The following is a 57,671-nucleotide window of genomic DNA, read 5'->3' on the forward strand; positions in this document are numbered from 1 at the left end:
TGCGGCTGCCTGGGTTGATGGTGAGGGTGGTAGGTTTGGCTAGGACGTGTTTGGGCTCGATAGCGGTATCATCGGAAACCAGTTGTAAGGTGAAGTTAAAAGGCTGGGATAGGGTTTCTGTGCCGGAAAAACTTAAGGGTATTAGTTGGTCTTCTGGTAGTAAATCCGATTGTAGGAAACGTTGGGTTTGGGTTAGCCAGGACATGGTAAACTTCCCTTTGAGATTTAAATTCTGGAGTGATGAATGATAATGGCATAACAATGTTGAACATGATTTAAAATTACATATTTTATTATTAACAATGCGAATATTAAATAATAAAAACATTAGAGCATAGAATTTAATTTGTCGCAATACAGGTTTTGAAATATTTATTCTGGCGGTGATTAAGGTGGCGACGTATCATCCAAATTGATGGCAAAGTCCTAGTTAAATAAAAAATATGACTATTTTTGTTCTGTGGTTATTTTTATTTAAACAATGAAAGAGGGGGTTACAGTGCTTAGGTCAGGGGCTATGTCATGCTATGCTAGTGCCCACCTAAGGAGATCATTCGCTACGCTCAGGATGACAGAGTATAAAGATGGCGGAGTCAGATGACAGAGCCTGGTGGTTCAAACTTCAAATCAAAAGCGTGATAAAAAAAATAACTAAGGAAAACCCCTATGAGCAGCTCACAATTTCCCCTACTTAAAACCCGGCGGTTTTTGCCGCTGTTCCTTACCCAGTTCTGGGGAGCCTTCAACGATAATGCGTTTAAATCGACGATGGCGGTACTAATTACCTACGAATTAATCACTAATATCAGTCATGCACAGTTATTGGTTAATTTAGGCGGAGGTGTGTTCATTCTGCCATTTTTTTTACTATCGACTCTGGCAGGTGAACTGTCAGATAAATACGATCGGGCATTGTTGGTGCGTATTTTGAAGTTGCTGGAAATTCTATTTATGGCTTTGGGTTTGCTGGGTTTTTATCTTGGTAATGTAGCAATATTAATGGTGACTTTATTTTTAATGGGTGTGCATTCCACTTTTTTTGGTCCAATTAAATATTCCGCATTGCCGGATTTATTACAGCCGCATGAATTGCTGGCAGGTAATGGTTTGGTAGAGGGTAGTACCTTTATTGCCATTCTAATTGGTACGATTTTAGGAACGCAGTTGGGAGTAACCAGGACAGGGGCATTATTGGCATCTAGCATTTGCATTGGTGTAGCGGTGTTGGGTTGGATCAGTAGCTTATTTGTACCGCGTGTGCCTTTGGGAGATCCTGGATTAAAAATCCACGCAAATATTTTTAAGGCCATATGGCGCTTGGTGCGTTTTACAGCCGAGAATCGTCCTGTTTATCTTTCTATTTTAGCTATGTCGTGGTTTTGGTTTATGGGGTTTATATTTATCACGCAATTTCCAGTTTATTCTAGGGCGATTATTGGCGGTGATGAGCATGTGGTGACTTTATTTCTGGTGATGTTCTCAGTAGGTATCGCGGTAGGTTCTTTATTGTGCAACCAATTTTTACGTGGGACGGTACATGCAAGATATGTCCCAATTTGCATGTTGTTGATGACGGTATTTACTTTAGATTTGTGTTGGGCAAGTCACGGGCAGGTGCCGCTTTTACCACATGGTGGCGGTGTAATGGCTTTTTTATCAGGATTGACCGGCTGGCGCATTGCCCTAGATTTATTTTTACTTTCAGTGGCCGGTGGTTTTTATATCGTACCGCTTTATGCTTTGATGCAAGTGAAAAGTTCAGCGGCACACCGATCGCGGATTGTGTCATGCAATAATATTATTGGTGCCTTATTTATGTTTGCGGCAGCATTGATGGCTATGGGATTGACGGAAATTGGTTTTTCTAGTGTACAACTATTTTTAGTGATTGGCATAGCTAATGCGTTGGTTGCATTTTATGCTTGGAAAAAATTGCTGCAAATAGTTTAAGGGCACCTCTAGAAATTCAGATTTTTGTTCAAGTCAAGGCGGATTTGATTTTAAAACCGGAGTTTACATGCGAGTAAATGAGGATTTTAAAATCAAATCCAACGCGGAATTGAACAAAAAGATAATTTCTAGAGGTGCCCTTAAGATTAATTTCGGGTATTTTTCTAATGTATTATGTAGGACGATACCATTTATCTTTAAAGCTAAAATTTTTCTTGATTTTTAATATTCTCTTAAAATTAACTTGTTACTTTTCTGTTGATAGAAGTTGATAAAACAGAAATAACATTAATAAATACTTAACAGTTTTATAAGTTAATTAAGAGAAAATTATGCGAGAAATAGACGAAATCCCAACTAAATCTAGTAACATACTTAAAGAGTTAAGTGTTATAAAATTAAAATTATATCCTCCTAAAAAGAAAGATCATCATTTTGGAACTAGATATACACTTAATGAACTGCCTAAATTATTAGAAAAATTAAATCTAAGTGCAATTGAAGATGAATTCGCATCTCTAAATCGTGCTCGGTTTGTTTTAACAAAAAACTTTGAGATATTTTTTTCACCAGAGGGTGAGCCAGATACCAATATTTCTTCGCATGCTGGTTTGTCTCGCAATGATTCTGTTTTATCAGCAGGAACAGTATATTTTCAAAAAAACCAAGAAGGTGTTGTCAAGATTTACCAAATTGATAATAAGAGTGGTCACTTTTATCCTGATTTTAGATCGCTAAACCTGGTTCTTCCTATTTTGATAGAAAATAATCTTCTGGATGAGAATATCGCGCTTGAAGAATATTCAGATAAAAAATATATCGCAAGTCAATCTGTTCCTCTGAAAGATTTAACAAAACTATTAAGTCATGCTAAATTATCTGAAAAATTATTAAAAAGTATTTCCATTCAAACTCAATCTTCAAATGGAGCTACCAGCAGAAAGGAAAGTGTACAAGATATATGGACATTAACTGCATTAAAGCCAGAGTTATTGGTAAAAGAAAGCAAGCAAACCAGCCCAACATTAAAGTATGATACATATTCTCCACCTTTGCATGTTCAAGATACGTGGTTTAGTGATTCTCCCAAAAGGAATTTAGTTAGCCCACAAAAATCCCCACCTCCAGCAACCAAAATGGGTGCGGCGCTAAAATTAGCATCTGCTTTGGTAAAAAAGCGAAAGGCAAAAGAGTTGCAACTACCTTCTCCTTCTCCAACTGATAAGACTCCTCGAAAAATTTTAACGCCTAAAAAGAGCATCAGCAAAATTAAAGTCTCTGATCCTGCTCTAGAAAACTTTGATCCGAATAAGAGAAGAACCAAACAAAATTCCGAAGAAGTAATCACTGTGCCATCATCGAGGCTAAGAGCCCGGTCTTTAATAAAAGCGATGAATACTTTTGATCCATTAAAACTTACCTCAATACCGTCAGCACCTAAGAAAAGTCCAGCTAAGGAAAGTACGCCGCTTGGATTATTAGATGAAGAGGAGAAAAGAAAGCCATATAGGAGATTGGATTTTTCTAGAAATTATGCACAATACAAAGCAGAGGCATGTACTTCCACTTTTTTTAATCATTCTAATTCCCCAGAAATTCCAGTTCCTTTGAAACAAGAAGAGATTGGAAAGATAAATAAGCAAAAGGACATAACTGCTAAGATTACAAGCTTAGCATTCTGATGAATACTTGAAGTGGAATAATACCTAGAACGTAACTTTCACAAGTGGAGAGGGTCACCGTAGTTAACCGGACCACTAGTGAGTTTTTTGCTGTCATGACAGAATATTTTATCCGTTCGATTCTACTGATATTGATTGAGAAGGGGGGCGCGGTATAAAACGGATATCCTCATCGCTGCTGGTGGATAGACTACTGCCTAAGAAGCTGTGGCTGTCTCGACGTTTGAACTCCCTCTTTGCTTTTTTCTCAGGAGAAAATGAAAAATGCTTGAAATCTAAATTTTCAGTCATGGGGCCAGAATTAGAACGTTTTGCCGAGCTTAAGGGTGATGGAGCTTGGCGCGCAAATAAATAATAATTCTCTAATTCAGTTTGAGAAGCTTTGGCTAGAGAGGGTTTGGTCTGTTGCTCTTGGTTATCTAAATGTTGTAATAATCGCATGGTGGCAGATTCGCTATCATCTTTTCCGGGAGATAAATTATCCTTGGAGGTAATTGCCGCGACACTACTAGTGAAATATTTTATTGCCAATCCTGCACCCACCGTGGTGTCAATTTTATCACCTACGTTTTCATAGGTTCCGAGTTTAGTCGTAATGGTCTCATCAAGTTTATGTTTAAATTTTTCAGCTTTATCTGCTAATGAGCCGAAAAAGTCTTTAACTTTTGTAAACACACCTGTAGTGGGTTTGGTTTTCTTATCCTGTAATGCGGCTAATTTTGCTGTTGTGACTTTTAGGGCTTGCGTCTGAGCTGAAAGCTCCTCTTCTGCTTGCGTGGCACGTTTTTTTGCCTGGTCAGCAACTTCTTTAAGCTTAGTGAGCTCAGGGCTTTTACTAATTAAATCACTTATAAATACTTCTTTGTCAGGGCTTCTTGATGAAATATATCTTTTATAAGCGCGTGATTTCTGAACTTTAGACGAAAGAGCGCTTTGTTCTTTCTTGGCTTTTTTGGCTAATTTGCTATTAGCAGTGGTTTTTTCCTGCAGTGTTTTGGTTTGTCGTTTAACCAATGCTTGTAAGCGCGGTTCTTCTGCGGCAGTCTGGGCATCATTCACCATGGCGAGAATTTCTTCACGTTTAGCAAGTGTCAGCAGTATGGCGAACTTTTCCAGCCAGGCCTGGTTTTTAATATGTTTAGACCAATTTAGCATTTTTCCAAATTTTTCTTCCTTGAGTACATCGCAGACATATTCTTTGATGCTATCTATAAAAGAACAGGCTGAAGTGATTCCTGGAATAAAATCCAGTTGCCCCACAGCTGCGATCACATAATCTGCATAAGTTTCTTCATCACTGGGTGTTGTCGCCAACAATTTTGATTTTGCGCCTTCTGCGCCGGTAATTAGGCAACTAAAGGAGCTGATGATTTCTTCATAAAAAGCTTCCAGTGCAGGATTTAGCCTTATTAGGTTGAGCGCTTCAGCGTGACGCACATTCTTTGCATCTTTTGCACCTTGCTTGAGTTTAACCTTCGGCAAAATATCGCGATAATCGGCAGTGAGTTTGCCAACTTCACCGGCAATGGCTGAGTAAGCAGGATTGCTGGGTAAAGTTTGCAATATCGCTAAAGTAGTTTGATAGGTATCGTCAATTTCATTAATCAAATTATCTTCTGCATCTGGGTCATCTGAAATTTCATGGGAGCATTTGTATTCAGGGATGTCAGTTATGCCCAGGGCATTGAACATAGAACGCAATTGATTTTGCAAATCACGGAATTCTTGGCTGCGTTGTGCTAAATATTGCTTAGGATCATTGTGGGCTGATAATTCCGGCAGCTGCGTATTATCATATGGTTTTGTGTCATCTGCTTCACCAGTAAGTACTTTGCCTTTTTTTAATGCGTTGCTTTTAAGCTCGGCTAATTTTAGGGCGACGCTATCTAGTGCTTTTTGTGGCTTGCGTAATTGCTCTTCTAAAGCAGGTTGATGTTGTTTGAAAATTAATTTAGTGCGTAATTGGCTATAATTCGCTTGGAGTATACGGAGTTGTTCTGTGAGTTTAACTGCTTTGCTATTGCTTTCAATCATCTTCAGCATTTCATTGTGCACTTTTTCCATAAAATTCAGCTGATGAGTTAGGCTATCTTCGCCTTGGCTGGCGCAGGTTACGTATTTTTCAGTTATTTCTTTCAAGAATTCAAGATTTCTACATTGGGATAAAAATGCATTAAAATTGGCGTTAACTCTGGATAAATCAGTTAAATTCTGGGATTTTAAAGCAGTTTCTACCTCTGAGCCGAGTAACGTTAATTTTGCAGAAACATAATCCCAGGCATCCATGTCTGAATTAGAAACTTTGACCTCTTTTGGTTCAAGCGAGAATTTTCGACTGATAGGGGGCGGTGTAAAGTGTTGTGCTGGTGGTTCTTGTGCTTGCTTGCCGCGTACGACGCAAAAATAGTAAATACCAAAAGAAGCTATGCTTTTAGCCCAGTCCCAACCAGTCATTTTATAGGCGCTAGGTTTCACTTGAGGGTTTTTGCTTGTAGGAGCAGTATCATTGGATTTTTTGCGGAAGAAGGTAAATGCCATAACGCCTCACTATCACCTGATTTTATCTATGGGATTCTAGTTTTTTATAAGATATAGTATAAATCTTAGACATTAAGGGACTATTAAGGATTTTATAAAACATGGGTAATTCGCGGCATTTAGATAGAAATGAGGTAGATTTCCACCTTTCGCAGAGATCAAGAGTAAGGAATGGTTTAATACTGCTGATGCTGCTGCTATCTGGTTGCAGGGATCAAGTATGGAATAATCCTCACCCCCTTAAGGAATATGGCGAAAATGTGCGTTTTGGTTCTTTTGACGCGCCTCCAAAAACCTTAGATCCCGCACAATCCTACTCTGTAGATGAACAGATGTTTATTGCTCAGGTTTATGAGCCACCGCTGCAATACCATTATTTGAAGCGTCCCTACACTTTGATTCCACTTACGGCACGCAGCATGCCGGTAGTGCGTTATTGGGACACCAATCATCAGCCTTTGCCGTCAAATGCGTTGCCTCAGCAGGTTGCTTTTACTACTTACGATATCACAATCCAGCCAGGGGTGTTTTATCAGCCGCATCCGGCTTTTGCCAAGGATGCTCAGGGCAACTATCGTTACCACCATCTGAGTGAGCATCAATTACGTGGCATCTCGCAACTCGGCGATTTTCCTTATAGCGGAACCCGCGAATTAACAGCGGATGACTATGTTTACGAAATAAAGCGCCTAGCATTGCCGGATGTAAATTCGCCAATTTTGGGATTGATGTCCGGGCATATTCTGGGTCTTACTGATTATGCTGCTACATTGCGTGCCGCCTATGATAAACAGCGAGCAGAAAAAGTGATGGCACCTTGGCTGGATTTAAGAAACTATCCGTTGGCTGGGGCGCAAGTACTGGATAAATATACTTACCGTATCACGCTCATAGGCCAGTACCGGCAGTTTATCTATTGGTTAGCTTTGTCCTTTTTTGCACCTGTGCCATGGGAAGCGGATTATTTTTATTCTCAACCGGGGATGGCGAGAAGGAATATTAATTTTAGTTGGTACCCCATTGGTACCGGCGCTTATATGTTGACCGAAAATAACCCGAATAAACAGATGGTGCTGGAACGCAACCCCAATTTTCATGCGGAATACTATCCAACCGAAGGGGAACCTGGCGATAAGGCAGCTGGATATTTAACCGATGCAGGGAAGCGGTTGCCCTTTGTGGATAAATATGTTTTTAGTTTGGAGAAAGAACCGACACCGCGTTGGAATAAATTTTTGCAGGGCTATTACGATCAGTCGGCTATCGGTTCTGATAATTTCGGCGAAGCTATCGCGATGGATGCATATGACAAGCCGCGGCTTACTTCTCAATTGTTAAATAAAGGTATTCAGCTACGCACCAGTGTGGAGCCTAGTAGTTTTTATTATGCTTTTAATATGCTAGATGATACGGTGGGTGGCTATAGTAAGCGGGCGAAAAAATTACGTCTGGCTATTTCTATTGCCTTAAATGAAGAAGAGTTAATTAGTATTTTTCTAAATGGCCGGGGAATTGCTGCCCAGGGTCCTATTCCTCCGGGTATTTTTGGTTACATCAGTGGTGCCGCTGGGATTAATCCTTATGTCTATGATGAGGTCAATGGCGAGCCGGTGCGTAAGTCTCTTGAAACTGCGAAAAAATTATTGGCAGAAGCCGGATATCCCAATGGTCGAGATGCACAAACCGGAAAGCCGCTGATTTTGCGTTATGACACAACCTCAACTTCGCCGGTCGATAAAGATCAGTTTGACTGGATGCGCAAGCAATTCGCGCGTTTAGGCTTAGAATTGAATATTGAAGCAATAGATTATAACCGCTTTCAGGATAAAGTGCGGGGCGGTGATGTGCAGTTCTTTCCTTTTGGCTGGATAGCCGATTACCCTGACCCGGAAAATTTCTTATTTTTGCTGTATGGTCCAAACAGCATAGTCAAGAATAATGGCGTCAATAATGCGAATTATGCCAATCCGCAGTTTGATGCGTTATTTAACCAAATGAAAGGCCTGGAAAATACGCCTCAGCGTTTAGAGATTATTCAAAATATGGTGGGCATAGCGCAGGCAGATAGTCCCTGGGTGTGGGGAGTTTTTCCTAAGACTTATATTTTATCACAGGCTTGGATAGCACCGATTAAACCTAATCCGGTGGCGAATAATATTTTAAAATATCAGCGTGTGGATCCGGCATTGCGAGTTAAATTGATTGTCAGTTGGAATAGGCCTGTTGTTTGGCCGTTTCTGTTGTTGGTGTTGGTAGTTTTGGCATTAGTGTTGCCGGTAGGTATTGGCTATTGGCGTAAGATACACAGGCCGGTTAAGTTGTTACCCTAATTACTTAATTAAAGGACGCCTATCATGTTTGCCTACATAATACGTCGCATTTTATATGCCATCCCGATCTTAATCGGTGTGAATTTAATTACCTTTATACTATTTTTTATGGTCAATAGCCCGGATGATATGGCTCGCTTTCAGTTGGGACAAAAATATGTCACACCGGCCGCCATTGCACAATGGAAGCATGCCAATGGCTATGACCAACCTTTGTTTTTTAATGCACAAGCGGCTGGTGTTGGCCACTTGACCCAGACTTTGTTTTTTAAAAAATCATTGGGACTGTTTGCCTTTAATTTTGGTGTATCACAACGTGGTCGTGATATTGGTCAGGATATTCGCCAGCGCATGTGGCCAAGTCTGGCTTTAGCCATTCCCAGTCTATTCATTGGATTGATAGTTAATATCACTCTGGCGTTGTTCATCACATTTTTTCGCGGTAGTTACTTGGATATCTGGGGAGTCGGCGCTTGTGTACTGTTAATGTCTATATCTGGGCTATTTTATATTATTGGCGGGCAGTATCTATTTGCTAAAGTACTAAAAATAACCCCAATTTCTGGCTACTTGGGAGGGCTTTCAGCGATTAAATTTTTGCTACTTCCGGTGGCGGTCAGTGTCATAGCGGGTATAGGCGCAGGTGTACGCTGGTATCGCACGATTTTTTTAGAAGAAATTGGCAAAGATTATGTGCGGACGGCACGTGCTAAAGGCTTGGGAGAAAATGTTGTGTTATTTCGACATGTGCTGAAAAATGGCATGATCCCCATATTAACTGGCGTAGTCGTGATTATTCCAACATTGTTTATGGGTAGTTTAATCATGGAGTCTTTTTTTGGTATTCCAGGGTTAGGGAGTTATACCATTGACGCCATTTCCCAACAGGATTTTGAGATTGTGCGGGTGATGGTATTTTTAGGAACTTTGTTTTATGTGGTGGGATTAATATTGACGGATATTTCTTATACTTTGGTAGACCCGCGGGTGAAGTTTTAAGGATTAATACATGCATTTCCAACTTGCACTTTTATGGACTGACATACTTATTTATATCCTGGCGTTAGCTTGCATGTTGTTTGGTATTTTCGCTTGGCGAAATCCTTTGCTGCGTGAATCCTGGCGGATTGTATTGCAGAGGCCTTTGGCCATGGTGGCGCTGGTGGTTTTAATCGCCTATAGCCTAATTGGGTTATTGGATTCTGTGCACTTTCATCCAGCATTGCCGGTGGTATCTCTTGGTCAGGTCTTTTATTCCAGTCGTGTAGAAAGTCTATTCGACGTGTTAATCAGTCCGTTGGGTCAGCGAGAGGAGCAAACTTATACTGCGCCATTTGCCATTGCTGCGGTGCATCCGTCTGGGTATTTGATTAAGGCATTGTTTGCAGCTGTTTTAAAGGCACTGGTCATTTGGGTGTTGTTGGCGCAATTTTTCGTACTGTGCTCAGCAGTAGGTGCAAAGCAAAAAGTCAGCAAACAATTCGTTTTGATGTTACGTGGTAAGACAGTTATCGCCTGGCGGAGTATTTTTATCACAATGGCACTGGTGCTGTTGGTGGTATTTATTAGTTTAGCATTATCTACGATCTATCATGTCATGGGTACAGACAAAGTAGGGCAGGATGTTTTTTATCAAACACTGAAAAGTATTCGTACGGGTTTATTGATAGGGACATTGACAACATTATTTATGCTGCCGTTTTCTATTTTTTTTGGCACGATAGCGGGCTATTTCGGCGGTTGGATTGATGATGCGGTGCAGTATATTTATATTACGTTAAGTTCCATTCCCGGAGTGTTGTTGATTACTGCGGCGATACTATCATTGCAGATTTTTATTAAAGATCATCCGAGCTTATTTCCTAATTTGGCGGTGCGTGCGGATGCACGCTTGCTGATTTTGTGCGCTATTTTGGGTGTTACCAGCTGGACAGATCTCTGTCGGTTGTTACGTGGTGAAACCTTAAAATTGCGGCAAATAGATTTTTCGCAAGCGGCGGTGGTGATGGGAGTGTCGCATTATAAAATTATTCTCAAACATATTCTGCCGAACGTGATGCATATCATTTTAATTACCGTGGTTTTGAATTTTAGTGCATTGGTGCTGGCTGAGGCGGTTTTATCTTATGTTGGCGTGGGTGTAGATCCATCGACGATCAGTTGGGGTAATATGATTAATAGTGCGCGTTTGGAGTTGGCGCGCGAGCCGGTGGTGTGGTGGCCGTTGTGTGCAGCGTTTATTTTTATGTTTATGCTGGTGTTTTGTGCGAATATTTTTGCAGATGCGGTGCGGGATGCGTTTGATCCGAGATTGCGTGGTGTTTTAAAAAGAAGTATCAGCTTGAGGATTTAAAGTGGATTTTCAAAAAACCCACGAATTAAAAACAGAAAATTTACTGACCGTAAAAAACTTAACGATTCGTTTTTCTACGACATCAGAAGAATTTGTTGCGGTAGATAATGCCAGTTTTTCTTTGAGGCGTGGTGAAACCTTGGCATTAGTTGGCGAATCTGGCAGTGGTAAATCGTTAACAGCGCTAGCTATTTTGCAACTGCTGCCGGGTAACGCACGAATGACGATGCATAGTCAAATTTTTTTAGCGGGGCAAAAAACATTAAACGCACCAATCCAAGATTTGCTCTCGTTACCGGAAGTGGCATTGCGTAAAATTCGTGGTCGGCGTGTAGGAATTATTTTTCAAGAAGCCAGCACTGCGTTAAATCCAGTACTGACCATTGGTGAGCAGATCAATGAAGTATTGCGTCGTCATTTTAAATTACCGCGTGGTGTACGCCGTCAGCGTATGCTCACCTTGCTGGCGAAAGTAGGTATTACTGATCCTGTGCGTTGTTCTGCATCCTACAGTTATGAACTGTCTGGTGGACAGCGGCAACGTGCCATGATTGCCATGGCATTGGCTGGCGAGCCGGATTTATTAATTGCCGATGAGCCGACCACGGCATTAGATGTGACCTTGCAAGCGCAGGTGCTGCAATTGTTGCGAGAAATACAGCGCAATACGGGTATGGGATTGTTATTTATTACGCATGATCTGGGGATTGTTTACCAGATTGCCGATCAGGTTGCAGTGATTCATGCCGGCAAAATTGTCGAGCAGGCGAGCGTGGCGACTTTTTTTAAAGCACCCCAGCATCCTTATAGTCGACGGTTATTTGCAGCCTTGCCGAGTTGGGAAAATCGTGTAGATAAAAACGTATTTTTGACTGCTGAGAAAGCGAACCCCTTATTATCTATTCATAGTTTAAAAGTTTATTTCCCGATTAAAAAAGGGATTTTTCAGCGAACGGTGGATTATGTGAAGGCAGTGCAGGACGTTAGTTTTAATGTGCGAGGCGCAGAGACTTTTGCTTTAGTGGGAGAATCGGGTTGCGGTAAGACCACGATTGCTAAAGCCGTGTCACGTTTGGTGCAGCCTATGGCGGGGCAAGTGATGTTTCTTAATCAAGATTTAGTGCATTTGCAGCACGCCTCTTTGAATCAATTGCGCGGTGATTTGCAGATGATTTTTCAGGATCCTTATGCTTCGATGGATCCGCGTATGCATATTGGCGGAATCATTGCAGAAGGTATGTTGGCGAGAAAAATGGCTAGCAGTTTGGCTGAATGTTATCCTGTTATTAGAGAATTGTTACAGCGTGTCGGTTTGGCACCTGATTGTATTGAACGTTTTCCACATGAATTTTCCGGTGGGCAGCGCCAGCGAATTTGTATTGCGCGTGCCTTGGCAATGCGTCCTAAGCTGATTATTTGTGATGAACCGACGAGTGCCTTGGATGTGGTGGTGCAGATGGATATTTTAAAATTATTGCAAAGCCTGCAGCAGGAGTTAGGATTATCATATTTGTTGATTACGCATAATTTTGCGGTGGTGGCTTATCTGGCACATCATGTGGCGGTGATGCATCAAGGTAGGATTATTGAACAAGGGGGAGTGGAGCAGGTGTTGTTTCAGCCTAAAGAAGATTATACGCGGCAGTTATTGGCTGCTGTTCCTCGGGTGGGTAGTGTGATTTAAGGTTTTGTTCTTAGACAAGCTCTAAGTATCCTGTCATTACGGTATTGTTGTTTTGTAAATTATAATTTAGTTTGTAGATCATCGAGATAACAAACTTTTATTTATGACTACAATAATGCCGTAAAACAAATTGAGGAGGAAGATAAGATGAAAATTAATTATGTGACCACCGCTGAGCAGATTGGCAGACGAGAAGGTTACCAGGAAGGGTTGGCAACAGGGTTTGCAAGAGGGTTTGCAGGAGGGATTGCAGGAAGGATTACAAACAGGATTCTTACAAGGAGAGGTTGCTTTATTAATCCGTATACTAGAACATCGTTTTCACATTATCCCTCCAGAATATTTAATCCGTATTAATCAAGCTCATGCAAATACGCTACTGCTTTGGGCTGAACGTGTACTTGATGTTGCTACTTTAACTGAAGTGTTTGCCTAGGGTCTGTTGTCAATTAGGCGCAAAACGACGTAACAGGGCTAATTGACAAAACATTTAGCACTATAAAATTTTATCTAATTCTTTTTTTCAAAAATCTAGGAATTTACAAATTAGGCTTATTTCTTCAAGGGCTAAACCCATCATGGAACCAGAAATTTTATTCACCGAACTTGCTGGCCGGCATGGCCATATGGGTGAAATTATTCTTAACCGTCCCAAAATGTTAAATGCATTGACTGAGAGCATGTGCATTGCTATGCATGCGAAGTTGCACGAGTGGGAGCAGGCTAGTCATATTAAAGCCATTGTGATTCGTGGCGCGGGAGAGCGAGCATTTTGTGCCGGTGGTGATATTCGTGCTGTCTACGCGTTGCGGGAGCAACCGGAATTGGCACAGCAATTTTTCTGGCATGAATACCGATTGAATCATTGCATTTATCATTTGCAAAAACCGTATATCGCTTTGCTCGATGGTCTGACGATGGGCGGTGGTGCTGGTTTGTCTATCAATGGCCGCTTTCGTATTGCTACTGAAAAATTAACATTCGCTATGCCGGAAACGGGCATAGGATTTTTTCCTGATGTCGGCGGCAGTTATTTTTTACCACGTTGCCGTGATTACATCGGTTGGTATTTGGCGTTGACTGGAACTGTGATTACTGCTGTGGATGCACTTTTTGCTGGCATAGTTGATATTAGAATTGAAAGCAAGCATCTGTCTGAATTATTGCAAGAGTTGCTTGCTGTGCCATGGGATGACGCTGATCTGAATGCAACTGTACAGCAGGTGATTAAGCTTTTTGCTTTACCATTTAGTCCATCTGAATTATCAGAATATGCCCCGATTATTAAGCAATGTTTCTCGCAATCTTCAATTGAAGCGATACTCGTCGCTCTGAAGCAATATCACGAACCTTGGGCGCATGAAACGATGCAAATTTTGGCTACACGTTCGCCATTGAGTTTAAAAGTCGTGATGGAGCAATTACGTCGTGGTGCGCAATTGGATTTTGATGAGTGTATGCGTATGGAATACCGCATAACTCAACATTTTTTGCAAACAGCGGATTTTTTTGAAGGCGTGCGGGCAGCGGTGATTGATAAAGATCGCAAGCCGCATTGGCAGCCAGGTGATTTGGCTGCGGTGACGGCAGAGCAGGTGGCAGGATTTTTTACAACATTAAAGAAAGAATTGAATTTTAAGTAAATTGATGAAAATCTTCTTCTGTTGTTGTAGATATTGCCTCTTTAGGTTTTTCTAATGCATCATCATCATCGTCCAAAACTAGAACAGATTTACCAAAAAAATCAGATAAGCTGGCAGGACTGCGTGGGAAATTTTTGCGAGATAATGTTGTATAATCGCGAGTAAGCATAGTTTCAAGTTCTGTGATCCTACTCTGTTCTAAAGCAAGATTTTTTAAAACATCGTTACTTTGTCTAACGATTTCTTTAGCTATTTTTCCTAATTCTCGATTTTTAATAGATAAATCACTAATGCTTTTTCTTAGAGCATAAATTTGCTTTACTAAATAATTTTGCAAGGATCTTAAATTTTTAATTTTATTTAAACTGTTATCCATGTCATTGAGATTTTTACTCGTGTCTTCGTTTTGAGTAGTAACTCTTTGAGTAACAAATTTTTTGTAATCAGATGTTAATAATTCTTGAAGTTTCTTGATTCTAGTTAGCATAAATTCCAGAAATTGGAAATAAAATAATACCCCATCTTCGTAACTGAGTTCAGTTGATTCAGTATTTGTGGTATCGGGTTTGATATCATGATTATTTTTTGATGAATTTGATTTATTTTGTAATCCTTCTAGAATAGAGCCAATATGCGCTATTTGTAGTTCTTTTATATATTGAGAGCTCTCTGCTTGTTTTTTTTCTTCGCCAGCCATGTTACATACTCCAGAAATTTTATGTTTATAATTATTTTTTATTAATGAATGTAGCTGCTTTGTCAAGTCGTTCCAAAACTTTGGTTTTTCCAAGTAATTCTAATGTGGTATCAATCGGTGGTGAGACTGTGTCGCCGGTTACTGCCACGCGTAATGGTTGTGCGACTTTACCCAACGCTGATCCGGTTAAGTTATCAGCGACTTTTTGCACGGCAACGTGTAGAGAAATTTTATCCCAAGTAGTGAGGTTTTTAAATTGTTCTGACAATGCTGCCAGAATTGGTGCAGTTTCAGAAGTGAGATTTTTTGCTGCTGCCTGAGGTGCGTAATTTTCAAAATTTTGATAAAAAAATCGGCTCTTAGCAGCTATTTCTGCCAGGGTTTTGCAACGCTCGCTCTGTGATGTGACTAAGACACTTAATGCGGGTCCTTGCGACACATCAATTCCGAGTTTTTCCATATGCCAGGCTAAATGTTCTGCTACGTATTCTGGATTCAACGTTTTTATATAATATTGATTTAACCATAATAGTTTTTCTGGATTGAAAGCGCCGGGGGCGCGATTGATATCATGCAGATCAAATAATTCGACCATTTCTGGGCGTGAAAAAATTTCCTGGTCACCGTGTGACCAACCCAGGCGTACTAAGTAATTGAGCAGTGCTTCTGGCAGATAGCCTTCATCGCGGTACTGCATCACGCTGACAGCGCCATGCCGTTTAGATAGTCTTTTACCGTCAGCGCCCAAAATCATAGGCACATGCGCATATAATGGCACAGTGGCGCCTAGTGCTTTGAGAATGTTAATTTGTCGGGGCGTATTATTGATATGATCGTCACCGCGGATCACATGAGTAATGGCCATATCCCAGTCATCGACCACTACTGTGAAATTGTAAGTTGGGGTACCGTCAGTTCGAGAAATGATTAGGTCATCGAGTTCACGATTGTTAAAACTGAGCAAGCCGCGTACCTGATCGTCAAAAGTGACAGTGCCATCATCAGGATTGCGAAAACGCACGACAAAAGGCTGATTGCTTGACGCGGACGTCAATTCACGGCAATGGCCATCGTAGCGAGGTTTTTCTTTATTGGCGAGCTGGGTTTCGCGCAGTGTTTCCAGGCGTTCTTTAGTGCAATAGCAACGGTAAGCCTTGCCTTCAGCTAAGAGTTGTTGTATCACAGCGTGATAGCGATCAAAACGTTGGGTTTGATAGAATGGACCTTCTTGGTAGTCGAGATTTAGCCAGGACATGGCGTCGAGGATGGCCGTAACGGATTCTGGGGTAGAGCGTTCTAGGTCGGTGTCTTCTATGCGTAAAATGAAAGTACCTTGATGTTTATGAGCATATAGCCAGCAATATAGGGCGGTGCGTGCCCCGCCAATATGGAGATAACCGGTAGGGCTGGGGGCGAATCGGGTGCGGACAGTCATAGTTTTTTCTCTTTAATTGAAGAATGTATATAATAACATAATCAAATAATGGATGATTAAGACCATGCTATTTAGATTTATTGTTAAGGATATTAAACGCACGTGGCTGGCCGTTCAGTACTCATTTGCTGGGTTCCGGTCAGTTTGGCAAGCGCAGTGGGCATTTCGCTGGGAATTGTTGTTATGCGTTATTGGTATGCCAATGGCATTCTGTTTTGGTAAAACAGCAATAAATAAGGCGGTATTAATCGCGGTATTGATTCTGTTATTGATTGTAGAAATTCTGAATTCAGCGCTGGAAACGGTGGTAGATCGGATTGGCTTTGAGCATCACACATTATCAGGACGTGCTAAGGATTTGGGATCGGCAGCAGTATTTTTAGCGGCGGTGAATGTTGTAGTCGTCTGGTTGATTGTTCTAATATAATCGTAAATTTTAGTCCTGATTTGTTTGTAGTGCTGTTTTGTGCTTTTAAACCATGGTAGGGGAGTTGGAAAGTGGATCTGAGTTTGCTATATGAGAAATAATCTCATATTGATTCTGTTCAATATTGGAATTTATAGCTACCGGTTTTTCATCCGTTGGCGGTACAAAAAACGAAATAGAATTCTGTCTACTTCGGGCTTTAGTTTCTTTTAAATCTTGTAGGTCTACTAGTATGCAATCTTCATCTGGATGTTCTATAGCTGTTTCATTGGTTCCTATGGAAAAATCTTCTTTTGCATCCAAAGGAATATTCTCAATCCCGTTATCCGAGGGGGTAGCTACAGAAGTTGGAGGATCAATCACTAAATGCTGAATACCGGCAGGACGAGTAGCTCTAATTATTTTAATGCCACAAAATGCCAAGCATAACATAACACCTCCTGCTGCAATTTCAAGGCCTGCGCTCAGTTTGTTGGTTTCGCCTAGCTGAGGATGATTCCGCATTGCCATCGAGCCGGTTATGACAAGGATGGCTCCCAGTGGAAATGTTAATGCCACGCCTAACTTTATTTTCTCTCGAACTCTTTGCATTTTGCGCTACCTTTATGGGTGTATGAATTTTACGTTTCATATATTTCCAATAGAGTAGCTGGGCAAAATTAACCGAATATTAACATGTCTATAAAAATTTTTTAATTCTAGTAGTGCGAGGAATTTTTTCAGAATTACTTCTTCATGATGTGTTTCATGTGTAAGGTTCACGAAGTCATTTTTTCGAGGTATCAGTCAGATGAAATGGATAAGGTAAAAATTCACGTAACGGGGCAGACAGTTGAATGCCCTGAGTTGTTGCCAGATGAATCATAGTATGCTCTGTTGCAAATTCATAAATCAGTTGTCTGCAAGCACCGCAGGGAGTGCAAAGATTGTCTGTTGGACTTAAAATCAGGATTTCCTGAATGTGACGTTCACCGCCAGCAACCATAGTGCCAATGGCATTGGCTTCAGCGCATTGAGTAAGTCCATAAGCTGCGTTTTCCACATTGCATCCGCTAAAGTACTGCTCTGTATCCGTTCTGATAACAGCTGCGACTTGGAAATGACTATAAGGGGCATAAGCGTTTTGAATCACCGCTTTGGCATGATTGAGCAGGATTTGGGTGGTGTCAGACATACGGTGTTTCCGAGTAGAGTGTTAAAGTATTTAGTTTATCAGAAAATATGCGAGGTGGCATTGACCTGTTTAGATTAAAATTTTAACATACTCACCCATCTTTAAATGGGCGATTAGCTCAGCGGGAGAGCACTGCCTTCACACGGCAGGGGTCAGTGGTTCGATCCCACTATCGCCCACCAATAAAATCAATGACTTATGTCTAAAAAGCCTTGGCGCATTCTAGCTCCAAATGCGACAATCATTTTTATATTGCTGTATAAACATCTCATATGGCGTTTTATAGCCAATACATTTTCTAGGGCAATGGTTCATTTTACTGGCTAATTGATCTAGCTCCTCCTGGGTAGTATTGGCAATATCTGTTGACCTAGGTAAATACCATCTCAAACGACCATTCATATTTTCATTGCTTCCTTTTTGCCAAGGAGAATGAGCTTCACAGTAATACACTTTGCATTTAATTTCTCGTTCAAGATGCCGGTAATCCGCAAATTCACTACCTTGATCAAACGTAATCGTTTTACACATCTTTTTGGGCAGTATCTCAAATTTTCCTTTTATCTTATCCATAACGCCACGAGAATATTTGCGATCATTCTTTATCAGATAGACCAGTCTGGATTTGCGTTCTACTAGCGTAGTGACTGCTCTTTCTCTTGTGCCGCTAAATGCAATCGTATCCCCTTCCCAATGACCAAAGCGTTTTCTTGTTATTATATCCTCTGGCCTTTGCGTAATTAATCTAATCTTTCCATAGCGGCAAGGCTGCTTTTTCCTACCATAACGCTTCCGTCTCTTCGGTTTTTTATAGGCTAAATAATGATATAGCTCTTTTTCTTTGGAAGCATAAATAAATTGATAAATCGTTTCATGGCATACATTGAAACTTAGCTGTTGATGCTTCATTCGTCCTGCAATTTGTTCTGGGCTCCAGCCTTTCTTCAAACCCTTAATGACATAATCTCGTAAAATCCCATTCCTTTGTAATTTCTTTAGATAACTTCGCTTTCGCCTTTCTTGTCTTTTTTCCTCAGCCAATACTGGAAAATAGCCTTCTGGCTCTCGGTTGCGATTTAGTTCTCGGTAAACAGTTGACCTATGTTTTCCTACTTTTTGACAGATTTCTGATACAGGCATACCCATTTCTAGATATACGTATATACGACGTCGATCTGTAACTGATAATTGAGTATACTTCCCCATGCGGCAGTCTCCTTGCTATTTTTATTCATGTTTTCGTAGAACATTGAATATACAGCAGTTTTGACTGTCGCACTTCTAATTAGAATTCGGCCTTCGGTTTCCAAAATGACAGATTCAGTGAAGTGCAAATGAAGTGTAAATGAAATGAGTCCTTTCCAATGCTCTGCATAATGCATGGCGAAGCCGTACCCAACTAATCGCACTTTATTAGTTTGATTCATATAGATTTTGATATCAGTTTGTTACTTTTCGAACATTTTTAAATCTTTCGTTATGAAAAAATTTTTTGGATATCTCAATTTTTTGAGGAATTTTATAGGGCGCCAATTTATTTTTACAAAATTCTTTTATTTCTCGATGAAAATACTTAATATTGTTTATTGAATCGTCTAATACAATGCGTGCTTTTACAATTTGTCCTAGTATTTGGTTGGGCTCTGATACAACAACAACATCTAAAACACCGTTCATCATTCGAATAACATTTTCAATTTCAGAAGGATAAACTTTTTTACCTCCTACATTAATGATTTCAGATACTCGTCCCAAAATACGTAAGTAATCACCCTCAACTGTTACTTTATCTTCTGTTTTAAACCAGCCATCTTCAGTAAATGGACTTTCTGCATTAAGATATCCTAGCATTGCAGATTCTGCTTTTATTTCAAGCATTCCATTGATTATTCGAGTTTGGTAGTTTTCTCCTTCTATTTTCATATAAAGAGAATTAGAAGATTTGGATTTGGTATTTAAGATACCAACTTCGGAAAGACCATAGTTTTGTGATAGTCGTATTTGAGGAAAAAGTTGATTAAATCGTGTTAATACACTTTCCGACATAGGTTCAGCGCTGTAAGTTACTATTTCAAGGCTACTTAAATCATATTGGGTATGTGCAGCACTTAGTAAAAATAAATTAATAAAGGTGGGTGTTGTCGGTAAAGCTTGAGCTTTATATTGCTCGATACAATAACAAATATGCTGTGGGGTGCGATTTTTTACAGTAATCACACAGCCGCCATTTGATAGGGTTTGCAAAAGTGTATTCAGTCCTCCGATGTGATCAAATAATAAAAAGCAGATAGTTTTTTTGGCAATACGAGGTTTTTTAAACTTTTCTAATAGTTTTGCAAAATTGTGAACCACTCCTTTTGGATTGCCGGTTGAACCTGAAGAAAAGAGGATTAGACCAGGTACTTGTAATTCGCGAAGCTGGGTAATTAATGGATGTTTTGTTTTTGTTACTTTGTCAATTAGAAAAAAATTATCATGTTCATCCAGCTGGATACAAAACTCAACTTCGGTTAGTTGCAAAGGGTGTTTCTGTTCTTCTTTTGAAGATGAAGTTGTAAGGATAAGGATACATTGATGCTGTATTAAAGCTAGTAATAAAGCAATCGTAGCGGGTGAAAAATCTGAACATAACTCTACTACACTGCCTTTTTTTATCGGACTATTTTTTAACCAGGTTAAATAAGTTAAAGTTGTTTTATGTAGGTGTGCATAATTATAGGATTCTCCATTCCATATCATGGCTTCTTGATTACTATTATTTTCAAATTGCTCTAAAAGAAAAGTTATGCTCATGATATACCACCCAAATAAATTATTTGTCCAGTAATGAAAGAGCTTGATTCAAGTAAAAAAAAATCAACTACATTTGTAATATCTTCAAATTCAGCAAAACGTTTGATGGCTTGCCGCTGTAGTACAGCATCCAGCTTTTCTTTGGGTACATTACGAATCATGTCTGTATAAATAGGATTTGCACCAACAGCGTTAATGGTAATGCCAATATCAGCTAATTCATAAGCCAATATTTGTGTCAGTGAATTAACGGAGGCTTTAGATGCAGCATATATTGCTTCACCACTAATCTTCAACGGAGTTGCAATGGATGTAAAATTAACAATTCGGCCAAATTTATTTCTTGCCATAAGCCTTGTTGCTTCGCAACAAAGTAAAAATGTACCTAGTATATTCGTATTTAAAATATTACGAACAGAACTCATAGGAGTTAATAAACTATGATTCATAGCGGCAATACCAGCATTGTTAAGTAGGTAATCCAAACGACCATATTCTTTCTTAACGACCTGGAACATCTTTTGTATGTCTATTTCGTTACTGACATCTGCAAGAAAATGTTGGTAGTTGTTCAGTTCCCATTCGGGTTGCTTTTTACTGCAACCAATGACTTGATGGCCTTTTTGAACATAATAGTGTGCTAGAAATTTTCCTATCCCTTTACGTGTGCCGGTAATTAGTGTCACAGGTTTACTCATGGAGTAACTCCATTTCACTCATGACATAATCTGCTAAAGTTCCGACAGTTGAAAAAGGGCTGTGTTTAGCGGAAAAAGCTTTTTCACTTGCAAGAGTTAAATTTCGATTAAACTCTTCCTCGATACCTCGTTCAACATGCATTATTAGATTTACTAATGATATCGAGTCTAATAAACTTTCTTGGGCATACAAAATAATGCTTTCGCCTTCGGATAAATCAATTTTGTTAACTAATGAAACATTAGCTTCTATTATAGCGTCATGAATTATACTAATAACTTTATCTCTAGACATGCTTTCTCCTAAAAGATTAATATCATGATGCCCAATATGGTGGGGATAAACTGCCTGTAATTACCATGTCACGCTGATTTAAAACGAAATTAGGAACTGTTTTTGTAACGATGGGTGAAAGAAAGGATTCTTGTTGAAAACCACTTTCTAAAAAATAAGTTGTTAAATTTTTAAGATACATATTGTCTGAATTAAAACAAAACAACTTGATTTTTTTCGCCTCCATTTTTTTAACAAAGGAGATTAAAGTAGGTAATATTATGTTCATGTCGGTTGGGTCAGATAACATTATGTCATCTATGTTAATATCGCCAAGTTTATTTTTTCTTATAATGGCATATCCAACGAAGATATCAGCCTTATAAAAGCTTATAAATTTTCTAAAAATAAATGGATTGTCATCAGCAATCCAGTTGGCTATTTCTTGGTTATAGAAAATAAAATAATCGGTGGGGTTTTCTTGAGAAATTTTGCAGATTAGTTTTTGTATATTATCTGAATAACCGAATTCAATATTAATTTCTCCGGAAGGCTTGAAAATAAATTTGTCTATGTCATCCAGAACAAGGGTAGATAAGGCATCATATCGTTCATATCCAATGATTGTAAAAGGGTTGGTTTTTGGGGTTAGTCCACAGATAAATTTAACTTCATTGTTAACGGTCATTTTTTCAAAAACTAAGGATTCTAAAGTAGGAAATATTTCTTTTCCCCAAAATCGAAAGTTAACTAGTAATCGTTCTAGTAATGCAGCTTTAATAATAACGTTATTCTTTATGAAAAAAAATCCTATGGTACCTAATGCACCAATAATTTCATTATTAGATGAAGCAGTAAATATTCCGCCAATATTGGTTGGATTCTTTGCGTATTCATAATATAGTACCTTACCAGTTAAAAGAGGATTTCCCCCCGTGACTGAATAAAAATTAGCCAGATTTTTAAATTTATCTTCAGGGTCATTATTTGAAAACTGGTAATCAATATTGCTTTGCATGGGAAATTGTTCCTCGATGTTCCTACATTTTGCCGCCAAAGTCAGCATAGCAGCATGCGGCACAAACACATGCTCTGGTTGCTCTAGCTTAACCACAAAATACGAATGTACTGATGATAACATAACAACTAGCATTATTGGCATAATTTCCCAGCCGCTTCGCTAATGTTAACTCTATTTCTAAAAGCTTGAAAATAGTTTTTTGCTAATGTATCCTTGCTCTATAATACTAACATACTAACCTCTTCGCAAAGACTTTAAAATGGATTCACTGGCTTTAGCATCATTAGCGTTATCACGAGTTAGTTTAAATGCTACTAACTCGCTGCGTTCATAATATCAAGTTGAAGTTTAAAGCCAAAAAACTAGCAAGTTGAGATTCATCCATCATCCATGCTTAGCAATAGCCTCGAAAATTTGGTGCCTTGTAAATTGTTTTATATGGCAGTGTGTAGCAGCTGGATTTGTGCAGATAAAATGGTTTTTTTTAAATTCTAATCAAAAATAAAAGAGTGTTCCAGGTATGAACATAGAATTGGCATTGACGATAGATGATATTCCAAGAAATGGCCACACTATAATCCCAAATAGTAATTTGAATGTTGTTCAAGGCTTAACGAATATTTTTAAACTATACAAACTACCTCCAGTTTATGGCTTTGCGAATTGTAGTTTAGCTGAGAGTAGTTCAGGCTATGAATTATTACAGCATTGGTTAGAAACAGGTAATAAGCTAGGTAATCATACCTATAGTCATCTTGATTTAAGAAATGTGAGCTTAGAAGAGTATTTAAATGATATTGAAAAAAATGATATTTTTCTGTCTAAGATTTCAGGTAATAAAGATTATAACTACTGTAAATATTTCCGTTACCCCTATCTACTCGAAGGTGAAACTAAAGAAAAGTATCGCGGGATAAAAAAGTATTTAAATGATAATAATTATAAAATCACCCAGGTTACGATTGATTTTCTTGACTTTGCATGGGAGCAACCACTATTAAACTGTCTTAGAGCAAATAATGCCGAACTGCTTGATGAGTTAAAAAAACTCTATGTTGATACAGCAATTAGTAAACTTCTAACAGCACACAAAGCCGCGAATGAAATATTTCAAAGAAATATTAAACATGTTTTAGTGGTTCATTCCTGCTTAGCAACAGCCATGTTTTTAGAAAAAGTTATTCAGGAATATAAAGAGAATGGCGTTAAATTTATATCATTATCTGAAGCGATAATGGATCCTGTGTATGAAACAGAGATAAATGTTATTAGCGATATTGGGCCAAATTTTTTAAGAAAAATTGTGATAGAAAGAAAGCTTGACCTGCTCAATAAGCCAACAGTGCCCACAAAACGACTAAAAGAGATAGAACAATACTCTTCTGTTTAGGAGGTTGAAAGATAATGCTGTCATCAAGCACTAAATGAAATTGAAGCATAAAGTTTATGGAAGAACAAAAATTTTGGAGGCTGTCATGGTAAAATCAGTTGAGCTTGATGTGTTTGGACGTCGGATGGTGGTGAAATTTGTAGATTCACACTGGGAGCTTTATACCTCTTCAGTAGAAGGTAGACAGCGTAGAATTGATGATGTTATTATTCCTGACTTTATTGAGATTGATGAACTCCCAACTTATTTGGGGGATATTTTTCATGAAGCGGCAACTCACTTACACCCCGACGTTAAAATCATAAAAACAAACTAATAATTTTTTAGATTATCTTTGCTTTTCCAGCTAAATTACTACCTTCAACCAATTATTTGGGAGGGGCTTTTCTCAGTGAATCGTGCAATAGTAATTACTATTGATCATTTTCCGCAGCCTAATTAATTGATAGCATTTCTTTAGAATTTGTTTTTGCTAGTTACTCAGCTTCCAAAAATTTTCATTTTCTGGCATATACGGATTTATAAAATTGCAATATATTGAAGATATTACCTGTTAAACATGTAGAAGAAATTTGTTTAATTGCAAAAGCAAGCCGAGGATTCAAAATGTTTGAACAAAATCTCATTAAACGGCAAAACCCTTTAAAACTTTTACCAGGCATCAAAATTTTAGATAATACTTTAAGAGACGGCGAGCAAACTCCCGGTATTAGCTTTTCATATCAGGATAAATTAGATATTCTAAAAGCTTTATGTGAGTGTGGTGTTAAGGAGGTTGAAGTTGGGTTTCCCGCTAGTGCTGAATCGGAAAGGACAGCCATAAAAAATCTAGTTTCCCATGATTTACCCGCCAATCTACATGGCTTATGCAGATTATCGAAAGAAGATATTGATTACGCCAGCCAATGTGGATTGAAAAATATTACTCTTTTTCTTCCAGGTTCAAAAAGATACATAGAACAAAACCTTAAGTTAAATCTCAACCAACTGACTGAAACTATTAAATCAATGGTTTCCTACGCAACTGAGAAAAATATTTCTGTTAAGTTTAGTTGTGAAAATGCTTCTCGTATGGATTTAGAAACTTTAATTAATTATTACCAAGCTGCCATCAGTGCAGGGGCTTCAACTATTTCATTTCCTGACACATCAGGTGTAATGACTCCATTTGATACTTATCGATGTGTAAAAATCTTGAAACAAGAATTACAGGCCAATATTTCTATACATTGTCACAATGATTTAGGCTTAGCAACAGCAAATACCCTTGCAGCAGCTGAAGCAGGAGCTATTGAACTTCAAGTGTGTGTTAATGGTCTTGGTGAAAGAGCTGGTAATGCTGCTCTTGAGGAAGTTGTTTTAGCTCTTGTCAGCCAATATAACTACAATCTCGGTATAGATCTTACAAAATTACACCTACTGTCTGAATTGGTTTATGAAAGATCTGGTCTTTGTGCGTCTTTTAATAAGCCAATTTTTGGCCAAAATGTTTTCAGACATGAATCTGCCATACATGCTACCAGTATCTTAAGAGGAGAAAATCTCTATGAACCTTTTTCTCCATCATTGGTAGGCAGATCTCATGAAATTATACTTGGAAAACACTGCGGATTGCCAAGTTTGGAGTATTATTTAACCCAGGTAATGAACATAAAGCTGTCATATGATGATACCAAAAAATTATTGTCTTATATTAAAGAGCATAGTGAACAAAAAGAATTGATAGATTTAAATAAATTTATAAAAAAACTAGGCTTATCTGTTCTCAATGCAGAAGCGGTATGTTAAACAGACCCTAGTGAACAACCTCTTTTTTGTATAGTATAAAGGAAAAGGAAAGAGTACCTCATTTAATTTTATTAAAAGGAGAAGGCGCATGAATAAAGTAAATATTTCTAGATTATTTTTTAATAATCGGCATGCTGCTTTATTTGAGATTGAGCAGCAGAAGCCAGTTTTATTCGATGTTGTAACCTCATCCACTTATGAACTAACTCTAGATGAAGCAGAAAAAATCAAGCAAATGAATAATCTTGAGGAAACTCTGAAACAATCTTTTGTGGAAAAACACTTATCTCGCTTAAATGGTTTTATTTCACAAGGGTTGCTTTTTGGGCCAGATTATCGCAGGCAAAGACCCAAATATGAAAAACGATTAATGTTGCAGGATGTTGTTGTGCAAATAGCATACACTTGTAATTTTGCTTGTACATACTGTTATGCTGATGAAGGTGAATATGGAGGCGGGAAAGCCTATACCATGACAGAACAGGTTGCTCGAGATCTGGTGGATTTTTCGTTTAAAAATAGAGCTACCAATTCGCTGGGTTTTTGCTTACTAGGTGGTGAACCTTTATTAAATATGAAGGCAGTTAAAGCCTTGGTTTCCTATGCTCGCGAAAAAGGGCAACAAGAAGGAGTTATTGTTGAATTTCTTTTAACTACAAATGGCACTCCTGTATCCCCCAATACTATGCAGTATTTTAAAGATAATGATGTTGCAATTAGATTAAGTGTTGATGGAACAAGAGAAATTCATGATCATTATAGACCTACCAAAAAAGGAAAACCCACATTTGACATGGTTAATAATACCTTTGGTAAGAGTATGAAAGATAGTGGTGTTGATTACTCGGTACGTGCGACTCTTTTTGGTCCATATGGCGAGTCCATTCAAGAACAAGTAAGAACATTATTTGAAGATTATAACTATGAAAATGTAAAGGTTGACTTTATTTGGGGAGTTGAGGGTACCCCTGGATTAATTACAGAGCAGAATATTGATTCAGTGTATAAAGGTATTGATACCCTTGGGAGTTGGTTTAAAGATAAGGTGATGAATAAGGAATTAAATTGGTATGATTTAGAACCTTTTTCAAAGTATATTGGTCGCATCAGAAAAGTACCTAAAGTATCTCCTCTATTTAACACTGATGACATTAAAAGCAACTATGTGGGTGGCTCAATACTAGAAAATAATGGAGTTGAATGTGGTGCAGGTATTAATGTTATCTCCATCTCGGCAAATGGCGATATTTATTCCTGCCATCGTACTGAGGGCAAAAAAGAATTTAAAATGGGCTCTATTTATGAAGGCGTATCTATGCAACACTTAGATTATTGGGGTACGCATTGGCGCCTTGAAGATGAAAATGCAGATTGTAGTAAATGTTGGGCGCGTTATATCTGCATTGGTGGCTGCCCAGCATTTGGATTTGATAAACACAAGGATCCTATGAAGTGTGATAGAGTCAAGTGTAATGTACGACGTCAATTTATTGCAAACTCCGTGATTTTAAATCATGAGATGAAAAAGATCGAGAAAGAGCAAGGCATATCACTAGACCCACCCGCAAAAAGTTGTAATGTTAACAAGAACTGTAAAAATTGCACGGAATGAAAAAAATCGTCAGGGGGGAAGCACTTGGAAGAGATTGCAGCTTCAAGTAATCGATTGGGTTATGTATGGGTATTGTTTACAGGTGAGTTTTTATTAAGGTTTGCATTTTGGACTATACAATCCACAATAATACTTTATTTCTCACGGATTAGTGGCATTAATTTGAATTCAGCTTATGCAATATTTGGCTCGTTTACAGCGTTATCATTCATAATGCCTATATTAGGGGGATTGTTTAGGAATATCACCGGGATTGGTTTTAGAATATTGGTTATATCAGGGCTATGGGTTGTCTTGCTGGGTGCAATTCTTTTAGTCCTACAACTGAATATGGGTTTAACCTATTTAGGTTTAACAGCAATAGCGGTAGGTGCTGGTTTATACCTGCCCAATGCGACTTTATATTTAGGGGAATTATTTACTGATCAAGATAAGAAAAAAATTCGTGGCTTTGCCTTCATTTATTTAAGCAGCAATATCGCAGGCGTTACTGCTCCAATTATAAGCGGAATTATCATCCAGCATTATAATTGGGCTTTTATTTTTATTCCTACTGTTCTTGGAATTTTGGTGTGGTTAGGGCTAGTATCTTTTACAAATTTTTTTCCTAAAAAAGATGATACATTGAAAATTAATTTGAGAAGCAAGATTTTGTTTTTAGGTCTTTTATTGTCCATGTTTGTATTTTGCTATTGTGATCTTGTATTCGCTAAATTAATGTCTTCATCAATACCCTTCATAGTTATTTTTTTTATCATATTACTCATATATATCATCTCAAAATCTCAAACTAAGCATAAAATTAACCTTATTAGGTTATTATTATTGAGTCTGTTAGTGATCGTCTATTATGCATTTCTTTATCAATTACAGAGCTCGTTGTTAGTTTTTATCAAAAACTATGTTAATTTGGATTTTTATTCTTATTCCTTACCGGCTAATGTATTTGTTTCGTTTGAGCCAGCTATTATTATTTTAATATTCCCTATTGTGATGAGATTTCTTAACAAAATAGTAAGGCAAGATCATTACCTTAGTAATCCAACTGGAATTATAGTTGTGGGTGGAATGACAGGGGCAATCAGTTTTCTTGTTTTTTACTTAATCATTACTTTTAATATTTACACCTTACATTCTGCTCTTGGGATTTTATTTGTCGGGACCATAGGTTTAGCGATAGGAGATTTAATGATCCTACCCGCTTTTAATGTTGCTATTGTTACTTATTCGCCACTAGAATTAAAAGGTCTCATTGTTGGCTTGTCTTCACTTCCTTTTGCCTTCTCTGGTTATCTATCTTCACAAATAGCCAGGATAATCCAACTAGAACCGCACAGCACTGTTTCTAATCTTAGCAAATTTTCTGTAGCCTATTTGTATATGTTTTTATTTTTAATAGTATTTTCGTCCATGATAGGATTTATAGTTTTTTCAATAAAGCAAAAGTTTAACAGAATAGAACAGGTGTTAATATGAAAATTATCGCTTACTTTGAGGGGGAATATAATCCATATAGAGGTAAATTCCTAAATGCGATCAGGCGCTATAAAAAAGACTGCTTGATAGGAGTTGTATCCTATATGCCCTCTAACACATTACAAAATTACCTTCATGAACATAACATTAATTTATTTACATCGTTAGAACAAATTAAGGATAGTTTTACACATTTTGTGATCACCTTATTAGATTTTAATCATCTAACTGAAATGTATAACATATGTAACGGGATAGAGAATTTACTGGCCTTTAGTAGAAATAAACATATCAGAATTGTAAACGGCACTTTTAGATATTTAGGAGATTATTTTCCTGGCTATGCTGATCTTATATGGGATATTAGAAAAATTGATCCAGAATACCAACCAGAATATTTTAAAGATGAATTAAGGCATAAAAACGCTCAATTAAGAATTTTGACGGTTGGTACTGACAGTAATATAGGGAAAATGACAGTTGGCTTAGAGTTAGAAAGAGTGCTTTGTAAGAAAAATTATGATGTGAAATTCATTGCAACCGGACAAATAGGTATTTTTCTTAAAGGAGAAGGCATTTCCTTAGATTCAACTATCATTGATTTCTCAAGAGGTATGTTAGAGGAGCATATTCTTAATTACGATAACGAAATTTTGATTATTGAAGGTCAGGGAAGTATTTTTCATCCCGTTTTTTTTGGTACTGCAACGACCTTATTAAATGGGGCAGCTCCTCATTTAATGATCATGTGCTCGCGAATGGGCCAAAAATATAATAGGACGGTTCCAGATTGGCCTATCCCAGTCTATCCGGAAGCCATTAAAAAAACCGAAGAGGTTGCAAGAAAGGTAATTCCCGATTCAAAAATTATCGCAATGACAGTGAATACATCGGAAATCAACCACGACGAGGCCGCTTTATTTGAATTACAACAGCTGGAATATCAATTAGAACTACCTGTGTCAGATGCGGTTAGATTCGGTGTAGATAAGCTAACCTTAGCAATAGAAAAAGTTTTTGAAAACAAAATAAGGTCTGTTTACAATTCTACTTTGCCTACATAGAAATCATTAGTAGATAAAAGGTATTAGTTTGTAGGTTTTCTTCATGTAGGCTTCGTAATCATCATTTTTTAAGTTTTTTAGAAGCGATTCTTCCAGCTTAACTCGATAGAAAACAGCTGCACTTGTCAGAAATAATATGATAATAGCTAACCACCATGAACCAGCAACGAGCGGAAAGCCAGTGAAAAGCAGTATAACACCCGTATAGCTTGGGTGACGTATATAGTGATATAAACCATCTTGTATCAGGTATTGTTTATCATCGATATTAAGTGTCATTGTAAAAAATTTTTTCAATTTCACAATAGCCGAAAATCTTAACATACTTCCGCACAAAATAAGCAGAAAACCAACCAATAGCAAAAGAAGATTTTCATTATTTTTTGTATGGAATAAAATGTAAGCTGTGCTTGACCATAAACAAAAGTGACGACATAAAATTATGTAGGCACGAGAATGCTTATCAAAAGGTTTTTGTGCTGCGACAAGATTACTTTCAGTATTTTCGATGATGAGTTCAAGACATGACCAAAATAGATATAGGCTAGTTAGAAAAAGTAATTTGATATCTGGTTTAAAAAACAGAACTATTATTGCGGGCAGGATGCTTATCATAACAGACAATGTTCTATTTCTCATTAATATTTTTTCTGAGGTAGTTTGAATCATAAATTAGCCTTAAGAGTATTAACAATTGCTGAGGCATATAATTGGCTTGAATCTAAAAACACAAAATCCTTGCTTAGTTCGCTTTTAGTTAAAAAAGTAAGTTCTGAACAAGCCAATAATATGGAATCGTGACCCGTTTGTTTTGTTAAAATTTTCTTTAATCTCAAAAGTTGGGTTGTAGTGAGTTTTTTATTTAATTTAATTTCTGTAATTATTTCATCAAGCAGGTTGTTGAGAGTTGCATTAGGATATTGGCAATCGGGTAGATAATTGCTATACAATTTAGCTTTATTGGTTATATATGAGCCAAGAATTAATGGATTATTATAATGTGACTTCAGCTGTAATGAAACCATTTGTATCATGTGTAGCCAAGGTATTTTTATTTTTTCTGAAATATCATGATAAAAATAATGGACTGCATTACAAGGTATTGAAACAAAATCTGCGCCAATCTTAGCCAAATTATTGATGCTAGTACTGATATGATCAGCTGGTGATGGACCTTGCTTGTTAAATGCTTGAATTCTATTCGGAATTTGTGGAAAGTTATCAATTAAAATTCTAAAGTGGTCAGTTTCTTTTTGGGCCTCGGTGAAATTTAATATATATTCAAAAAATTGAGAGGTTGCATAAGATCCCATACCACCTACTATCCCTAAAGTTTTGAAATGGTTCATACATAATGCTCAATAATATTTTTAATATAATTAAGTATGTTCAATTCAAGGTTATCAATGGTTTTATTATTTATATAATAAGGTGGTGCCAAAGGAAAGTTTTTGCTGGGCATACTCCAAAAACCATAAGGTGGTTGTTCAATTATTTTTTTCTGACCGTTATGTATCACCCAAGATAATTTAGGGGGGCTAATATTGAGTAATCTAAAGCCGTGTTCATAAAGGAATTCTTGTATGCTTAAATGCGAATGGTCCAATAAATTTAATCTTACAACTTTACAGGCGCTATCATTTTCTAATAATAAAGAAAATAATGTATCAAACGATGAAATAGAGCTTTTAGGTAGGTCTTGATTATTGTCAGAATGACAAATTAATGTTTCATGATTAAAAGCTCTGAGCTTAGTATCTGTAGATGCTTGCATACTGGCTGAAACTTTATGAAAATTTATCTTAGGTGGTTTTGCAGAAGTGATAATTGTAGGTGCGTATTGAAAATTAAGTAGACATAGTGTTTTCACATAATCAGCTTCAGCTAGATTAGCAATATACCAAGGGATTTCCTGCATAATGGCTTTTACTACATCATTGGTATCCCTATTTATTTCTCTAAATTCAAGAAACTCAAGCATACCACCCTGCATAACATACCAAGGTGCATACCCCCAAAATCTAGAGCGAATGAACTCGGTATGGATTTTTTTGACTGCTTCTCCTCCCCGAACATTCTCTGTGGAAAAACGAGTTCTTGGCACCAAAATAAAAGTATGATACCTATCATATAGGTAGGTTTCAGCTTTGGTTAAGAATTGTAATACTCGATAAATAATGGCAGGTGAACCTTTGAAGTTTCTAGCAGAACTTCCGGCTCTACATAATTCAGCTGTTCCCAAACTAAATTCATCAAAGGCAGAAATGGCTGTTACTGTGCCTAGTAGTGGAAGAATGAATGCATTTTTTTCTTTAAAATAATTTCTGAGTTTAGTAATTTCAATTTGATCACCCCAGAACCATATGTGCTCATCATCTTCATGAATTCTTTGTGCTAAACGTTGGTAATCAAAACAGTCGGTGTGATAATCATTTTGATAGACACTTTTTAGTATATTTAGCCTCACATCTAGAGCTTGGAGTGCGGCAGATTTAGATTCTATAGAGGAAATATAATTCTTCTTGTGGCAGAAATCTGGATATTCTTTTAATTTTTCACTTAATCGAGATATCGATTTTTCCTTATTTTCATATGGGTAACATAATAGGGGTAATGTCATAAATCTCTCTACAGGTTTAAAAGAGCTTCTGCAAAAATATCCGCTAACTTCACGTTTAGGTTTTCATCAAGGTCTCCAACGTATAATCGTAAAAATGGATATTCGCTTTCAGCAATGCTGGAAGCAGCTGAAATTCTAGGAAAGGTATAACCAAAGCTTAGCCCTTTTATAAGTGGAATTTGTTGATTTTTGGCAAAATGTAATAATTTGGTTATAAATGCTTCGAGAAAATTATTATTATTTTTTCCACGTTCTTTAAACTGAAAAGTCACACATCCTCCAGCGTAAGGTAAATTAATAGCTATGTGATAGTTTGGATGCGAAGTAAGAGTGGGATAAAAAATATCAATTATTTTTAGTACTTCAGGATCTTGGTTTAACAAAAGGGCTAAAGATGAAGCGTTCTTGCAAATTCTATGTATGCGGTTAAAAAATTGTTCTCGTGTAAAGTAAGGATATGAGATAGCTTGATTTTTGTATAAAATACTTCCCATATTTCGTCTTAGTCTTTCAAAGTTCGCTTGATACTTTATCGGATATATGACTATTCCTGCTAAGCATGACTCTAGACCCATTTGTAAATATTTTGAACAGCTTTCATAATATATGATCTCAATTTTATCTGAAGTAGTTAAAATTTCGGGCAAGAGCGCTCCCGATACCATGGTGCCATCGATAACTAATCTAATCGGTTTTTGTCTATTTAATTTGGCAAGTTCTGAAATGAGATATTTCATATCTGTTACGGGCTGTTCAACGATATTTGATAATGGGTCAGCAAAAATCACATCAATGGATGAGTCTTCTTGCAAAGCTACTAGCAAGTCTTGTGCACTAAACCCTTTTGCCTGCTTCAATTTTATCAATTTTAGGCTTTCTAACTGCTCTTTAGCTTCAAAATAGATATAAGGTGTCATTAGAAAAGTTGAGTTGGAAGTAACACAATAGCGTAATATAAACGACTCAATCAATGAAAATGCCGCCATACCTGATGATGTTATTGTTATCCCACACAGGTCTCTTGGTATATTGAATATCAAGCTTAACTGCTCTTCAATTCGCTTAAGCTGTGGGCAATTATATCGATCGTAATTAACTCCAGGATTTTCTTGTGAACTTAGACTAAAAAACTGCGTTATGTGTGACTGATCATAGGCTGCAGCTCTCCAATCAATGGCAGAGCTCACGTGAGACAAAGCCTGTAATAACCATCTTATTTTATTTTCTATCAGGTTTAATTCTTTGAAATCATAACTTTGGGGCAATGGGTAAAGTTGATCAATCTGTTGGTCAATTTGTTCTAAATAATTTTTTAATATCGCTGTAAGCTGGCTATCATAGGGTAAGTTTTCAGAATCACAAAAGTGAAGGTGGGCATCTATTTCCTCCTTAATGGATTGTGCTTCTTTTCTTATTTCGCTGATTTGATATTCAATATTGTCGCATTTATTATTTACAGTAAGAGGTTTACTGATCTCATTTTGCCCAGAGTAGGACTTACTAATGGGGGTATGTAAAACAGACTGGCCTTTGAGATCCAGCAAGTATTTATAATGAGAATTTGAAAAATTGAATTGAAGAATGCGATTTAAAATATTTTTTTGAATATTACCTCCACACAAAACAATTCCTATGCTGCCTGTAAATTTTATTTTATGGCTAAGTTCAATTAATGCAGCTATCCCTGCACAGCCAGAGGGTTCTATTAATAAGCTTTCTTTGTTAAGGAGCGCAAAAACACTAAATGCAAGTGCCTCTTCATCGAGCATTACCATGTCGTCTACATATTCTGCAATAAAATTTAGTGTGTGAGCGTTGGGCTCTAAGTTGACAGCAAGGCCATCTGCAAATGTTGGCATGTTAGGTACTTTTACCGCTTGTTTAGCAGCTAATGATGCTATTACGGAAGCATAGTTCTTTGGTTCACAGCCAAAAATCTTTACCGAATGGTTTATTTGTTTGCCGGCAATTGCCATGCCTGAGATTAATCCGCCACCACCAACAGGAATAATCAAATATTGAAGATCAGAGACTTGGTTGAAAAACTCTTGTGAAATACTTGAATTAGCTGCTATGACACCAAATTCATTATAAGGTGAAATAAAGCGCCAACCATTTTTATTGGCTACATCCTTTGCATATAAGATTGCTTCATCTAAAGATGATCCATATTCAATTAAGCCAGCTCCTGTTTCTAAGATTCGTTGTCTTTTAAGCCGACTTGCATTAGAAGGTAAATATATATTTGCCTTAAGTCCTAACTGCTGGCAGACCTGGGCTACAGCTAAACCGTGATTTCCCGCTGACGCAGCAAGCACCGGGATTTCTTTCGGATGACTATGAAGGCTATATAAAGCACCACGATACTTAAACGAACCGGTATGTTGCTGGTTTTCAAGCTTCACCCATACTGGAACTCCAGTAAATTCTTCAAGCCACTTTAATCTCCGAACAGGTGTTTGGACGACTTTATCTTTTAGGAAAGTACAAGCAATTTCCATATGGGTAAATAATTCATTCATCATGTAGTACTAATCCACCATAAATTTTATAATATTCCAATAAGCCGGTAGCTTCATAAATTTTAGTAGCAACGGGATTAATTTGGTCTAACATAAACTTTTCTTGATTAGCATTAATTAAGATTGATTCTTCTGTGTTCACTATTATTTCACTACCATCAGAAAATTTGTCCCAATAATTTTGGGAGAACGTAGCTGCAATAATGCCGTTATTAATGCAATTACGAAAAAATATTCTGCCAAATGATTTGGCAATTACGGCTTTAATCCCGCAACATTTTAATGCAATGACAGCTTGTTCTCTGGATGAACCACAGCCGAAGTTTTCACCTGCAAATATAAATTGTCTTTCTAAAATAATAGATGCGATTTGCGAATCGAGAGTTTCGAATACATGAGATTGCCACAATGAAAAATCGTTGGTACGCAGATACTGACCTGCGATTATATCGTCTGTATTAATATTGTTGCCAAGTTTTAAAATTTTTCCTTGCAGAATCATTAAATATTTCCCTCAACTGCAATTCTTGCAGCAGATGCAGGAGAGCAAAGATAAATTGAAGCATTTTTATTGCCCATCCTTCCTTTATAGTTGCGATTGCCTGTAGAAACACAGGTTTCATTGTCTCCAAGTACTCCCATATTTTGTCCAAGACAGGGGCCACACGAAGGTGGGAGAATAGTTGCTCCCAATTCTAAAAATTGAGTGATAAGACCCAGCTCAATTGCTTTTTTGTAGGTGGCAATAGAAGCTGGGTTAATTAATAGTCTTGTTCTCAAGGGTCTTTGCATTTCTGAAAATACCTTCGCTGCACTGATTAGGTCCTCTAATCTTCCTCCGGTGCAAGTGCCTATAAAGACTACATCCACTTTAATGCCAGATTTTTTTTGAACAGGATAAACAATATCAACTTGGTGGGGGTACGCAATCAAAGGAGTTATCTTATCTATGTTGATATCAATTATATCATCAAAATCGTTGTCGCAATCGCTAATTAAATCTTGGGTATGTTTATAACGTAAAGGATCTTCAGAATAATAATCACTTGGTTCAAAAATAGCAGTTACTGCTCCTAACTCTGGACTCATATTACATAAAACTGCTCTCCAATCATATGTAAGAGAATGCTCGGCTTCATATACTATAAACTTCTCATTCAAACGTTGCGGAGAAATATTTTTTGCAATATACAGAACAATATCTTTAGCTGTAATTTGATCTGAAGGTACACCCCATAACTTAATTTTAAGCGTTTGCCCCATAGTGAACCAAGTAGTTCCGGTTAACATTGCATATGTCATATCTGTTGCACCAGAACCCAGCCCCAGTACGGAGTATGCCCCTATGGTTGGAGTATGTGAGTCGCCACCTAAGAGGATTGAGCCACCTGTTATTTCTGGATTTTCTAATAAAAGCTGATGGCTTATTCCTTGTCCACCATCAAATAAAGTTTTAATACCATATTTTCGTGTAAAGTTTCTTGCTTTTTCGTGTAAGCTTGCTGTAATTGCATTGTTTGCAGGATAGATATGATCGAAAACAATGATAATTTTTTCCGGATCAAATACGTGATTAAAGCCATGTTCTTGATAGTAGCGTTCTACCATCATAATGGAACCGTCATGCAGCATAAGCCAATCAAGATTGAGTATTATATTTTTGCCAGGCTTTAGGCATTTTCCATGTTTGTTATAAATAATTTTTTGATAAATATTCATATCGCAGTTTTTTCTACAAGAAATTTTCCAATAACTAAACAATCCAATCCAGTGCTAAAAAAACAACGAATAGCATCAGAGGGAGACATAACAATAGGTTCGCCCTTGACATTAAAAGATGTGTTTAATATCAAAGGAATACCTGTTAATTTGAAGAAAGATTCAATTAATTGATAATAGAGAGGGTTTTCTGATGGCTTTAAGGTTTGGAAACGACAAGTTCCGTCGATATGTACCACGGCTGGAATCAGTGCCTGTTTATCAAGTTTGACTTTTGAAACAAAACTCATGTACGGGCTATCAACAGGTTTTGTAGTAAAATCATTCATTTTATCGTAGAGAATGGTAGCGGCAAAAGGTCTAAATTCTTCCCTAAATTTGACAGCCTGATTAATCTTATCTCGCATGCTTTTTATCCTTGGGTCAGCAAGTATGCTTCTATTGCCAAGTGCACGAGGTCCAAACTCCATTTGTCCTTGGAAAAAACCACATATCTTTCCTTCGGCTATTTTTTCTGCAATCAAATCTAAGCTAGGGTATTCACTATATAACAATTTATAGTTATCCAAAGTATCTTTAATCTGCTCATTAGAATAACTAGGTCCAAGATAAGGTGATTGAATGTTTGGGCGAGTTGTTGCGTGGTTATATTTATAATAAATATACAGAGCTGAACCAATGGCGCAGCCTTGATCAGATGGAGCAGGAGGAACAAATATATTTTTAAAATTTGACTGCTCAAAAACTATATTATTACAAACAGAGTTCATAGCTACTCCGCCACCAAGTACTAAGTTCTCATTTTTCGTGATATTTTTAATTCCAGAAACAAGGGTTAAAATAGAGTGTTCTAACTTTTTTTGTAAAGCAAATGCTATATTGGCATGGTGATCTGTAATTTCTTCGTCAGATATTCGGGAAGACCCTAAAGAATTTATCACTTCATTGTTAAACCAGGGTGCATCTAACTTTTCATTGTATTGATAATTACAATATTGAAGATTAACGCCAATATGAAAGGGATGTTTACTTTGAATGAGGCTATCAAAAAAAACTTGTAATTTCTCATCAGGTTTTCCATAAGGTGCTAACCCCATTATACGGTATTCGTCAGAAATGGGACGAAAGCCCAAATGTTGTGTTACTGCACCATATATATATCCTAAGGAATGAGGCATATTAATTTGGTAAAGTTTTCTTAAGTTCTGCTGAGAGCAATCAAAACCAGTGATTGCTGCATATTCTCCTCTGCCATCTATTACCAGGCCTGCGCAGCTTTCAAAGTTGGAAGAATAGAAAGAATGAGCTATATGAGATGAATGGTGGTCAACAAAAAAAATGGTAGGAATGGAGCAATTTTTTTGATGATCGCAAATTTCTGCTATAATCATTTTCTTTATTTGGTTTTGAAAAAAAGCCGCACGTAGACGTGAGGCAATTCGTCGCAAAGTGGGTATCCGTTTATTGAGTGAATTTTTTAGTTCGTACAGGATGGCTGGCCATAAGGCAGATTGGTCATTCCAATAAAAACAGATAATATCCAATTGGTTTGCATTGATATTAGCTATTCGCAATGCTTCCTTCACAGAATTTTTCGGGAAAGTCCAAGTATTTTTGATTCGGGTTACTCTTTCTTCCTCAACGGCAGAGACCACTTCGCCATCAACAATAACAGCTGCTGCAGCATCATGAGCCATACCACTTAAGCCAAGTATTTTCATGACTTTGATATCCGTATATTTATAATGTTAACAATTAGAACAGGTAGTTGTAGTTTTCACTATTAATCTATTTAGTTTTTATGATAATATCTGGCCGTTAAAGTTTTGTAAATACTAAAATAATTATATATTTATTTACTGGGTGCATATATGTATTCCGTTAAAATGAGAGCGTCCAGAAAAACTAAAGAAGATGAAAAGCCTCAACATGTATCTGGAGCTGAACGTTTAATACCCTCAACAGGTGGAATTTATCCATGTCTTAAGCTGATGCTTGATAGAGCTTTAAATCATTCTTTAGGGCCAGTAGATGCTGTTAATTTCTCTATAAATAAAATTGATACTGAAATAAATGTAATTAAAAGCTTGCCAATCGTAACAGTAAAAGTTACAAATAAACAAGAGGGGCTACATATAGCTAAAATAATTTTGGAAGAATTAAACATTAATCAAGAGGTGATTAAAAAATCTATGAATTGGCTTGCTGTTGGTGGAGCTCCAGGAGGTTACAATATGCGCGGTGCCATGTTATTCGATATCTATACTTCACGGCGAGTAGAAGATGATCCATTTGGAGGTGTTCGTGCTACAAATTTTGATATGACCGAAGCTTCAGAAAAAAAATTAAGCGAAGAACTCAATAAAATAGGCGCTTACAATTCAAGAACACGAGATGCGCTTGTATTAGCAACTAAAGTTTGTAACTTTCCTGGAATTATCGCAGAACTGTGTTGTGCTGATGATCCCAGCTACTCAGGAGGTTATGTCGCAAGTAAACAAAGAGGATATATTAGGATAAATCATATGAAGTCGCCTGACCATAATCGTGGCGGTAGAATTATTTTTTTAGACTCTAGGAAGTGTAATATAGAACAGTATAAGCATTACCTCAAAAATACAGTTGTACAAGTGAATGACATTGGTAATGTTAGCAGGGTTTATCTATATGAGGAGCTAACCAATGGTTTAATGGAAACTGCTGAGAACTAAGAATCACGTGGACTATCTATCTGTATGATTTGTTTAATTGCACTCTACCATCGATATCACTTTTGGCGAGTACCGCAAAAATATAAAGAAATTCTTAGCGCTCAATTTCCTAGTATTAACTTTATTTTTGTTTCAAATAATCAAGAGCTAGATCAAAAGTTATATCTGGCGGATGTTTTATTTTGTTGGGAAATTAATGAAAATCAACTAGATAAAGCATCCAAGCTTTCCTGGATACAGTTAGCAAGCTCGGGGCTAGATAAAAGAATTCCTCCCAATTTTTTTTCGCAATATCAACATGAATTAACGGTCATGAAGGGAGTCGCAGCTTCCGCGGTGGCTGAATTTGTTTTAGGTATCATTCTTGGAGTGAACCGCAGAATTTTCGAAGCGATAATAGATTCAACTGCTGGGATCTGGAATAGAGAGTCCTATGTGGATAATGACTCTAATATAAAAAGTCTCAATGAAACTTGTGTGGGAATTTTAGGTTACGGCGCCATTGGTTCGAAGTTATCATGCTTGCTAAATTCTTTGGGTGTTCGAGTTATTGTCTGTTCCAAATCGAAGCCAGTAAACGATGATTATTTCAGCGCGTATTTTAGTGCATCTGAGATAGACACATTTTTAGTAGACTTAGATTTTTTAGTTTTGACTCTACCTCTCAATGCGGACTCAAGTGATCTACTTAATGAAAATAAGTTCAAATTAATTTCAAAAAATACCTTTATTATAAATATTGCACGAGAGAGTATTATCAATCGGGAAAGTTTGATTAACGCTATAAATGAGAAAAAAATCAAAGGTGTATTAATCGATGTTTTAGATATTGAACCCCCCGTTCCTGAAAGTAGATATCCTGTTTCACCCAAGATATTTATTACTCCGCATATTGCAGCATTAAGTAATAATTATTGGAAAGATAGTATGGAGATCTTTATGGCTAACCTTAATGCACATCTTAACAAAGAGCCAAAAATTAACAGAGTTTATCATTTCTAACCGATAAGATAACATGACCAGTAAACCCCTTGTTGCTGTTTTAAAAGGCGATGGCATTGGACCTGAAGTGGTAGATGCTGCAATTAGTCTTATCCCCAAATTAGAAAATTATGTGGAACTCGTGCATATTCAAACAGGAGTGGACAAGTATTTAAAATGTGGATTTCTTTTTTCTATCGAGGAACGCAAGATTTTAGACGAAGCCAAGGCTTTTTTTGTTGGCGCTTTTACTACTCCGCTTATTAAACCTAAAGGATTTAATTCAGTCATTGGATTTTTAAGAAAGACTTATGATTTGGCAACAAACATTCGACCCGCAGTCAGCATAGATAATTTAAGTAAAGCAAGATTTAATATTACTATTTTTAGACAAAATACAGAAGATTTATATTATCAGAAACAGTATTTTAGAAAAGAAGATGAGGCGGTTGGGGAAAAGCTTGTAACTTTGAAGGCAACACAAGCTATTTCCAGTGATGCCTTTCATTACGCCAAGAATCAAGGGTATAAAAAAATTACGATTGTTACAAAAGCCAATGTTTTGCCATTAGTTGATGGATTCTTTAAAGAGACAGCAGAAGCGGCTTTGCATCAATTAATGGATGACCACAATTTTCAACTTGAGGTCAACCATGAATACGTAGATGCTGCAGCTTATAAGCTGATAAAATCACCCGAACAGTTTGAGCTTATCCTTACTATGAATATGTATGGAGATATATTATCTGATGTATTGGCAGGGATGGTAGGGAGTATTGGTCTTTGCCCTTCTGCAAACCTAAGCAAGAATAAAGGGTTATTTGAACCAATTCATGGTTCAGCCCTCGATATTGCAAATAAAGGTATAGCAAATCCTGTGGGTGCTATTCTTGCTTTATCTATGATGTTGGATTGGCTGAGCTTTCCTAAAATTGCTAGCTTGGTCAAAGAAACCACCTTAACCATCTTGAGAAATAATCAGTATACTCAAGATTTAGGGGGAGATTTAAGTACATTAGAGTTTATTGATAAATTTCGAGGGTTTATTTAGCTCTAAGAAAGCATGCTCCTTTAAAGTTATTTTCCGCATAAGTTATCAATGACTGTTTCTGTTCCTTTAAGTAGCCATAGTATGTTTTATTTCCCACTTTTTGCGTGTAATGATCTCCTGCGAATTTTAAGCCGTAATTAACGCCTATTTGTTGGTGGATAGGATCGTTTTTTTGTATATTTAAATCAACGATGTAATTTTTACTTGAATGGATAAAAAAGAGTTCATTATTTTCTTTTATTACAATTGCTAAATGAGAAATTAATGAAATGGCTGGTTGGCCTTGAGAGTCTTTCTCGCCTTTGGATAATAGAATAATATCTCCTGAATTTAAATATTTTATATCTATTTCACTTAATGAACTAGTAGGAATAAAGTCCCACCGTGCTTCATAAGCCTGAAGATATTTTGGAGTGATAATTAAAGTTTTTGAGTCATGAGCAGCAGGCCGAGTAACCGGTTTAATTTTTACTTTTATCTCTATTAATTTATTTTGGCTAATTAGATGTTGTGTTATATCATCCAGATAATTTCTTTTTATACAATTGTATAAAATTGATTCTTCAACAAAATCAAATATGTTGCCAGATTTCGGGTCATTATCGAGAAAAAAATCTTCAGAAAATTTGTATCTAACTTTACATAATTTTTGACAAAAGTCAGAAAATGAGATTGAGCTTGATAATGCAATGACTGTGTACAAAAAAGTGACGCAATCAAACGATTCAAATCTAACTCGTAACCATTGTTTGGGGAGAATAGGCAGTTCAGATTCAAAATAAAAAGGTGTGCTTATCAGTTGTTCGGCAAGAAATTTTATTCTTTCAAATGGAAGTTTGAATTTCCATTGGGCTATGATCAAGTCATTTTCTAAAGAATCAATAGTCCATTTGCCTAATTCAAGCTTGCAGGTGATCCCATTAATATCTACTTTTTGATAAGTCATTTAATTTTGCCAAAGTTTGAGGGAAGATGAACCGCTTCCGCTAAAAACAATTTCCATCATATGCTTCAATTTATTTAATTTGATACATAAATAATATTGGTTAAATATTTTCGCAGGTATACATAGAGTCCGAAGATCAACTCAATTAAACCGATAGTTGTTAATATAAAGATCATTGCCCCCGTATTACTAGTTCCATAAACAAGTGTAAATAAAGATTGCGTGTCATGAGACTCTTGCTGCAAGAGGGGAAAGACTATTTTATCAACTAATGGTCCAGCAACTAAAAAAACAAGAGCACTGGTTGCTTGCAGCATTATCCCTTTTATCGCTAATAGTTTACCATAACGTTCATTCTCTAAAGAATTTTCCCACAAGGCGTAACTACACCCTCGTTGCCAAGGACTTATAAAAAAATATATAAATAGTACTAGGCCCATGATGACAATGTGAAAACTAAATGACCCAAGAAGAAGGATAATTCCCTGAAAAGCTACACTTAATGGAATAAATTTTTCAAAGCTTAATTTTTTGGGAGGAAAAAAAGCAACTAATACCCCAGCTAAAACAGCCCCTATCCCTCCCATAGCAATGACTTTGCCTGCAATCTCAGGAGACGTTTCCAGAAGCGAAATGGGTAATATATATACTCCAATTAGGTTTATCGCACAAAGCGATAGCATAAGACAAGATAGAGACCACAGCAGTTGTGGCTTATCCAATAATTCTCTAATGCATTCTATATATTCTGCTAAAAACTTTGACCACGGCTGTATAACAGATGGAACAAATTGATCTTTAATATATAGCGTCATAACAATTGAAAACAAAGAAGAAGCTATATCTAGCATGAAAAGCACAGAAGTGCTGCCGTGCATTAGCCAAAAACCCGCAAAAAGCGGGGCGATTAATCGTGGCACAACTTGTCTCAAATTTAATAAGGTATTAAATTTCATTCGTTTGTTGGCAGAAACATTAATTCCTACCAAAGTTATGGTTGCTAAACCCTGTAAAGTTCCAAATGTGGAACAAATTGCAACATAGGCGTACAAATCTGTTTTCGTTAGATTGTGATTTGAAACTTTAAAAATTAGATAACTTAATGTGAGTACGGAAATAGCTTCACTCAGGATTATAAATTTTTTTTTTGAATACTTATCTACGATTAGGCCGGCGGGTAATAGAATCAACAATACGGGTAGAACTTGGAAAAAATAAAGCATGGATAAATCCGTTACTTTATTATTCATTTGAAACAAGATAATACCAAAAGCAAACCCAGTCAGAGAGCTTCCCAACTGTGAAATAAATTGACCCAAAATAACTAATGTAATGCGCATAGAATCTTTCATAAATGTTTTCCGGCATCAAAAAATGGATTTTACCGCTTTTTTCTCGGCGTTCCATTGTTCATCGAAGGACCATTATTAAAATCCAATCAATTTGGTATCTTGAACATCATAGAGTTTATTTTTAGAGTTAGTTGTTGTATTAACGTAGGGTTGATGTTAGGTTTTAAGTTAAGTTTCTTATTAAACTGAAGTGTAAATGAAGTGCAAATGTAATGCACGAGAATAGTACACCATATACAATCAGCAACAAACTAGTATTGTACAATCATCTGATTTAAGGCAGATATTTGTTTATCGTGGTTCATTGTGGTTTACTGGTAGTTATGTCACAATTGCCTTCACACGGCAGGGGTCAGTGGTTCGATCCCACTATCGCCCACCAATAAAATCAATAATGGCCTCGAAACTGGCAAACTCTTAGGGACCAAGGCATTGGTTGAAACACATGATTTGTATGAAGCCAAAAACACTTGTAGTTATAATTACGGGTGAGTTCGTATACGGGATTTTGCCGGATCTATAAGGCATTCATCTATGGGAATTTTTATTAATGGCGGGACTACTTCCGCCTCTCCTATGGAAACTATATCTCCTTTCTGGTTAGTGCATTGGCAGTCAAAAATAAGTGTTTTTTGGTTTTCATTTTTACTTTTAACAGTTATGGTTGCTTGGATTACGTCTTCACAAAAAATAATTTTTTTGAAAATTAATTGTTGTTTTAAGTAGATGGTGCCAGGCCCAGGAAGTTGGGTTCCAAGGATTGCTGAGATTAATAGATTGCTCCATTCGCCTTGGGCAATAGTATTGTAAAAACCACGTCTTTTTGCATATTCTACACTCAAATGTAGTGGATTAAAGTCACCTGAGAGAGTTGCAAATTGGTTGATTTTTTCCTGTGATATCCTTTTTTTTAAAGAGGATTTATCACCAATAGAAATTTCTTCAAAAATATAGTTAGAAAAAATTCTCTTACTCATTAATAACAAAATCCTGTGTATCTATCCATGCTAGATGACCGTGTTGATCATCCATATTTATCGTTAACGTCAATTTTTTTCGGGTATCTTTAATTTCTAGTAAAATTAACTTAAACATCGTGCCAAAATTGAAGTGTTCATCAATTAATTTGAAAATATTATTTCCAATATATTCAATTTTGATGATTACAGCTTTAGGACCTAAAATAATATAAGATAGATTTTCATCTACGTGAATGACTATTTTTCCATATATTGGATTAAAATAGCTACCATTTTTTATTTTTAAATAAGAAGGGATCGCTTCCTTTTTGTAAACACTTAAGTCTTGATTTAAAGAAAGCCTAAATTTTATGCATTGTTGTTTGATAGCTTCCAGCATATTTGTATAATAGTTGTTTATCAATAATTCATAGTAATTCATTTTAAGCATTTCTAAAGGATACCAGATATCACTTTTATTGCTGAGTAAAATGATCCCTGATTTTAGTTGAGGAGAAAAAGAAATGTTGCTCATGTAACCAGAAAATCCTCCCATGTGCTCAAAAAAAGTATATTTATTAAAACATGCGCGGTACCAACCCAGTGTATATGCATCTGCGCAAATTAGACTGTTAAATAAATTAGTTGATTTTGGTGTTGATATTTTAATTTGTGACTTAAAGATTTTTTTATACTGTTTTAAAGCGGGATCATCAGTTGTAGTGATTTTTAAATTAAATAATAGCCATTGAGCTAGATCAGCTGCAGTACTATTAACATTACCACCTATGCTAATTGCATCTCCAAATGGGCACTGTGGAATGGCAATACTCTTTCCATCGTGATCAACATGCGGTACTGCTAAGGCAGGTTTGTAAAGTGTATTAAGAGAAGTATAGGTATTATTCATTCCTAAAGGCTGAAATAACTTTTCTTTGAAATAATCTTCATTCCTTATGCCTGTAACTTGTTTAATAAGTTCAGCAGCAACTACATATAAGCCATTATTGTATTGAAATGATGAGCGGTATGGTTTAACTGGCTTAAAATGTTGATAGCAGTTAATGATGTCCTGATGAGAATAATCCAGGTAACACATCATTGATGCGGCATATTTACTGACTCCTGTGGCATGGGTGACTAAATCAACTACCTTAGTTTCATTAGTCAATTCTTTTGTTCCCATTTTAAATTTAGGGAGATAGTTAATTACAGAATCCTCTAGAGAAAGTTTTTTTTGATATTCTAAGTCGGCTAAGATAGCACATGCCATTGCTTTACTATTAGAGCCAATCCTAAAAATTTTGTTATTCACATCATAGGGATAAAATTGATCTAAAGTGTATGAATTTAGTCCTATTATTTCATTTTGAGAAATCAAGGCATACGTTAGATTGGGAACTTGCCAATGTGTGCAGACCTCCTTCACTAACGTATGAAATTGTTTAATTAATGAATTATAGTAATGCTGGTTCATAATACCTCTTCCTAATATATACTCATTACACTTCAAACTGCGAACAACAGTGCATGCAATATTTGAAAGTTATCAGTAACTCGTGCGCTTAAAATAGTTTTATTTCTACTAACTCTATTAAAAACTCTAGGGTGTTGTTTCATCACCCAGAAATAGAATACGAAAATTTCTGAATAACTATAGCCATCCTCATAGGCAAGTGCTGCTTTTATACGAATGCGTGCACACTCATCTCGTTCCTTACGATGTTGGTTAATTAATTTTTCTCTTTCCCATAAAGACTTTTTACTATAATTTGCAGTTTAATGCAGCAAATTTCGCATCTTCATTGGTGAAAGGTTTGCTTCATCTTTAATCTTGATTGTCTTAAATAATTTTATATTAATCTACCGTTGAAAACACGGTTGGATAAATTAAGAACATGTTTTAAACTATATATTTAATAATTAAATGAGGAAAAGATATGAGTTATCCCGTGGTCAGTGGGAAAACTGATTTTATAAGAATGTCAATTTTAAATAGTATATATAATCCTTCTAGTTTTGCTTTCATAGAAAAATTTGGGATCGATAAGGCTATGTCAGTACTTGAAATTGGTTGCGGATATGGTAGTACAGCCATTTGGTTAGCTAAAAAAGTAGGTTGTAAAGGTCGAGTTTTGGCTATTGATCAGGACTGTCGTCAAATTAAATTTTCTATAAATCGTAGCAAAGGATTAAATTTAACTAATTTATCTTTTACGCAGGCTTCTTTAGAAGATTTATTTCCAAGGTTCTTAGATAGTTTCGACTTTATTTATATTCGTTGGACATTAATGTTTATAAATCAACCCTTGAATTGGTTGCGACTTATTTATCAACTCTTAAAATCTGGAGGAAGCTTAGTGTGTGAAGATATTAGTGTCATCAGCAATGGTATTTTTACCTGTCCAAAGTCTGATATTGGGGAAAGATGGACTAAAATGATGAAAAATAATTTCCAAGCGTTAAATTTAGATTTAGATTTAGCGGGCTCGCTTTATAGTATGTTTATGCAAGCAGGATTTGATTCATTGGATGCGGAAATTTATCAACCGCTTTTAAAGACTAAGAAAGAAAAAAGTATTTGCCGGCTCGGAATTGCTTGTACAAAATACAGCATTCTTGAAAATAACTCTGTTACACCTGAAGAATTTGAAGGTTTAGTGAAAGATTTAAAAGGGTACGAAAATTGTACTAAGAGTATTATTGGTTACGTAAGAACGTTTATGATTAGCGGTAAAAAACAATAGGAGAAAAAAATGCAAGAATTTGTCAATAAGGTAGCGTTGATTACTGGAGCAACTTCTGGTATCGGTGAAGCCACTGCAATTGCTTTTGCTAAAGCTGGCTCTCATGTGGTCATAGCCGGTCGACGAAAAGAGGAAGGGATGGCAGTAGTAGAAGCTATCCGAAAATTTGGAGGAGACGCTATCTTTTTACAAACAGATGTAAGAAAAGAAGATGATATAATTGCGATGATTAATAAGACGCTCAGTCGATTTGGTCGCTTGGATTATGCATTTAATAATGCAGGCGTAGTAACAAACGATTCTATAATTAACGAAACGGAGGAGTCTTATTATAGAGTGATGGACACCAATACCAAAGGAACTTTTTTCTGTATGAAATACGAACTAGTTTATATGATTAAAAATAAAGGTGGAGTGATTATAAACTCTTCGTCGGTAGCACCTTTTTTACCAGTTCCTAAGCATAGTCTTTATAACGCCAGTAAAATCGCGATTCTTAGCTTAAGCGAAGCTGCAGCAAGCGAGGCAGCATGTCATGGAGTGAGAGTAAATGTTGTTTGTCCCATTGGTATTGCTGGAAAAATGGTTGAAGATTTTCTTGAGAAAAATCAAATGCAGGTGGAGCAAATCATTCCACCGATTGGAAGAATGGGTATGCCGGAAGATGTTGCTAACGTAGTACTTTTTTTATGCTCAGATACAGCATCATATATCACAGGCGCAGCTATTCATATGGATGGGGGTATGCGGATAAAAGCAGCCTCCATCCGGGATTAAATACACATATTTTTTACAGTCTTGTGCTTAGGCTAGGTAGAATGCTTTTCTATAATTTTAACAGAAAAGGTGAAACCAAAATGAGCTGAATTTTTCCAAGATTGATTGTTTGCGTTTTTGAGAATCATATGGAATTAATTTAAAGAAAATGGGAATCTGATCGGTAGGATCGCTTTTAAACTTGAACGCATGATTTTTCTCCTTGTAATTTAATCACAATACTTTTTCATTTTTTAAAAATTTAAATAAGTTTCCTTTACAAAAAAACTTAATATTAAAATGAGTAAATAGCACATTGGCAGTATCAATAAAGCATGATGATAGCAAAAGGTAGAATATAGCTTGGTAACGCCAAAATATCTTCCATCCCAGAATTTATCCAATAAATAACTGGCTATAAAATCAAAAAAGGCATTACCAAAGCAAATAATCGTGTTGTTGAATCCAAAAGCTGTGGCAGAATCGCGACTTAGATGCCGATCATGCATGATACCAAAGGTGAGCACTTGACAAGCACTGGCTCCTCCCATTAAAAATAAGGCTATCAATAAAATACCTACCCACCGATTAGCGCCCCAAAGGATTACTATGGAGCTGATGAGACCGATGCTAGCACCAATACGAAGAGGAAGCAGGCGTTTCTTAAGATAAATTGATATCCAACCCCACAGTGGGCTCACTATTCCAATGCCTAACCATACCATAATTAAGAAATCAGCTGCTGAAATTTTAGAAAGATGGTACACCACGCGCAGAAATGGGATACCCCATAAGGCAGCAAAAATTGAGACAGGCGCCCAAAATAATGCACCTGTAATAGCAATTACCCAATTTTGTGTAGATAAAAAAATCGTTTTAAATGCCTCAAAACGAATAGTGAGCTGTGTTTTTTTAATAGAAATATTGGAGGGATAGTCCTCTACAAATAGATAAGTGAGTATTAATAAAATAACACCCAGCGCTGACATCAATAGGATAATGGTTTCTAGGCGAAGAAAATTAGTTAAATAAGATATGAAAGAGCTACCAAAAACTGCACCGATACATTCAATAAAAACTACTCCTCCTGTTAAAATCACATAGAGACGATGAGGAAACCAGCGAACAATTAATAGCATAGGGGCCAAGTATCCAGCGGCAGCTCCGACAGCAAGTAGCCCTCTGGCGATGCAACTAACGACAAAAGAATTAGTAAAAGCAAACAGTAATAAAGCTCCTGTGCAAATAAATGAACCTATTATTATTATCTTGCGTGGGCCAAAACGATCTAATATATAGCCACAAGGTAACTGCAGGGGAGCATAAAAATAAAAATAAATGGCAGCAAATAACCCAATACCTGTGGCAGCAATGTGATATTTAAGACTAAGTTGGTTAATTAACGCTGCAGGGAATACCGCAAACATAGAATCAAGAAAAAAATATAGTGAGCCAATAAAAATCACGATAAATGCACGAAGAGAAAGTGTCTCAGAATGTGTGTTAACAGCAATTGAATTTAATTCAACAACATCACTGTTCATATTATTCTCCTAGAAAAGGATGAACGATAACGCTACCCCATGAATAACCCACCCCAAAACCAACTAGCATGATTTTCAAATGGGATGATAATTTTTTTTCGGCTTGAGCGCAATGGAGGGCAATGGGAATACTGGAGGAAACCGTATTACCAAAATTTTCAATTGAAATATAGAATTTATCTTTAGGAATTTTAATTTTTTCTCTTAAGTGTTCTAAAATAAATTGATTAGCTTGATGGAAAATAAATAAATCAATTTCTTCAATTTTTAATCCTCCTTTTTTTAAGGTATTGTTAATTAACTGAGGAATATTATTTATAATAAATAGAAAAATTTCTGATCCATTCATATATAAAAATTCATTTGCAAAGGATTGCCTTTTGTAATAGCGCGTTCCTCCTTTCTTTAGGATTAAATTTTTTGCTCCTGAACCATCAGTTCCAAAAAGTGGTTCACTGATGTAATTATCATTTTGGATCGATTTTTTTTTACTAATTAAGGTAGCTGATGCTCCATCACTAAAGATAGTACGAGTACTGACATCTGTTGGATCTAAGTATTTGGTATAAGTATCGGCAGTTAATAATAAAATATTGGTGGCTTGATTGGTTTCAATTAAGCCTTTAGCTAGCCCTAGCCCATATATATAACCTGAGCAGCCTAAATTAAAATCTAATGCGCCACAGAATTTAGGTAAATTAAGTCTATCCTGAAGAAGACAAGCGGAGGTGGGAAGAAGATAATCGGGAGATTGAGTGCAAAGTAAAATAAAGTCAATTTCTTCTCGAGAGATAACTTGCGTGGCAAAGAGCTTTTCAGCTGCCTTAAACGCCAAGTCCGAAGCGCAAATATCATCAGACGCAATATATCTGACCGAAATCCCAGTTTTATTTTTTATTTTATCCGCAGGCCATTCAGGAAAAATTGCGCTAATTTCATTATTTTTTAACACTGTTTCTGGCAAATAAAATTCAATAGCTTGAATAAATGCTTTCATGATTCAATAACCTTGTGCGCGGAAAATCCACCGTCCACAATAAAAGATGATCCGGTGATCCATTTACTGGCATCAGCAATTAAAAAAGCAGCCATATTAGCAATATCAATCGGTTCACCTATACCTAATAGGTGCGATGCTTCCCAATTTTTTCGTTGATTACAAGACATTTGCTTTAAAGCATTTTGAGTCATCTGTGTATTTACCAGTCCTGGAATAATGCAGTTCACTCTAATTTTTTGTCGAGATAACTCGACAGATAATGATTTAGTTAATGAAATGATTGCTCCTTTAGTTGCTGCGTATAATGCTAGACCGGATTGACCGAATAGTGCGGTGACTGAACTCATGAGTACACAGGCGGCAGGTTGAGCACTAATATTTTTTTGGCGAAAAAATTTCATTAATAAGCAAGAAGATATTAAATTAGATTGGAGGGCAGCTTGGATAATTTCCAAACTGGTAAATTGCAGAGGAACAGTAGTTTGTATTCCCGCTGCGTGTACTAAACCATCCAATGGTTTCGTTTTATTACATACTTTTGTGAGTGTATCAAAGGCCATGTCGTAATTCGTTAAATCTAATTCTAAAGTGATATGTTCATTATGTTGCATCATACTTTCTGTTTGTTTCAATCTTTTGCTATCACGGCCAATTAAAATAGCTTTAGCCCCTAATTTACTAAGCAAAATCGCAGTTTCTCGTCCTATACCTGAGGAAGCCCCGGTAACAAGAATAGTTTTTCCAGCTAAGCTTAAAGGATTATGGCTCATTAATTAGTTCCCACTCTTTCAGAGACTTTAAAGTAGAGATTATTAACAGTTCCAATTGAAAGCATTTCACTAAGGGTCAGATTTAGGCCAAAATTCTTATCTAACATAGCGATTAAGCCTAATAAAGACAACGAATCTATCAAAGTTGATCCTACTAAATCCTCTTCGCCTTTAAGCGTATTAGCCGGTAATTCACAGATTTCTTCTATTTTAAATAAAAAATGAGTTTTATTCATGGTTGGCCTCTGAGTTGTTAATAAAATTTGGTAAATTTGATTTTAAACGTTTATAACCTGAATCAAATTTCTTCCAATCGATCGTAATGCCTTTAATGTATAGCTCACATAAAGCATTTCCTAGACTTTTCCAGTCCGGTTGGCCCATATGTAAACTAGACAACCAGGTTAATTGTGTTTCACTGAGAGACTGTTTGCCTAAAGTGATTAGCAATGGCTTGGATCCAATTTCTACAAAAGCATCTATATTATTTTCTTGCAAAGTTTCTAGTCCTTTACTGAATTTAACTGTTTCGCAAAGTTGCCGGCACCAATATTCATTTTGGATAGGAATTTCAGGAGATATAAAATTGCCTGTTAAATTAGAGACTATCTTGATTTCAGGTAGTGAGAAAGCCACGGTATTTAATGATCTTCTAAAATCAGGAAGGATTGGGGCCATTTCCGCTGAATGTCCGGCTCTTGTGATATTCAACATTTGTACTTCTATTCCTTCTTCAACCAAACGCTTTTTAGCGACTTCGATAAATATTTTGCGTCCAGAAAGTGTGGTATTATATGGGCTGTTCTCAGCTGCAATAGCTACATGATCTAGTAAATTTTTTAATACCTTCTTGATAGTCGTTATATTCGTTAAGGCGGCAACCATCGCTACATTTTCAGGGAGTTTTTGCATTAACCCACCGCGTTCACCGACAAGCTTTAAACTGTCTTTCAGATTAATCATTTTAGCTTTATATGCTGCGGCATACTCCCCAAGGCTATGACCCATGACTGCATCTGGAATAATGCCCCAAGATTCCCATAAACGAGACAAAGCCACTTCGATGCTGAATATACTGACTTGAGTATGGAGAATTTCGTTGATTGATTCTCCATTTTTTAAATACAAGATATCAATAAGTGAAATATTGAATAGTTCTTCTAAAATTTCATGACATTGGTCTATAGTATGACGGAATATGGAATTACTTAAGTATAATTGTTTGGTCATCCCTGTATATTGCGAACCAGCTCCAGTGTATAAAAAAGCAATTTTCTTGAGTTGTGGAAAAGATTTTAAATTTTGTTTCTGTACATGTTTTTTTAGCAATTCGCCACATTCAGTTCCTGTTTGCGCACATATTGCTAAGCGATAAGAATAATGATTTTGAAGTAAATTAGAGTTATAACAAAAATCAGCGAAATTGATCTCGGGATGTGTCAACAGATAATTCATGTATTTTTCTATTACTTCCAACAAGTTCTGTAGGGATTTAGCGCTAATCGTTAAAACGTGCCAATCTCTATCTTCCTGAAGAGGCAATAAAGAAAGATTTGTTATAGGTTTACTCATTACTCTTTACCTTCAATGAATTTGTAGAAATTATTAATTACTTGAGTAAGGAGTGCAACCGTGAAAAATACGGGGTGAAAAGATTAATCGATCAGCAAGATGTGAGGCATGACGGATTCAAGTTTAGGGATGATGTTAGATTTTCGGTAGCACCCTAATTTTTCTCGAATCATATTCAAACGATCTTCAACTGTACGTGGAGAGAGCGATAAAGCTTTAGCAATTTCTTTAACAGTAAGACTTTTTCGTAAATATTTGATGCACTCTATTTCTTTTAGGGTCAAATGTAGCTCTGTTTTGTTTAAATTAGGATTTTTATCGAAAGTGTCTTTATAAACTAGATTAGAATTAATTTCTAGAGGATAATGATCACTAGGAGGGACTATTAATTTTTTTTCCATTGACCAAGCTAAATTATTGGCTTTTTCTTTAAAATAAGCCGCAAAACTTCTTAAAGCGTCTAAGTTATTAAGATAAAAACTGATAGCTTGATGGTTCTCTCGCATGGAAGTATAGGTAAAATATTCCGTAATGAGATTAATTTTATGAACAAAAGTAATGCCGTTAGCCATTCCAAAGTTGTTGTACGCGCTGGAAACAACTGGTTGGGATAAAGCTTCAGACCAAAGATAAAAATAACTTTTCTGGGATGGATCTTTTGCGGTTGGTATAAAGATAGGGTATTGCGCGCTAACAAAATGCTGATACCATTCTGGGTTAGTTAAAAAGCATCGAAAATTCCCTTTTTCATCTAGGGAACCAAAACTAAAATAATTTAAACGATTTTCAATAAAAAAACGAGTACACACTGACTGTGCAAATTTTGCATTTTCGTTAAAATTTTTTAATCGATCCTGATTCTCCATTTGAATCCTTCATCAATTTATTAAACCTCTTATAATTAGAAAGAATAGTCAACTAAGGATTCCAAGTCAATTAGTTATTTAGGTTTTTTAGTTGTATGGATCTGAATTCATCTTTAATTGTTTTTTTTCAGTTTTAAATCTGATTACTTTTAATAAAATAAGGGTTGCTAAGCTGAGTAAGATAACCATAAATATGGCTAAACGAGAAACTGAGCCATGCGTTAAAATATTAACTAGGGCGGCTGCAAGAGAAGCAGCTATGAGTGGGAAAAAACCAATTAAACTAGATACGGAACCAGATTGACTCGCTGGAAATTGAGCCATGGCTTCGGTCCAGGACAATGAACCAGTGAAACCATATCCTGCTGTCATGATCGCTGCAGGTAGGATGATCTGAAGAGCGTAATAATAATGAGTTATACCGATCAAATATAACACAATTCCGCCAAAAATAGAAATGAGCAAGCCTATGAGCATTAATAGATCTTTACTGTATTTATCCATTAGGCGCTTCGTTAAATAAGCGGCGCCAACAAAGCTTATAATCGGAATAATATAAAAATTGCCAATTTGAATAGTTGAATAGCCTAAGGTGTGGAATATAAATGGAGAAGCAGTGATATAGGCAAAATAGGAAGCATCGACGGCACAACGGGTAAGCAAATACCCAGAAAAGCATTTGTTGCGCAATATGTCTAAGTAATTTTTAATTATTTTAAATGGATGTAAATCCTCTTTAGCTGGGGAGCTAGTTTGTTTTACCGCGAAAAATTTCCATATTCCTATTAAAATCAATATTCCTAAAATAAAAATGAAGATAAATACGGATCTCCAACCCAAAAATTTTGATAAATTTCCGCCGATTACTGGTGCAATTGCAGGCGAAACTGCTAATATAGGACTCATAATCAAATAAACGTGAGCAGCTTTTTGTGAATCGTAATTTTTAGTAACAGCGGCGCGAGAAATGACTGCTGCAAAGCCTGCGCCGCAAGCTTGAAAAAATCTGGCTATAATCATGACTTCGATAGAGGTTGTTATGGCGCAAATTAAAGTTGCGATAAGGAAAATGGTGACAGATACTATTCCGATAGCTTTTAGATTATAAAAATCAACAAATGGGCCAATTAAAAATTGTGAAGCTGCGGTTCCGAGCAAAAATACGCTAAGAGTCATTTGAATCAAAGAGGTGCTACTATCAAAGTATTGCTGAATGAGGGGTAATGCTGGTAAATAAATATCGGATGGTAATAAGCATAACATTCCCATTGCAATACTTAGAGTAATAAAAATTGCTGATTTCATAAGTTTTCCTCAAATAGAGCATTTCAAACACTAACTTCTACAGCCATGCATCCTGAAAGCTGTTGATTGTCTTTCATCAGTTGATGGGCCAGAGGCAGATCTTGCCATTTATAAACTTTTCCGAGATAAGGCTTGATTTTCCCTTGACAGACTAATTCATTAGCGGAAAAAGCTTCTAAAGTGGAGGCAAAATGTGAACCTTGAATCCGTTTCTGATGCATCCAACCATAGGCTGCATCCATACTTAAATTAAATCCCGATGTCGCTCCACAGTAAACAACTAAACCACCTTTTTTAGCAATGTAGCAACTTACTGGAAAGGTTTTCTCTCCTACATGCTCAATCACTATGTCTATTTCATTGCCTGTACCAATAATGTCCCAAATAGCTTTTTTAAATTTTTTTACCTTACTCATATAAGTTAAATAATCGCTTGATCCTACATTAGGCATTATTCCCCAACAGTCAAAATTATTCCTATTGATAAAACTCTTAGCGCCGATTTGTAAGCAAAATTGTCCACGCTCCTCTGAAGACACTACTGCAATTGGATTGGCATTCGCATTTTTAACAATTTGAATTGCCATTGTTCCTATACCCCCTGAAGCACCCCAAATTAGCACATTCTGTGAAGATCGTAAGGTATGTGGGTAATGGCCTAATAACATTCTCCATGCGGTTGCTAGCACCAACGTATAACTTGCTGCTTCGGCCCAACTCAGCTCCTTGGGTTTGGGTAAAATTTGATAAGGCTTTACCACTGTAAATTCTGCGAATGATCCATAAGGGGTTTCATACCCCCATATTTTTTGGTAGGGGCAAAGCATAGGGTCTCCACCATTACATTGAACACAATGGCCACAATATTGACCACAGTGTAAAACGATATGGTCACCCTCTTTAAAATGTAATGTTTTTTTATCCAGTGCTTCTCCGATTTTCCAAACAATTCCAGAGGCATCGCTACCCGCAATATGAAAATTTTTGCCATGAAAGAACGTAGGCGAGTAAGGACTACCTAATGCGGCCCATACGCCGTTATAATTAATTCCCGCAGCCATGACCTTTATCAATACCTCATTAGCTCCTAATGGAGGAAGATCAACGCGTTCTTCCTTAAAAGCATTAATGGGTTCTCCGTGATGAGCGGGTCTTAACACATAAGCTAGCATTTGAGCAGGGATGGTTTTGTCAGATATTGTAATCATAACGTATATATTACATTCTTTCTCAATGAAGTAAACCGTAGTTTTCACGGTTAAAAACTTTTAAATTTAAGGTATGATTATTTCTAGTTTTTCGATTCAAGGCACAGGAGCATCTATGAGAGGTTCAGAGAAAATAAACGAACTTTCACTTGCTGAAAATACTGTTTCAGAATTATTTCACTGGCAAGCGAAACGTAATCCTACCGGAATTTCTGCAGTTTACAAAGGAAAATTTCTAACTTATGAAGAACTAGATCAAAAATCTACTATTCTATCAATGATAATCCGTGATTATTACGATCCTAATCAAGGTGAATTTATTGTAGCTATGCTTATGGAAAGAGATCTGAATATGATAATTAGTATCTTAGCTATTTTAAAGGCAGGTGGTGCTTTTTTGCCTTTAGATACTGAATACCCATCTGATAGAATCAGTTATATTCTTTCTGATGCTAAACCACATTTATTGCTGACTCATAAAAATTTAATTGATAAATTAAAAGGAACTATCTGTTGTCCTATTTTAAAAGCTGATGATATTGCTAACATAAAATATAATTCAAATTCTCAATTAGAAAAATTCTTTTCTCAGAAGTTAAATTATATTATTTACACTTCTGGTTCCACCGGCAATCCAAAAGGCGTAATGGTAGAGAAAAGAAGTTTAATGAATTATTTGAAATGGGCGAATAAATATTTAAATGTTAAGCTAGGAGATAGGTTTGATTGCTCTTCTTCATTGGCTTTTGATTTTACAATAACAACCCTCCTGCTGCCTGTGATATCTGGTGCAACTATAATATTTTGTGATGAAAAAACAAAGCGTGATCCCTGTAAGTACTTAAAGCATTTGGAAAAATATAGAATTAATATTGTAAAACTAGTGCCTACTTTTTTTAATTTATTGTGTGATTTACAAAACAACTGTTCTTTAGTGGCATTACAATCTATTGTTTTGGGTGGAGAAAATGCAAGTTCAACTCATGTTAAAAAATGGTTGCATAAATATCCTT

At 36.5% G+C, this 57,671-nt stretch carries 51 protein-coding genes and 1 tRNA gene (1 of these 52 running past the window's edge); 22 read left to right on the top strand and 30 right to left on the bottom strand.

Going from position 1 to position 57,671, the window contains the following annotated elements; genetic code table 11:
• On the bottom strand, positions 1 to 205 hold a 205-nt coding region (locus tag VHE99_08910; GenBank protein ID HVV69131.1), incomplete at its 3' end, for a hypothetical protein.
• Between the two features lie 461 nt (positions 206 to 666).
• Between VHE99_08910 and VHE99_08915 the strand changes: the two genes are divergently transcribed.
• Together VHE99_08915 and VHE99_08920 are read left to right on the top strand one after the other, a co-directional pair.
• Complete coding sequence (locus VHE99_08915) at positions 667 to 1,950, top strand: MFS transporter (GenBank protein ID HVV69132.1); 1,284 nt, start codon at positions 667 to 669, stop codon at positions 1,948 to 1,950.
• Between the two features lie 332 nt (positions 1,951 to 2,282).
• The gene (locus VHE99_08920; GenBank protein HVV69133.1) at positions 2,283 to 3,632 is read left to right on the top strand and encodes a hypothetical protein; all 1,350 of its coding nucleotides are present in this window, start codon (positions 2,283 to 2,285) and stop codon (positions 3,630 to 3,632) included.
• A 108-nt stretch (positions 3,633 to 3,740) separates the two neighbouring features.
• Here the strand turns inward: VHE99_08920 and VHE99_08925 are convergent, their stop codons facing one another.
• Complete coding sequence (locus VHE99_08925; GenBank protein ID HVV69134.1) at positions 3,741 to 6,170, bottom strand: hypothetical protein; 2,430 nt, start codon at positions 6,168 to 6,170, stop codon at positions 3,741 to 3,743.
• A gap of 188 nt (positions 6,171 to 6,358) precedes the next feature.
• Between VHE99_08925 and VHE99_08930 the strand changes: the two genes are divergently transcribed.
• The 6 genes from VHE99_08930 (at position 6,359) to VHE99_08955 (ending at position 14,180) form a co-directional block, all read left to right on the top strand.
• Complete coding sequence (locus VHE99_08930) at positions 6,359 to 8,500, top strand: ABC transporter substrate-binding protein (GenBank protein ID HVV69135.1); 2,142 nt, start codon at positions 6,359 to 6,361, stop codon at positions 8,498 to 8,500.
• 24 nt (positions 8,501 to 8,524) lie between these two features.
• A complete protein-coding gene (locus VHE99_08935; GenBank protein ID HVV69136.1) occupies positions 8,525 to 9,499 on the top strand; it encodes an ABC transporter permease in 975 nt (324 codons plus the stop codon).
• A 10-nt stretch (positions 9,500 to 9,509) separates the two neighbouring features.
• Positions 9,510 to 10,853: an ABC transporter permease gene (locus VHE99_08940; GenBank protein ID HVV69137.1), complete on the top strand. Its 1,344-nt coding sequence runs from the start codon at positions 9,510 to 9,512 to the stop codon at positions 10,851 to 10,853.
• 1 nt (position 10,854) lies between these two features.
• Positions 10,855 to 12,537: an ABC transporter ATP-binding protein gene (locus VHE99_08945; GenBank protein ID HVV69138.1), complete on the top strand. Its 1,683-nt coding sequence runs from the start codon at positions 10,855 to 10,857 to the stop codon at positions 12,535 to 12,537.
• Between the two features lie 181 nt (positions 12,538 to 12,718).
• Positions 12,719 to 12,973: a DUF4351 domain-containing protein gene (locus tag VHE99_08950; protein HVV69139.1), complete on the top strand. Its 255-nt coding sequence runs from the start codon at positions 12,719 to 12,721 to the stop codon at positions 12,971 to 12,973.
• 142 nt (positions 12,974 to 13,115) lie between these two features.
• Positions 13,116 to 14,180 (top strand): enoyl-CoA hydratase/isomerase family protein, encoded by a 1,065-nt coding sequence (locus VHE99_08955; protein HVV69140.1) that lies wholly within the window; start codon positions 13,116 to 13,118, stop codon positions 14,178 to 14,180.
• Here VHE99_08955 and VHE99_08960 read toward each other — a convergent pair.
• Together VHE99_08960 and gltX are read right to left on the bottom strand one after the other, a co-directional pair.
• A complete protein-coding gene (locus VHE99_08960; protein ID HVV69141.1) occupies positions 14,173 to 14,877 on the bottom strand; it encodes a hypothetical protein in 705 nt (234 codons plus the stop codon). The genes VHE99_08955 and VHE99_08960 overlap by 8 nt on opposite strands.
• 31 nt (positions 14,878 to 14,908) lie before the next feature.
• Entirely contained in the window at positions 14,909 to 16,312 is a 1,404-nt protein-coding gene (gene gltX / locus VHE99_08965) for a glutamate--tRNA ligase (protein HVV69142.1), read from the bottom strand.
• Between the two features lie 64 nt (positions 16,313 to 16,376).
• Between gltX and VHE99_08970 the strand changes: the two genes are divergently transcribed.
• Positions 16,377 to 16,739, top strand: a complete 363-nt coding sequence (locus VHE99_08970; protein HVV69143.1) for a diacylglycerol kinase — start codon at positions 16,377 to 16,379, stop codon at positions 16,737 to 16,739.
• A 45-nt stretch (positions 16,740 to 16,784) separates the two neighbouring features.
• Here the strand turns inward: VHE99_08970 and VHE99_08975 are convergent, their stop codons facing one another.
• Both VHE99_08975 and VHE99_08980 read right to left on the bottom strand, forming a co-directional pair.
• Positions 16,785 to 17,330, bottom strand: coding sequence for a hypothetical protein (locus VHE99_08975; protein HVV69144.1), 546 nt, complete (start codon positions 17,328 to 17,330; stop codon positions 16,785 to 16,787).
• Between the two features lie 175 nt (positions 17,331 to 17,505).
• Positions 17,506 to 17,913 carry a cytidine deaminase gene (locus VHE99_08980; protein HVV69145.1) on the bottom strand — a complete coding sequence of 136 codons (408 nt, stop codon included), beginning with the start codon at positions 17,911 to 17,913 and terminating at the stop codon, positions 17,506 to 17,508.
• 107 nt (positions 17,914 to 18,020) lie between these two features.
• Here VHE99_08980 and VHE99_08985 point away from each other — a divergent pair.
• Positions 18,021 to 18,095: transfer RNA gene (locus tag VHE99_08985), tRNA-Val, on the top strand.
• A gap of 40 nt (positions 18,096 to 18,135) precedes the next feature.
• Here VHE99_08985 and VHE99_08990 read toward each other — a convergent pair.
• From VHE99_08990 to VHE99_09010, 5 genes are all read right to left on the bottom strand, one after another.
• On the bottom strand, positions 18,136 to 19,119 hold the full coding sequence (locus VHE99_08990; protein HVV69146.1) for an IS30 family transposase: 984 nt from the start codon (positions 19,117 to 19,119) through the stop codon (positions 18,136 to 18,138).
• Positions 19,120 to 19,353: 234 nt separating this feature from the next.
• On the bottom strand, positions 19,354 to 20,706 hold the full coding sequence (locus VHE99_08995) for a fatty acid--CoA ligase family protein (protein HVV69147.1): 1,353 nt from the start codon (positions 20,704 to 20,706) through the stop codon (positions 19,354 to 19,356).
• Entirely contained in the window at positions 20,703 to 21,404 is a 702-nt protein-coding gene (locus VHE99_09000; GenBank protein HVV69148.1) for an SDR family oxidoreductase, read from the bottom strand. Before VHE99_09000 ends, VHE99_08995 begins: the two co-directional genes overlap by 4 nt.
• Positions 21,397 to 21,699 carry an acyl carrier protein gene (locus VHE99_09005; protein HVV69149.1) on the bottom strand — a complete coding sequence of 101 codons (303 nt, stop codon included), beginning with the start codon at positions 21,697 to 21,699 and terminating at the stop codon, positions 21,397 to 21,399. The genes VHE99_09000 and VHE99_09005 overlap by 8 nt, the downstream gene beginning before the upstream one ends.
• Positions 21,700 to 21,721: 22 nt before the next feature.
• The gene (locus tag VHE99_09010) at positions 21,722 to 22,840 is read right to left on the bottom strand and encodes a hypothetical protein (protein HVV69150.1); all 1,119 of its coding nucleotides are present in this window, start codon (positions 22,838 to 22,840) and stop codon (positions 21,722 to 21,724) included.
• Positions 22,841 to 23,219: 379 nt separating this feature from the next.
• Between VHE99_09010 and VHE99_09015 the strand changes: the two genes are divergently transcribed.
• The 6 genes from VHE99_09015 (at position 23,220) to VHE99_09040 (ending at position 30,029) form a co-directional block, all read left to right on the top strand.
• Positions 23,220 to 24,089: a polysaccharide deacetylase family protein gene (locus VHE99_09015; GenBank protein HVV69151.1), complete on the top strand. Its 870-nt coding sequence runs from the start codon at positions 23,220 to 23,222 to the stop codon at positions 24,087 to 24,089.
• 85 nt (positions 24,090 to 24,174) lie between these two features.
• Positions 24,175 to 24,405: a hypothetical protein gene (locus tag VHE99_09020; GenBank protein ID HVV69152.1), complete on the top strand. Its 231-nt coding sequence runs from the start codon at positions 24,175 to 24,177 to the stop codon at positions 24,403 to 24,405.
• 290 nt (positions 24,406 to 24,695) lie between these two features.
• On the top strand, positions 24,696 to 25,877 hold the full coding sequence (locus VHE99_09025; protein HVV69153.1) for a 2-isopropylmalate synthase: 1,182 nt from the start codon (positions 24,696 to 24,698) through the stop codon (positions 25,875 to 25,877).
• Positions 25,878 to 25,965: 88 nt separating this feature from the next.
• Entirely contained in the window at positions 25,966 to 27,489 is a 1,524-nt protein-coding gene (locus tag VHE99_09030; protein ID HVV69154.1) for a radical SAM protein, read from the top strand.
• Between the two features lie 24 nt (positions 27,490 to 27,513).
• Positions 27,514 to 28,965, top strand: coding sequence for an MFS transporter (locus VHE99_09035; GenBank protein ID HVV69155.1), 1,452 nt, complete (start codon positions 27,514 to 27,516; stop codon positions 28,963 to 28,965).
• A complete protein-coding gene (locus VHE99_09040) occupies positions 28,962 to 30,029 on the top strand; it encodes a DUF1611 domain-containing protein (GenBank protein HVV69156.1) in 1,068 nt (355 codons plus the stop codon). The genes VHE99_09035 and VHE99_09040 overlap by 4 nt, the downstream gene beginning before the upstream one ends.
• Positions 30,030 to 30,035: 6 nt before the next feature.
• On the opposite strand, the gene VHE99_09045 is transcribed toward VHE99_09040, so the two are convergent.
• From VHE99_09045 to VHE99_09075, 7 genes are read right to left on the bottom strand one after another with little or no spacing between them, the layout of a single operon-like run.
• Positions 30,036 to 30,698, bottom strand: a complete 663-nt coding sequence (locus tag VHE99_09045) for an isoprenylcysteine carboxylmethyltransferase family protein (protein HVV69157.1) — start codon at positions 30,696 to 30,698, stop codon at positions 30,036 to 30,038.
• The gene (locus VHE99_09050; GenBank protein HVV69158.1) at positions 30,695 to 31,378 is read right to left on the bottom strand and encodes an amino acid racemase; all 684 of its coding nucleotides are present in this window, start codon (positions 31,376 to 31,378) and stop codon (positions 30,695 to 30,697) included. The genes VHE99_09045 and VHE99_09050 overlap by 4 nt, the downstream gene beginning before the upstream one ends.
• Positions 31,375 to 32,649 (bottom strand): hypothetical protein, encoded by a 1,275-nt coding sequence (locus VHE99_09055; GenBank protein HVV69159.1) that lies wholly within the window; start codon positions 32,647 to 32,649, stop codon positions 31,375 to 31,377. Before VHE99_09055 ends, VHE99_09050 begins: the two co-directional genes overlap by 4 nt.
• An 8-nt stretch (positions 32,650 to 32,657) precedes the next feature.
• The gene (locus VHE99_09060; GenBank protein ID HVV69160.1) at positions 32,658 to 35,174 is read right to left on the bottom strand and encodes a pyridoxal-phosphate dependent enzyme; all 2,517 of its coding nucleotides are present in this window, start codon (positions 35,172 to 35,174) and stop codon (positions 32,658 to 32,660) included.
• Entirely contained in the window at positions 35,164 to 35,673 is a 510-nt protein-coding gene (locus VHE99_09065) for a 3-isopropylmalate dehydratase (GenBank protein HVV69161.1), read from the bottom strand. Before VHE99_09065 ends, VHE99_09060 begins: the two co-directional genes overlap by 11 nt.
• Entirely contained in the window at positions 35,673 to 36,890 is a 1,218-nt protein-coding gene (locus VHE99_09070; GenBank protein ID HVV69162.1) for a 3-isopropylmalate dehydratase/homoaconitate hydratase family large subunit, read from the bottom strand. Before VHE99_09070 ends, VHE99_09065 begins: the two co-directional genes overlap by 1 nt.
• Positions 36,887 to 38,611, bottom strand: coding sequence for a carbamoyltransferase C-terminal domain-containing protein (locus VHE99_09075; GenBank protein HVV69163.1), 1,725 nt, complete (start codon positions 38,609 to 38,611; stop codon positions 36,887 to 36,889). The genes VHE99_09070 and VHE99_09075 overlap by 4 nt, the downstream gene beginning before the upstream one ends.
• Before the next feature lie 150 nt (positions 38,612 to 38,761).
• Between VHE99_09075 and VHE99_09080 the strand changes: the two genes are divergently transcribed.
• The 3 genes from VHE99_09080 to VHE99_09090 are packed head-to-tail and all read left to right on the top strand — an operon-like array spanning position 38,762 to position 41,633.
• Entirely contained in the window at positions 38,762 to 39,601 is an 840-nt protein-coding gene (locus VHE99_09080; protein ID HVV69164.1) for a 6-carboxyhexanoate--CoA ligase, read from the top strand.
• Between the two features lie 24 nt (positions 39,602 to 39,625).
• A complete protein-coding gene (locus VHE99_09085; protein ID HVV69165.1) occupies positions 39,626 to 40,603 on the top strand; it encodes an NAD(P)-dependent oxidoreductase in 978 nt (325 codons plus the stop codon).
• 13 nt (positions 40,604 to 40,616) lie between these two features.
• Positions 40,617 to 41,633: an isocitrate/isopropylmalate family dehydrogenase gene (locus VHE99_09090; protein HVV69166.1), complete on the top strand. Its 1,017-nt coding sequence runs from the start codon at positions 40,617 to 40,619 to the stop codon at positions 41,631 to 41,633.
• Here VHE99_09090 and VHE99_09095 read toward each other — a convergent pair.
• The 4 genes from VHE99_09095 to VHE99_09110 all read right to left on the bottom strand — a co-directional run bounded on the left by VHE99_09095 (position 41,626) and on the right by VHE99_09110 (position 46,367).
• Entirely contained in the window at positions 41,626 to 42,579 is a 954-nt protein-coding gene (locus VHE99_09095; protein ID HVV69167.1) for an N-acetylmuramoyl-L-alanine amidase-like domain-containing protein, read from the bottom strand. The two genes, VHE99_09090 and VHE99_09095, sit on opposite strands and share 8 nt — an antisense overlap.
• Before the next feature lie 74 nt (positions 42,580 to 42,653).
• On the bottom strand, positions 42,654 to 43,931 hold the full coding sequence (locus VHE99_09100; GenBank protein ID HVV69168.1) for an MFS transporter: 1,278 nt from the start codon (positions 43,929 to 43,931) through the stop codon (positions 42,654 to 42,656).
• Between the two features lie 482 nt (positions 43,932 to 44,413).
• Positions 44,414 to 44,908, bottom strand: a complete 495-nt coding sequence (locus tag VHE99_09105; protein HVV69169.1) for a MaoC family dehydratase — start codon at positions 44,906 to 44,908, stop codon at positions 44,414 to 44,416.
• The gene (locus VHE99_09110; protein ID HVV69170.1) at positions 44,901 to 46,367 is read right to left on the bottom strand and encodes a serine hydrolase domain-containing protein; all 1,467 of its coding nucleotides are present in this window, start codon (positions 46,365 to 46,367) and stop codon (positions 44,901 to 44,903) included. The genes VHE99_09105 and VHE99_09110 overlap by 8 nt, the downstream gene beginning before the upstream one ends.
• A gap of 463 nt (positions 46,368 to 46,830) precedes the next feature.
• On the opposite strand from VHE99_09110, the gene VHE99_09115 reads away from it, so the two are divergent.
• A complete protein-coding gene (locus VHE99_09115; GenBank protein ID HVV69171.1) occupies positions 46,831 to 47,637 on the top strand; it encodes a class I SAM-dependent methyltransferase in 807 nt (268 codons plus the stop codon).
• 9 nt (positions 47,638 to 47,646) lie between these two features.
• Positions 47,647 to 48,414: a glucose 1-dehydrogenase gene (locus tag VHE99_09120; protein HVV69172.1), complete on the top strand. Its 768-nt coding sequence runs from the start codon at positions 47,647 to 47,649 to the stop codon at positions 48,412 to 48,414.
• Between the two features lie 233 nt (positions 48,415 to 48,647).
• Here VHE99_09120 and VHE99_09125 read toward each other — a convergent pair whose 3' ends face one another.
• From VHE99_09125 to ccrA, 8 genes are all read right to left on the bottom strand, one after another.
• Positions 48,648 to 49,937 carry an MFS transporter gene (locus tag VHE99_09125; GenBank protein HVV69173.1) on the bottom strand — a complete coding sequence of 430 codons (1,290 nt, stop codon included), beginning with the start codon at positions 49,935 to 49,937 and terminating at the stop codon, positions 48,648 to 48,650.
• Position 49,938: 1 nt separating this feature from the next.
• Positions 49,939 to 50,934: a ketoacyl-ACP synthase III gene (locus VHE99_09130; GenBank protein HVV69174.1), complete on the bottom strand. Its 996-nt coding sequence runs from the start codon at positions 50,932 to 50,934 to the stop codon at positions 49,939 to 49,941.
• Positions 50,931 to 51,707: an SDR family oxidoreductase gene (locus VHE99_09135; protein HVV69175.1), complete on the bottom strand. Its 777-nt coding sequence runs from the start codon at positions 51,705 to 51,707 to the stop codon at positions 50,931 to 50,933. The genes VHE99_09130 and VHE99_09135 overlap by 4 nt, the downstream gene beginning before the upstream one ends.
• Positions 51,707 to 51,943 (bottom strand): phosphopantetheine-binding protein, encoded by a 237-nt coding sequence (locus VHE99_09140; GenBank protein ID HVV69176.1) that lies wholly within the window; start codon positions 51,941 to 51,943, stop codon positions 51,707 to 51,709. Before VHE99_09140 ends, VHE99_09135 begins: the two co-directional genes overlap by 1 nt.
• Positions 51,936 to 53,279, bottom strand: a complete 1,344-nt coding sequence (locus VHE99_09145; GenBank protein ID HVV69177.1) for an acyltransferase domain-containing protein — start codon at positions 53,277 to 53,279, stop codon at positions 51,936 to 51,938. Before VHE99_09145 ends, VHE99_09140 begins: the two co-directional genes overlap by 8 nt.
• 83 nt (positions 53,280 to 53,362) lie before the next feature.
• Entirely contained in the window at positions 53,363 to 54,145 is a 783-nt protein-coding gene (locus tag VHE99_09150; GenBank protein ID HVV69178.1) for a helix-turn-helix transcriptional regulator, read from the bottom strand.
• An 87-nt stretch (positions 54,146 to 54,232) separates the two neighbouring features.
• Complete coding sequence (locus tag VHE99_09155; GenBank protein HVV69179.1) at positions 54,233 to 55,450, bottom strand: multidrug effflux MFS transporter; 1,218 nt, start codon at positions 55,448 to 55,450, stop codon at positions 54,233 to 54,235.
• Positions 55,451 to 55,473: 23 nt separating this feature from the next.
• Entirely contained in the window at positions 55,474 to 56,658 is a 1,185-nt protein-coding gene (gene ccrA, locus VHE99_09160; protein HVV69180.1) for a crotonyl-CoA carboxylase/reductase, read from the bottom strand.
• 115 nt (positions 56,659 to 56,773) lie between these two features.
• Between ccrA and VHE99_09165 the strand changes: the two genes are divergently transcribed.
• Positions 56,774 to 57,671, top strand: the start of a protein-coding gene (locus tag VHE99_09165) for a non-ribosomal peptide synthetase (protein HVV69181.1). It continues 995 nt past the right edge of the window; 898 of the gene's 1,893 nt are visible here — the first part of the coding sequence; its start codon is at positions 56,774 to 56,776; its stop codon lies off the right edge, out of view.

Source organism: Gammaproteobacteria bacterium, assembly GCA_035546635.1.
In the GTDB taxonomy this organism is placed as follows: domain Bacteria; phylum Pseudomonadota; class Gammaproteobacteria; order JAURND01; family JAURND01; genus DASZWJ01.

Excerpts from the sequence above, each read along its gene's own strand:
- VHE99_08915 (HVV69132.1), top strand. The coding sequence starts at position 667 with ATGAGCAGCTCACAATTTCCCCTACTTAAAACCCGGCGGTTTTTGCCG.
- VHE99_08920 (HVV69133.1), top strand. The coding sequence starts at position 2,283 with ATGCGAGAAATAGACGAAATCCCAACTAAATCTAGTAACATACTTAAA.
- VHE99_08925 (HVV69134.1), bottom strand. The coding sequence starts at position 6,170 with ATGGCATTTACCTTCTTCCGCAAAAAATCCAATGATACTGCTCCTACA.
- VHE99_08930 (HVV69135.1), top strand. The coding sequence starts at position 6,359 with ATGCTGCTGCTATCTGGTTGCAGGGATCAAGTATGGAATAATCCTCAC.
- VHE99_08935 (HVV69136.1), top strand. The coding sequence starts at position 8,525 with ATGTTTGCCTACATAATACGTCGCATTTTATATGCCATCCCGATCTTA.
- VHE99_08940 (HVV69137.1), top strand. The coding sequence starts at position 9,510 with ATGCATTTCCAACTTGCACTTTTATGGACTGACATACTTATTTATATC.
- VHE99_08955 (HVV69140.1), top strand. The coding sequence starts at position 13,116 with ATGGAACCAGAAATTTTATTCACCGAACTTGCTGGCCGGCATGGCCAT.
- VHE99_08960 (HVV69141.1), bottom strand. The coding sequence starts at position 14,877 with ATGGCTGGCGAAGAAAAAAAACAAGCAGAGAGCTCTCAATATATAAAA.
- gltX (HVV69142.1), bottom strand. The coding sequence starts at position 16,312 with ATGACTGTCCGCACCCGATTCGCCCCCAGCCCTACCGGTTATCTCCAT.
- VHE99_08970 (HVV69143.1), top strand. The coding sequence starts at position 16,377 with ATGCTATTTAGATTTATTGTTAAGGATATTAAACGCACGTGGCTGGCC.
- VHE99_08975 (HVV69144.1), bottom strand. The coding sequence starts at position 17,330 with ATGCAAAGAGTTCGAGAGAAAATAAAGTTAGGCGTGGCATTAACATTT.
- VHE99_08980 (HVV69145.1), bottom strand. The coding sequence starts at position 17,913 with ATGTCTGACACCACCCAAATCCTGCTCAATCATGCCAAAGCGGTGATT.
- VHE99_08990 (HVV69146.1), bottom strand. The coding sequence starts at position 19,119 with ATGGGGAAGTATACTCAATTATCAGTTACAGATCGACGTCGTATATAC.
- VHE99_08995 (HVV69147.1), bottom strand. The coding sequence starts at position 20,706 with ATGAGCATAACTTTTCTTTTAGAGCAATTTGAAAATAATAGTAATCAA.
- VHE99_09000 (HVV69148.1), bottom strand. The coding sequence starts at position 21,404 with ATGAGTAAACCTGTGACACTAATTACCGGCACACGTAAAGGGATAGGA.
- VHE99_09005 (HVV69149.1), bottom strand. The coding sequence starts at position 21,699 with ATGTCTAGAGATAAAGTTATTAGTATAATTCATGACGCTATAATAGAA.
- VHE99_09010 (HVV69150.1), bottom strand. The coding sequence starts at position 22,840 with ATGCCAATAATGCTAGTTGTTATGTTATCATCAGTACATTCGTATTTT.
- VHE99_09015 (HVV69151.1), top strand. The coding sequence starts at position 23,220 with ATGAACATAGAATTGGCATTGACGATAGATGATATTCCAAGAAATGGC.
- VHE99_09020 (HVV69152.1), top strand. The coding sequence starts at position 24,175 with ATGGTAAAATCAGTTGAGCTTGATGTGTTTGGACGTCGGATGGTGGTG.
- VHE99_09025 (HVV69153.1), top strand. The coding sequence starts at position 24,696 with ATGTTTGAACAAAATCTCATTAAACGGCAAAACCCTTTAAAACTTTTA.
- VHE99_09030 (HVV69154.1), top strand. The coding sequence starts at position 25,966 with ATGAATAAAGTAAATATTTCTAGATTATTTTTTAATAATCGGCATGCT.
- VHE99_09040 (HVV69156.1), top strand. The coding sequence starts at position 28,962 with ATGAAAATTATCGCTTACTTTGAGGGGGAATATAATCCATATAGAGGT.
- VHE99_09045 (HVV69157.1), bottom strand. The coding sequence starts at position 30,698 with ATGATTCAAACTACCTCAGAAAAAATATTAATGAGAAATAGAACATTG.
- VHE99_09050 (HVV69158.1), bottom strand. The coding sequence starts at position 31,378 with ATGAACCATTTCAAAACTTTAGGGATAGTAGGTGGTATGGGATCTTAT.
- VHE99_09055 (HVV69159.1), bottom strand. The coding sequence starts at position 32,649 with ATGACATTACCCCTATTATGTTACCCATATGAAAATAAGGAAAAATCG.
- VHE99_09060 (HVV69160.1), bottom strand. The coding sequence starts at position 35,174 with ATGATGAATGAATTATTTACCCATATGGAAATTGCTTGTACTTTCCTA.
- VHE99_09065 (HVV69161.1), bottom strand. The coding sequence starts at position 35,673 with ATGATTCTGCAAGGAAAAATTTTAAAACTTGGCAACAATATTAATACA.
- VHE99_09070 (HVV69162.1), bottom strand. The coding sequence starts at position 36,890 with ATGAATATTTATCAAAAAATTATTTATAACAAACATGGAAAATGCCTA.
- VHE99_09075 (HVV69163.1), bottom strand. The coding sequence starts at position 38,611 with ATGAAAATACTTGGCTTAAGTGGTATGGCTCATGATGCTGCAGCAGCT.
- VHE99_09080 (HVV69164.1), top strand. The coding sequence starts at position 38,762 with ATGTATTCCGTTAAAATGAGAGCGTCCAGAAAAACTAAAGAAGATGAA.
- VHE99_09085 (HVV69165.1), top strand. The coding sequence starts at position 39,626 with ATGATTTGTTTAATTGCACTCTACCATCGATATCACTTTTGGCGAGTA.
- VHE99_09090 (HVV69166.1), top strand. The coding sequence starts at position 40,617 with ATGACCAGTAAACCCCTTGTTGCTGTTTTAAAAGGCGATGGCATTGGA.
- VHE99_09095 (HVV69167.1), bottom strand. The coding sequence starts at position 42,579 with ATGACTTATCAAAAAGTAGATATTAATGGGATCACCTGCAAGCTTGAA.
- VHE99_09100 (HVV69168.1), bottom strand. The coding sequence starts at position 43,931 with ATGAAAGATTCTATGCGCATTACATTAGTTATTTTGGGTCAATTTATT.
- VHE99_09105 (HVV69169.1), bottom strand. The coding sequence starts at position 44,908 with ATGAGTAAGAGAATTTTTTCTAACTATATTTTTGAAGAAATTTCTATT.
- VHE99_09110 (HVV69170.1), bottom strand. The coding sequence starts at position 46,367 with ATGAACCAGCATTACTATAATTCATTAATTAAACAATTTCATACGTTA.
- VHE99_09115 (HVV69171.1), top strand. The coding sequence starts at position 46,831 with ATGAGTTATCCCGTGGTCAGTGGGAAAACTGATTTTATAAGAATGTCA.
- VHE99_09120 (HVV69172.1), top strand. The coding sequence starts at position 47,647 with ATGCAAGAATTTGTCAATAAGGTAGCGTTGATTACTGGAGCAACTTCT.
- VHE99_09125 (HVV69173.1), bottom strand. The coding sequence starts at position 49,937 with ATGAACAGTGATGTTGTTGAATTAAATTCAATTGCTGTTAACACACAT.
- VHE99_09130 (HVV69174.1), bottom strand. The coding sequence starts at position 50,934 with ATGAAAGCATTTATTCAAGCTATTGAATTTTATTTGCCAGAAACAGTG.
- VHE99_09135 (HVV69175.1), bottom strand. The coding sequence starts at position 51,707 with ATGAGCCATAATCCTTTAAGCTTAGCTGGAAAAACTATTCTTGTTACC.
- VHE99_09140 (HVV69176.1), bottom strand. The coding sequence starts at position 51,943 with ATGAATAAAACTCATTTTTTATTTAAAATAGAAGAAATCTGTGAATTA.
- VHE99_09145 (HVV69177.1), bottom strand. The coding sequence starts at position 53,279 with ATGAGTAAACCTATAACAAATCTTTCTTTATTGCCTCTTCAGGAAGAT.
- VHE99_09150 (HVV69178.1), bottom strand. The coding sequence starts at position 54,145 with ATGGAGAATCAGGATCGATTAAAAAATTTTAACGAAAATGCAAAATTT.
- VHE99_09155 (HVV69179.1), bottom strand. The coding sequence starts at position 55,450 with ATGAAATCAGCAATTTTTATTACTCTAAGTATTGCAATGGGAATGTTA.
- ccrA (HVV69180.1), bottom strand. The coding sequence starts at position 56,658 with ATGATTACAATATCTGACAAAACCATCCCTGCTCAAATGCTAGCTTAT.